We start from the raw sequence: 55886 nt of genomic DNA, 5'->3' as shown, positions 1-55886 counted from the left end.
CCTTGCCCGAGAGCGCCGCGAACTGGCTGAAGGTGTGGTTGTTGAGGCCCGCGACGATCGGCATGTCCGTATCGCCCGGCCGGCCGCCGCCGCCTTCTGCGAACAGCACCACCGGCAACTTCAGCTGGTGCGCGATCGACAGCATGCGGTCGGTCTTGTGGTGGTTGCGCATGCCCTGCGTGCCGGCCAGCACCGTGTAGTCGTAGGCCAGCACGGCGCAGCGCGAGGCCTCGGGCCCGAACTGCTTCGCGTTGATGCTGCCCAGGCCCGTCACCATGCCGTCGGCCGGCGTGTTGGCGATCAGGTCTTCGAGCGTGCGGCGGCGCGTTTGCGCGGCCACCGCGAGGGCGCCGTATTCGATGAAGTTGCCGGGGTCGGAGGCGGTGTCGCACAGGTCGGCGATGTTCTCGCGCGCGGTGCGCCCGCCCTGCGCATGCCGCTTGGCCACGGCCGCGCCGCGGTTGGCATCGAGCGTGAAGGCATGGCGGTCGATCACCTTCTGCAGGTCAGGGCGGATCGCACCGAGGTCTTGTTCGGTGCGCGCCTCGGCTTCCAAAGCCTGCGCATCGACCGCTTCCAGTCGCACCAGCGACTGGCCTTCGACGAGGTAGTCGCCCGCCTCGGCGAGCAGCGCAACCACGCGGCCCGCGACGGGCGCGTGCAGCAGGTGCTCCATCTTCATCGCTTCGAGCACGCCGAGCTGCGCGCCGGCAGGCAGCACATCGCCCACCGCCACTTCGAACTGCACCAGCTTCGCGGGCATTGGGGCCTTGACCGTCAGGTCGTTCGCTTCATCGGCGGCAGACCCCGCCGCTTGCGCGCTGGCAGGTGCGATCTTCTTCGCATGCTTTTCAAGCGATGCCGCGGCGGCCAGCAGGTCGCCCAGATGCGCCTCCACGAAGCGCGTGTGCACCGCCTGCGCCGCGAACTCGGGCCGCGCCGCAATGGCGCGCAGCAAGGCAAGGTTGGTCGCGATGCCGTCGATGTGGCATTCCTCGAGTGCGCGCAGCGAGCGGCGCAATGCATCGGCAAAGCGGGGCGACGACGAATGCACGATCAGCTTGGCCAGCAGTGTGTCGTAGTGCGGCGAAGGTGCAAGGCTTGCGTAGCCGTGCGTGTCGACACGCACGCCGGGCCCGCTCGGCAGATCGAAGCGCGCCAGCGTGCCGCCCGAGGGCCGCGCGTTGCCATGGGCGTCGAGCGTCTCCGCGTTGATGCGCCATTGCACCGCGAACCCGCGCTGCGCTGCCGTGCGGTCCGCCTCCACGCCGAGCGAGTCCAAGCGCTGTCCGGCAGCCACCGCCATCTGCAGCTGCACGAGGTCGAGGCCGGTCACCGCCTCGGTCACCGTGTGCTCGACCTGCAGCCGCGGATTTGCCTCGATGAAGACGAAGGGGAGCGCGGCCGATTCGGCATCGACGAGGAATTCGAAGGTGCCCAGGCTGCGATAGCCCGCGGCCCTGGCCATGCGCAGCGCGGCCTGGATGATGGAAGCGCGCAGCGCACCGGGCAGCGAGGGGCTCGGCGCGATCTCCACCAGCTTCTGGAAACGCCGCTGCAGGGTGCACTCGCGCTCGCCGAGACTGGCCACGGCCTGGCCGTCGCCGAGCACCTGCACTTCGATGTGCCGCGCGTGGTGCATCAGCCGCTCGACGTACACGCCCTCGACGCCGAAGGCGGCCTTGGCCTCGGACATGCAGCGCGCATGCGCTTCGGGCAACTCGTCTGCATTCATGACAGCGCGCATGCCGCGCCCGCCACCGCCGCCAATGGCCTTGATCATCACGCCCGCGGCACCCTGCGCCTGCTGCTCGGCAAAGAAGGCCTGCGCCTGCGCGAGCGTCACGGCGCCGGCGCTGCCGGGCATCACGGGAACGTCGCACTGCGTGGCGAGTGCGCGTGCGCGCGCCTTGTCGCCGAACAGCGCCAGCTGCTCGGGCGCGGGCCCGATGAAGACCAGCCCGGCGTCCGCGCAGGCCTGCGCGAAGTCCGCGCGCTCGCTCAGGAAGCCATAGCCGGGATGCACCGCGTCGCAGCCCTGCGCCCTGGCCACGCCGATCAGCGCGGCAACGTCGAGGTAGGCCGCGGGCCCGGCCGCATCGAGTGCGACAGCCGCGTCGGCCAGCTGCACATGCAATGCCGATGCATCGTCGCGCGCATGCACCGCCACGCTCGCAATGCCGAGGTCGCGCAGTGCGCGCACCAGGCGCACCGCGATCTCGCCGCGGTTGGCAATCAGGACTTTGGAGAACAAGGGAGAACCTTTCAGGCTTTGTCTTTCAGCAGGCGCCGCAGCACCTTGCCGGCACCGGTGGTCGGCAGCGCATCGATGAAGCTCACGGCGCGCGGCGCCTTGTAGCTGGCCATGTTGTCGCGCGACCAGGCCATGAGCGCGTCGGCCTCGAGCGCCGCGCCGGGCTTGCGCACGATGAAGGCCTTGACGACCTCACCCTTCTCGGCATCGGGCTGCGCGATGACCGCGGCCTGGGCGACCGCAGGGTGCTTGATGAGGATGGTCTCGACCTCTTCCGGGAACACGCTGTAGCCCGAGACCTTGATCATCTCCTTGAAGCGGCCGATGAAGGTGAGATAGCCATCGGCGTCGAGCTTGCCCATGTCGCCGGTGTGCACCCATCCATTGCGCAGCGTGGCCGCCGTGGCCTCGGGCTTGTTCCAGTAGCCCTTGAAGGAGCCGGGGCTGGCGAGCACGATCTCGCCGACCTCGCCCGCAGGCAGGTCGGCCTGCGTCTCGGGGTCGACGATGCGGATGCGCACGCCCGGCACCGCGACGCCCTGGGTTCCCCAGCGCGGCGCATGGTGCGGCGTGTAGGTGTCGCAGGTGTGGGTTTCGCTGAGCCCGTAGGCGGCTTCGAACGAGGTGCAGTTGGGCGCATGCGCGCGCCACTGCGCGGCCAGCGGCTCGGTGAAGGCGATGCCGAAGCTCGTGACCGGATTGCGCCGCAGGCTCGAGAGGTCGAAGCCCGCGATGTCCGGCACCTGCATGCAGGCCACGTTCATTGGCGCGATGCTGTACCACCAGCTCACCTTGTGGCGCGCGATGGCCTGCAGCACCGCGCGTGGATCGAAGCGGTGCAGCAGCACCGACGCTGCGCCGCTGAGCACCGGCACGTTCACGCCCATCAGCATGCCGGCGATGTGATAGAGCGGCGCAATGGAAAGCAACACCTCATCGCCGGTCACGCCGTTGCAATCGGCGGCCGCGCGGGTCTTGAAGAGCGCGTTGCCGTAGCTCAGCATCGCGCCCTTGGGCAGCCCGGTGGTGCCGGAGGTGTAGGTCATGAGCGCCACGTCGTCGAGGTCGATGGCCACGGGCCGGGGCACCGCATCGCCCTGCATCACGGCCAGGAAGTCCTCGCATCCCTCGGGCGTGCTGCGCGGGGCGCTGCGCTCGGCGAGCAGTTCTGCGGGCAGGTCGGGCGCGGGCTCTTCGGGCAGCAGGTCGGCGTAGTGCACCACGAACACATGCGCGAGCGCGCTCTGCGGCTGCACCTTGCGCACCACCGGCAGCAGCGGCGCGGCGGCGACGATCACACGTGCCTGCAGGTCGTTGACCTGGTAGGCCAGCTCGTGCTCCTTGTTGAGCGGGCTGCCCGGACAGACGATGGCGCCGATCTTCTGGATGCCGAAATGCGCGACCAGGTACTGCGGGCAGTTGTTGAGGAACAGCACCACCGGCTCGCTCTTCTTCACGCCGATGGCCTGCAGCCGCGCCGCGAAGGCATCGCTCGCGCGATCCAGCTGCGCCCAGCTCATGGCATGGCCGTACCAGATGCAGGCCGGGCGTTCGCCGCGCTCGCGCGCGTGGGCGCGCAGGTACTCGTGCAGGGGCTGTTGCGGACGATCGGGCAATGTCTCCATGGCGTCACTTTCTCAGGGTTATCGATAGCCGGCTGCAGGGGCCAAGCGCTTGCCAATGGGTGCATGGTGCACCAACAATCCTACCCATGGGTATAACTTTCGCGACACGGCACAAACCCTCTGGCAAGGCCGCAACTGCGGCCGCTACCACGGCACAGCCGCACCTGCCCCAGGGCACCGGGCGCCAGCGTGCGGCCACGCAGGGCACCGACCTCCAGCGCGAGCGCATCCTGCAGGCGGCGGCACAGCTCTTCGCGGCGCAGGGCTATGCCAACACCACCATGGCGCAGATCGTGCGCGCGCTGGGCGTTACCAAGCCGTTCGTCTACTACTACTTCCGCGACAAGCAGGAGATCTTCGAAACGCTGTCGTGGCGCCCCGCGGTCGACTGCTTCACCGCGCTCGATTTCGCGGCCGGCGATCCGCGCCGCGCGAGCGAGAAGGTGCTCGAAGGCATCGAGCGGCTGATCCGCGCGACCATTGCACACCACCCCTGCGCCTTCTTTCCGTACCGCGAGCCGCAGGTGTACCGGCCCGAATACATCGCGGCGCAAAAGAAGCTCGCGCACCACTTCTACGACCTGCTGTGTCCGCTGCTCGAAGAGGCGCGCCGCGACGGCGACCTGGACTTCACCGAGACCAAGATCACCGCGCTGGCCGCCTGCAGCCTGCCCGGCTTCCTCTACAGCTGGTACCGGCCGAACGGGCGCCTCTCGCCCGACGAGGTGGCGGCCGAGCTCACGAAGCTCGCGAGCCGGGTGATCGGCCTTCGCAGCCAAGACTGACCACAAGAAACTAGAGACAAACCATGAAGTCCAAGCACGCGCCACTGGCGCCGGTCGCCCTCGCCTGCCTGCTGGCCGTAGCCGGCGGCGCCCAGGCCCAGCAGCAGCCCACCTACAAGATCGCCTACATCGATCCGCTCTCGGGGCCGTTCGCGAACGTGGGCGAGCTGATGCTCACGCACACGCAGTACGCCATCGAGGAGATCAACGCCAAGGGCGGCGTGCTCGGCGGCACGAAGCTGCAGCTGCTGCAGTTCGACAGCAAGCTCTCGGCGCAGGAAAGCCAGAGCGCGCTGCAGGCGGCCATCGACCAGGGCGCCAGGGCCATCGTCACGGGTGGATCGGGCTCCTCGGTGGTGACCGCGCTGGTTCAATCGGTGGCGCGCTGGAACCAGCGCAATCCGGGCAAGGAACTGATCGTGCTGAACCATTCCTCGATCGACCCCGAGATGACCGGCAAGAACTGCAGCTTCTGGCACTTCCAGACCGAGGCCAACACCGCGATGAAGATGAAGGCGCTGGCCAACTACATCAAGAAGACGCCCGACGTGAAGAAGGTCTACCTGCTGAATCAGGACTATGCCCACGGCAAGCAGTGGGCGAGCTATGGGCGCCAGCTGGTGGGCCTGGCGCGGCCCGACGTGCAGTTCGCCGGCGAAACGCTGCATCCGATCGGCCGCGTGAAGGACTTCTCGCCCTACATCGCGAACATCAGGCAAAGCGGCGCCGACTCGGTCATCACCGGCAACTGGGGCCAGGACATGACGCTGCTGCTCAAGGCCGCGGGCGATGCCGGCCACAACCTGCGCTACTTCAACCACAGCGCGGGCTCGGTGCCGGGCACGGTGCTGGCGGTGTCGCAGGCGAAGCTCGGGCAGCTGACCTGGGTGGCCGAATGGCATCCGGGGCAGGCCGACACGCCGCGCGCCGACGCGCTGGCCAAGGCCTACAAGGCGAAGACGGGCAAGGACTTCCTGGCGCCGCGCATCGACTTCACGCCGCGCCTTCTGGCCGCCGCCATCGACAAGGCCGGGAGCACCGACACAGTGAAGGTGGCGCGTGCGCTCGAGGACATGAGCTACGACTCGGTGGTGGGGCCGATCCGCATGCGCGCCGAGGACCATCAGCTGCTGCTGCCGCAGGTGGTCAACACCATTGCGCCGGTCGATGGCAAGAGCGTGAAGGTGGGCTGGGAAGGCACGAACTACGGCTTCCGGACGGACGCTGTCTACACGGGCAACGAGCTGGCACAGGGCTCTGAGTGCAAGATGATTCGGCCCTGAGGGCTTTGGTTTGAAGTCCTTCGGGGCGCGTGCACAGGCTACCGGGTACTCCCCTCCGCGAATGTCCCCCGGGGCTACGCCCCTCCTCCTTTATTTCGCTGCGGGAGCACCCGATGCCCTGTGCACCTGGGCACGCTGCTGGTGTATCGCTGATCAACGACCGCTCCGCCTAACGCTCCCGCCGATGGGGTGCCTTGCGCAGCGAAATAAAGGAGGAGGCCGCAGGCCGGGGGACATTCGCGGAGCAAGGCACCCCTTCGGCGGGAGCGCGCCCTGAACAAGACACCGAACAAGGCACAGAACAGGCCTAAGGGAAACCCCGTCCTGCCCCCCACCGATGCCCTCGGGATACTCCGGGTCACACGCCGGAATCTCCGAAGCGGGTCCACTCCAAAGGCACAGCACCCCATGGCAGGCAAAAACTCGCTCCATCCGATCCCGCATCCCGCAAAGAAGCCGTTCGTCGGCAACCTGCTGTCCATCGGCTCCGACTCCCCCGTGCTCGACATGTGGAAGATCGCGCAGGACCTCGGCGGCATCTACTGGCTCGACATGCCGGGCATGCCGGTGATCGTGGTGTCGTCGCCCGCGCTGGTCGACGAGCTTTGCGAAGAGGCGCGCTTCGACAAGAGCACGCGCGGGGCGCTGCGGCGGCTTCGCGCGGCATCGCACGGGCTCTTCACCTCCGACACGCATGAGGAGACCTGGTCGAAGCCGCACAACATCCTGTTGGCCAACTTCAGCCAGCGCGCCATGCAGGCCTACCATCCGATGATGCTGGACATCGCGGGCCAGCTGGTCACCAAGTGGGAGCGGCTGAACTTCGACGAAGAGGTGGACGTGGTGCGCGACATGACCGCGCTCACGCTCGACACCATCGGCCTGTGCGGCTTCGGCTACCGCTTCAATTCGTTCTACCGCGAGGGCTTCCATCCCTTCGTCGATGCGATGGTGCGCACGCTCGAGACGGTGCAGAACCGCCGCGGCCTGCCGCTCGAAGAGTTCATGCTGAAGAAGGAACTCGCGCAGCAGCGCAAGGACATCCGCTTCATGCACAAGATGGTGGAAGACATCATCGAGGAGCGCCGCGCGGGCGGGGCCGACATTGCCACCAAGCCCGACCTGCTGAGCTACATGATCGCGGGCGTCGACAAGAAGAGCGGCGAGAAGCTCACCGACAAGATGATCCGCGACGAGTGCATCGAATTCCTCATCGCGGGGCACGAGACCACCAGCGGCCTGCTCTCGTTCGCGATCTACTTCCTGCTGAAAAACCCCGGGGCGCTGGCCAAGGCACAGGCCGAGGTCGACAGCGTGTTCGGGCCCGACACCTCGCTAAAGCCGACCTACGCCCAGGTCAACCGCCTGCAGTACGTGATGCAGGTGCTGAAGGAGGCGCTGCGCCTGTACCCTACCGCGCCCGCCATCGCGATGCGCGCGAAGGAAGACACCACCATCGGCGGCCAGTACACGATCAAGAAGAAGAACATGGTCATCATGCATGCGCTAGCGCTGCATCGCGACAAGGGCATCTGGGGCGAGGACGCCGACGAGTTCAACCCCGACCACTTCAGCCGCGAGGCCGAGCGCGAGCGGCCGGTGAATGCCTTCAAGCCCTTCGGCAACGGGCAGCGCGCCTGCATCGGGCGCCAGTTCGCATTGCAGGAGGCGGTGCTCACGCTGGGCATGATCCTGCAGCGCTTCGACCTCGTCGACCACACGGGCTACAAGCTCAAGATCAAGGAAGCGCTCACGATCAAGCCCGAGAGCTTCAGGATCAAGGCGCTGCTGCGCGACCCCGCCACGCGTCCGCGCGGCAACGGGGAAGCAGCAGCAGCCACGCCCGCGACCCCGGCAAAACCCGCCGCGCGCAAGCCGCAGGCGGCGCGCCATGGCACCTCGCTGCTGGTGCTGCAGGGCTCCAACCTCGGCACGGCCGAAGACCTGGCGCGCCAGCTGGCCGAGGCCGGCGAGCTGCGCGGCTTCTCGACGCAGGTGGCTTCGCTCGACGACTACGCCGAGCGGCTGCCCGCCAATGGCGCCGTCGCCATCGTCTGCGCCTCGTACAACGGCGTGGCGCCCGACAACGCGGCCGAATTCCACCGCTGGCTCGACAAGGCCGACGATTCGCTCAACGGCGTGCGCTTCAGCGTCTTCGGCTGCGGCAACACCGACTGGGCCGCCACCTACCAGGCGGTGCCGCGGCGCATCGACGAGCGGCTCGGCGCGCTCGGTGCCACGCGCGTGCATCCGCGCGGCGAGGGCGATGCGCGCGAGGACATGGATGGCGCCTTCCAGGACTGGAGCGACGCGCTCTGGCCCGAACTGGTGAAGGCCTTCGGCATCCAGTCCGGCGCCGACACGCCCGCCGAGGCCGAGCCGCTCTACACGCTCGAGGAACTGCCGCCGCCGCAGAAAAACGCGCTCGTCGACGCGCTGGGCGCGGTGGCGCTGCGCGTGATCGAGAACCGCGAGCTGCAGAAGAACCCCGGCGCCGCCGGCGAAGCGGGACGCTCCACGCGCCACGTCGAGCTGATGCTGCCCGAAGGCCTGAACTACCGCGCCGGCGACCACCTGAGCGTGGTGCCGCGCAACAGCCCGGCGCAGGTGGAGCGCGCCATGGCGCACTTCGGGTTCGACCGCGCCGCGCATGTGCGGCTGCATGCCGAACCGGGCCGCAAGACGGCCCTGCCGGTCGACCAGGTGATGGCGGTCGACCGCCTGCTCGGCGACTATGTCGAGCTGCAGGACGTGGCCACGCGCAAGCAGATCGCCACGCTCGCGGCCTACACCGAGTGCCCGGTCACCAAACCGAAGCTCGCCGCGCTCTCTGGCAGCGACGAAGCCTCGCAGGCCGCCTACAAGGCCCAGGTGCTGCACAGGCGCAGGTCGCTGCTCGACCTGCTCGAGGAGCACCGCGCCTGCCAGCTGCCGTTCGCGGTGTTCCTCGAGATGCTGTCGCCGCTCTCGCCGCGCTACTACTCGATCTCGTCGTCGCCCACGATGACGCCGGGGCGCTGCAGCGTCACCGTGGGCGTGGTGAGCGCGCCGGCGCTGTCGGGCAACGGCACCTTCGAGGGCGTGTGCTCCAACTACCTGGCGCGCGCCGAAGCGGGCGACACGGTGCACGGCGTGATTCGCGAAACCACGGCCGAAGGCTTCCGCCTGCCCGAGGATGCGCAGCGCCCGCTCGTCATGATCGGCCCCGGCACCGGCCTTGCGCCGTTCCGCGGCTTTCTGCAGGAGCGCGCGGCGCAGGTCGAGCGCGGCGAAGCGCTGGGCGATGCGATGCTGTTCTTCGGCTGCCGCCATCCCGAGCAGGATTTCATCTACGCCGAGGAACTCGAGGCCTGGTCGCACCGCGGCCTGGTGAAGCTGCACACCGCGTTCTCGCGCGCGGGCGAGCGCAAGGTCTATGTGCAGGACCTGATCCGCGAGCAGGGCGCGGCCGTGTGGAAGCTGCTGGACGCGGGTGCGGTGATCTATGTGTGCGGCGATGGTTCGCGCATGGAGCCCGACGTACGGCGCACGCTGGCCGACCTGGCGAGGGGGCACGGCCACGACGGCGCGGCGTGGATGGACCAGATGATTGCCGACCAGCGCTATGTGCTGGACGTCTGGGCCGGGGCCTAGGGCCCTGGAAACTCAGGCCTCGCGGCCCGGGTCGGGATAGACCAGCGGCCCCAGCAGGCCGCGGTTGAAAGGCTTCCAGCCGCCCTCCTGCTGCGCAAGCCGGTCGGCCACCGCATAGAGCACCGCCGGATGCGCGCCAAGCCCGAGATGGCTCGCGACCACCTCGATGTTTTCCGCCTGCGGCCCCGGCTTCTCGAGGCTGCAGCGCCACGCGACCACGCCGTCGGTGCGGCTGAAGATCGAGGTCGTGGGCACCGGCGGCGTGGGCTGCACGAACTTCATGCGGCGCGGGTCATGCGAGCTCTGGCCGCTCACGCCCTCGTACACGCGCCATGCGTTGGTGGCGCGCGGGCTGCCGGCGAACGGACTGCCCAGGGTGATGACGTTGCGCACCAGCGCCGGCTGCGCCGATGCCAGCAGCCGCGCATAGACGCCGCCAAGGCTCCAGCCGATCACGCTGACCTTCTGGCCGCTCTTTTCGGCGAGCGATTTCAGGAGCGCGAGCATGCCGTCCTCCACGCCTTCGCGCGGGCCGAAGTTGCGGCCCTGGCCCCAGCCATGCGCGTCGTAGCCGCGGCTGCACAGGTAGCGGCGCAGCACCAGCGTGGAACCATCGCCCGCCACGAGGCCGGGCAGCACGAGCACCGGATGCCCGTCGCCGCGCGGCGCGAGCTGCAGCAGCGGCCACATGGCAATGCCGGCGCCCGTTTCCCAGAGTGCGCGCGCTTCGGCCAGCAGCAGCAGGCCGGACGGTGGCGCGATGGGGTCTCGGGTGGCGGTGGTCATGAGGGCGGCTTTCCTTTCTGTGCCTGGTTGCTGGGTGGGATGAGCATGGCGAACCAAAGTTTCACCGCCCCGTCGGACAACAGCGATCTTTATCCGAGGTATTTGCCCCGCAGGTAATCGAGGTAAGCCCTCGATTCGCTCGAAACATACGGCGAAATCAGGGTGAGCGTGTAGAAGGCCGCCAGCCCCGGGTCGGCCTGCGCGAGCGCGTCGCGCCCCGGCACCAGGCGTTCGAACGAGAGCCAGCAGGTGGTGGTGAAGACCATCTGCAAGGCGAGGATGCGGGCCTGCTCGGCGCTGGTCTCGATCACGCCCGAAGCCACCAGCCCTTCACACAGCGCCTGGGCCGCCAGCAGGTTCTGCGCGGTGAGCGCCTGCGCGCGCTGGCCGAGCGCGGGGTATTCGCTGGCCAGAAAGGCCATGTCGCGGTAGATGAACCGGTACTGGTCGATGGCCTCGAAGCGCAGGTGCAGCGCGAGCCAGAGGTCGTCGATGGCGGTGATCGAACCCGCGGAGCCGTCGAGCACCTCGAGCCGCTGCTCGAAGCGCCGGAACAGCCATTCGACGATCAGCTGCTTGGCCTTGAAATGGTAGTGCAGGTTGCCCGGGCTGATGCCGAGCTCGGCCGCGATCTTGTGCGTGGACACGGCCGCCAGGCCTTGTGCATTGAACAGCGCGAGGCTGGCCTGCAGGATGCGGTCGCGCGTGGTGTTGGAACTGGCCACAACCGGCTGATGCTGCGTGCGTCGGTGCTTCGCTGGGCTGCTGGCGCTCAGCGCTTGCCGCTGCCGCGCGAGCCGGCGTTCTTGGGCTCGAGTTGCGCGAGGCGTTCGCGCAGCCGAATGACTTCTTCGCGCAGCGCCTGCACTTCTTCCGCACTGGGCATGCCCAGGCGCTGCAGCGCGGTGGCCACGCGCTGGTCGAACACGTCCTCGAACTTGCGCAGGCCAAAGCTGTCGAGGCTCGGAAAGCCGCGGGGACCCGCGGCCTTGGCACCCGCCGCCGGATCGAACCTGGCCTGGCCGATGCCCAGCAGCCCCTCGATCACGTTGGCCTGGCGCTTGGCGACGTCGTCGCGCACGTTGCCGAGCACCTTGAGGCCGGCGCGCAGCAGGCCCTCGGCGCCGACGGCCTTCTTGCCCGGCGCGGCAGCAGCCGTCCTCTTCTTCGATGCCGCAGCCTTCTTCCCGGCTGCGGACCTCTTGCGGGCCGCAGGAGCCTTGCTGGCAGGCTTCGCAGGCGCCGCCGCCCTCTTCTTCCTGGAATCGTCCGTCGGATCGGGGCGGGTCGCCATGCGTTGTTGCTCCAGGGTCAGGCCGCCTTGCGGGCGGCAGTGCGGCGAACCGGCTTCTTGGCAGCAGCGGCCTTGGCCTTCACGCTGCGCACGGGCCTGGCTTCGTCGGTGCCGCTCACGCGCACTTCGATCTGCTTGGCACCGGCAGCGACCTTGTCGGCGATCTGCACCGACACGTTGGCGATCGGCTGGTTCAGCGCATTCAGCGTCTTGACCACAGAGCTGACGACAGGCGATTCGACGCGCGCCACGCGGCCGGCCACGGTTTCGATGCCGCTCGTGGTGCCCGCGGCGACGCGGTCCATCACCGAGACGATGCGGCCGGTGTCGATGTCCAGGCGGTTGGCCAGGAAGCCGTTGATCTTTTCCTGCGCGCCGATCAGGTTGGCCTTGACCTGCTCGCTCACCAGCGGAATCTGGCGGCTGCCGAGGAATTCGCTGTAACGCGAAGCGGCGCCGCCGAGCAGGCGATGGACACCGGCGCGGTAGGCGCCCACCAGGGTCTTGCCTGCGTCGTTGTACTGGCCGATGACGTGGATGGCTGCGGAAGAGAAGGAAGCTTGCGTGTTGGTCATTTGGATGTCCTGGAAGTTGATCGGTCGCTGGATTCGCGATGAAGTGATCTTCTTCCAGAGTGCCTAGGCCTGGAAAGCTAGAACGGTCGGAAAACTAGTCCAACTGCCCCAATTTTCCGGCCCTCGTGCCTGGCGATCATGCCGCAGCGGCCACCCTGGCGCGTTTGGCGGGCGCCGCGGGCTTGCGCGGTGCGGACTTGGGAGCCGCGGCCTTGGCCGGTGCTTTCCTGGCGGCGGTCTTGGCGACCGGAGCCTTGGCGGCGGGGGCTTTTGCCGCCGGCGGCTTCTTCGCCGCGGCCTTTTTTGCAGCAGGCCTGGGCGCCGCCTTCACGGCCGGTGCCGGCTCGGGAGCCGCCGCGGCCTTCGCGGGCGCCGCGCCCGCCGCCGCCGGATGCGTCTGCGTCAGGCCCAGCAGCAGCTGGTGCTCGGCCAGCATGTAGTCGCCGATCTCGGTGATGTCGGGCACCGCGCGGCGGCACGCGATGAGGCCGTAGTCCATGCGCCCGTTGTAGCTCTGCACCGTGACGTTGAGGGCCGTGCCGTGGCTCGCGATCGACACCGGGTAGTAGCTGGTGACCAGCGCGCCCGCAAAGTACATCGGGAACGGCGCGCCCGCCACGTTGGAGATGGCCACGTTGGCCGCCGGCGGCAGCAGGTTCACGAGGCCCGAGCGGCCCACCATCGAGGCGATGCCCGACACCAGCCAGGGCGCGGCAAAGGTCGGGAAGTCGTCCAGGATCACCGCCTTGAAGCGGTTCATGGTCGACTTCGAGCTGTTCGACGAGGCATTGATCGCCTTCAGCCGCTGCACCGGGTCGGTGATGTCCGTGGCCAGGCTCACGAGGATCATGCTGGCCTGGTTGTTGGCCGTGTCGTCGCCCGCTTCGCGCAGGCTCACGGGCACGCCGGCCACCAGCGGCTTGGCCGGCAGCTCGTTGTTGTCGGCCAGGTAGTGGCGCAGCGCGCCGGCCACCGTGGCCATCACCACGTCGTTGAGCGACACGCCGAAGTGCTTGGCGATGTGCTTGGTCTCGGCCAGCGAGATGGTGCGGCCCGCAAAGGTGCGCTGGTTGGTGATCGACACGTTCAGCGAGGTGCGCGGCGCAAACAGGTTGAACTTCTTGGGTGCGGTGGCGGCGTCCTTCTCGGCCGCTTTTTCGTCCGGCTTGGCAAGGCCGCCGAGCGCGCGCGCGATGGCCGGCGCCATCTTGAAGAGCTTCACGTACTGCTGCGCCGTGTTGCGCAGCGCCGCGGTCGCAAGCTCGGCCATGCCCAGCTGGTAGCCGCTGCTGCGCGCACGCGCGCGTGGCGGCTTCACCACGCGGCCCGTGGGCTCGAGGTCGAAGATGGCCTTGCCGAGCGCCACGCCGGCCTGCCCGTCGATGCCCGCGTGGTGCACCTTGGTGTAGAGCGCCACCTGGCCGCTCTTCAGGCCGTCGATGATGAAGAACTCCCACATCGGGCGGCTGCGGTCGAGCAAGGTGGAATGCAGCCGCGCCACGTACTGCTGCAGCTGCCGGTTGGTGCCGGGCCTGGGCAGCGTGATGTGGCGCACGTGGTAGTCGAGGTCGATGTCGTCGTCGGCCACCCACACCGGGTTGGTCATGTCGAAGGGCATCAGCGCGAGCTTGCGCGTGAACACGTCGGCCAGGTGGATGCGGCTGGCCATGAACTGCTTGGCGTCCTCGTAGAAATCGCCCTGGTAGCCCTTGGGCAGGTCGAGCACGTTGAGCGAGCCCACGTGCATCGGCATCTCGGGGGTTTCCAGGTGCAGGAAGGTGGCATCAAGACCGCTCAGGTGTTTCATGTGTCGTGTCTCCTTTTGCGCGCCAGGCGCCGTCCGTCCGGCAGGATACCCGTGGGAGCCCCGCCCATCGAGGCCAAACGGCCGAACGCGGGTTTGTCACTAGACCCGCGCGCGGTGCGCTATGAATTCAATAGCTTTGGCCGACCCTGCCGGCAGGCATGCCTTTCTTCACGGCGGATTCGTACACTGCGGCCATGACATCCACCGCTTCCACGCAGACCGACGAGCACCAGTGGCTCGAAGACATCGACGGCGCCGAACAGCTCGCATGGGCCCGCCAGCACAACGCGAAGACCGTGCAGCGCTATGCGCAGTCGCCCGGCTTCGAGCGGATGAAGCAAGGCATCCTCGAAGTGCTCGACTCCGAGGCGCGCATTCCGATGGTGCGCAAGATCGGCCCGCTGTTCTACAACTTCTGGCGCGACAAGAAGAACCCCAAGGGCCTGTGGCGGCGCACCACGCTGGCCGAATATCGCAAACCCCAGCCCGACTGGGAAATCGTGCTCGACCTCGACGCACTGGCCGAGGCCGACAAGGAAAACTGGGTCTGGCACGGCGCCGATTGCCTGCAGCCCGGCTACAAGCGCTGCCTGATCTCGCTCTCGCGCGGCGGCGCCGATGCCGACGTGGTGCGCGAGTTCGACCTCGAGCTCAAGGAGTTCGTCGCGAGCGGCTTCACGCTGCCCGAGGCCAAGAGCAACGTCGCGTGGAAGGACATCGACCACCTCTACGTGGCCACCGACTTCGGTCCCGGCTCGATGACCAGTTCGAGCTATCCGCGCATCGTCAAGGAATGGAAGCGCGGCACGCCGCTGGAAAGCGCGGCCACGGTCTACGAAGGCGGCGAGGACGACATGACGGTCAGTGCCTGGCGCGACAACACGCCGGGCTTCGAGCGCGACTTCGTCTCGCGCCAGATGGACTTCTACGACAGCGAGACCTGGCTGCGCGCGGCCGACGGCCGGCTGGTGAAGATCGACGTGCCCGACGATGCCAGCACCGAGGTCACGCGCGATTGGATGCTGGTCGAGCCGCGCAGCCCCTGGACCGTGGGCGGCACCACCTACCCGCCGGGCTCGCTGCTGGCGGCCCGCTTCGACGACTACATGGCCGGCCAGCGCGAGATCACCGTGCTGTTCGAGCCCGACGACACCACCGCGCTCGACGACTATTCGTGGACCCGCCACCACCTGATCCTCAACGTGATGCACGACGTGGTGAACCGGCTCGAAGTGCTTACGCCGCAGGCCGGCTCGCAGCCATGGAAGCGCGAGAGCCTGGGCGGCGCGCCCGAGCGCTCGACCATCGCGGCCGGCGGCATCGACGAGGACGAGAACGACGACTACTTCCTGACCGTGAGTGGCTTCCTGCAGCCGACCACGCTCTACATCGGCACCATCGGCCGGGGCGAGCCCGAGCCGCTGAAGGACAGCCCCGCCTTCTTCGATGCTTCCGGCTATCGCGTGAGCCAGCATTTCGCCACCTCGAAGGACGGCACGCGCGTGCCCTACTTCGAGATCGCGCCCAAGAACCTGCAGGCCGACGGCAAGAACCCGACGCTGCAGTACGCCTACGGCGGCTTCGAGATCTCGCTGCAGCCGAGCTACAGCGGCGCCATCGGCCGCGCATGGCTCGAGCAGGGCGGCGTCTACGTGGTCGCCAACATCCGCGGCGGCGGCGAGTACGGGCCGCGCTGGCACCAGGCCGCGCTGCAGCGCGACCGCCTGCGCACCTGCGAAGACTTCGCCGCGGTTTCGGAGCATCTCATTGCGCGCAACATCACCTCGCCGCGGCACCTGGGCGCCATGGGCGGCAGCAACGGCGGCCTGCTGATGGGCAACATGCTCACGCTCTACCCCAAGCTCTACGGCGCCATCGTGAGCGAGGTGGCGCTGCTCGACATGAAGCGCTACACCCACCTGTCGGCCGGCGCCTCGTGGATTGCCGAATACGGCGACCCCGACCAGCCGGAGGAATGGGCCTGGATCCAGGCCTTCTCGCCCTACGAAAACGCGAAGCCCGGCCAGCCCTATCCGCCGGCGCTCTTCACCACGTCGACGCGCGACGACCGCGTGGGGCCGGTGCATGCGCGCAAGATGCATGCGAAGCTGGCCGCCATGGGCTACGACAGCAGCTTCTACGAGAACATGGAAGGCGGCCACAGCGCGGCCACGGACAACAAGGAGGCGGCCTTCATGGACGCGCTGGGCTACGCCTACCTGTGGGAGCACATCGGACGATCATCGGCATGAGCAACGACAACGGCACCACCCTCGAACTGATCGGCGCACCCACCGACGTCGGCGCCAGTGTGCGCGGCGCCGGCATGGGCCCCGATGCGCTGCGCGTGGCCGGGCTGCCGGAGGCGCTCGCGCGGCAGGGCTTCACCGTGATCGACCGCGGCAACCTCGCGGGCCCCGCCACCCCGTGGACCGCGCCGGCCAACGGCCTGCGCCACCTCGACGAGGTGATTGCCTGGAACCGCTCCGTCTATGCCGCCGTCGACACCGCCCTGGGCACCGGCCACGTGCCGCTCATGATGGGCGGCGACCACTGCCTGGCGATCGGCTCGATCAGCGCCGTGGCCTGGCATGCGCGCAAGCGGGGCAAGAAGCTGCGCGTGCTGTGGCTGGACGCGCACTCCGACGTCAACACCGAAACCACCAGCCCGAGCGGCAACCTGCACGGCATGCCCGTGTCCTGCCTGCTGGGCCACGGGCCCGCGGCGCTCACCGGCTGGAGCGGCGAGCGCGCCGCGCTGGAGCACGATGCCATCCGCTTCATCGGCATCCGCAGCGTCGACGCGGACGAGAAGGACGCCATCCGCACGCTCGGCCTGCATGTGTTCGACATGCGCCACATCGACGAGCACGGCATGCGCACCACCATGACCGAGGCGCTGCAGGACGTGGACGAGGACACCCACCTGCACGTGAGCTTCGACCTCGACTGCCTTGACCCGAACATCGCGCCCGGCGTGGGCACCGGCGTGCGCGGCGGCCCGACCTACCGCGAGATGCAGCTGTGCATGGAAATGGTCGCCGACACCCGCCGCCTCGGCTCGGTCGACGTGGTGGAGCTCAACCCCGCGCTCGACGTGCGCAACCAGACCGCCGAGGTGGCGGTGGAGCTGATCGAGAGCCTGTTCGGAAAGTCGACGCTGGTGCGCTGAGCGGCTGCGCTCGGGCTCCGCGCAGGATCAGCCCGGATTCGGCACCGGCTTCACCGGAAAGGTGGTGGCCGGCGCCGCAGGGTTCAGCGGCGCGGCCGGCCGCGGCGCCTCGGGCGCCACGCTGGGTGCCTCGGGCTCTTCGCCGCCCTGGCCTTCGAGAAAGCGATCGAGCAGCGCGAAGAAGCGGTCGTAGAACAGCTCGTCGGTGAGCGTCTCGCTGGCCACCTTGACCATCGCGTCGTCGCTGCCGGCAAAGGGCAGCGAGAGCGACCCGAAGGCGCCCACGCCCACGCTGGCCGAGTTGTTGACCTTCTTGATGCCGTAGCGGTCCTGCAGCGCGGTCGCGAAGGCCACGGTGCTGCGCTTGCCGGCCTTGCCGCCCTCGCGCGCGCACACCACGCGGAACTCGACCTCCACATGCACCTCGGACGCCGGCTGGAAGCTCTTGCGCCCGGTCACCAGGTCGGTGTTGGCCGCGCTGATCATGTAGCCCTGGCTCAGCAGCGCGCGGCGCGCGGCTTCGCAGGTCTGGGCTTCGGTGGCGGCGTAGCTGCGCGTGTGGGTGGTGGTGGAGTCGAACTCCTCGGTCTCGTACGACACGCGGCGCGTGCCGCTGCTGCCGCAGCCGGCGAGCACCAGCATGGACGCGAGGCCGAGGACCAGGACCGGCGTGCGAAGGACGGAAAAGGCGGAAGTGGAAAGGGGAGGCAGGGTCATGGAGCGGCGAATCCTAACCGGCGTGTCCGCCGGCGAAGCTTCGAGCACGCCCCGGCGCCGGTGTTCCCCGCCGCCGCAAATTTTCAGGACCAGCGCAGCAGGTGGTGCGCACGCCCGCGCGTGGCGGCAATCAGGCGCGCATTGGGCGCATCGGTGCCGGCCACCCAGTCGCGCGCGGCCTCGGCGCTGCGGCCGAACTGCTGGTGGCGCTTCAGCAGGCGCTCTTCGCGCACGGCATCGTCGAGGTCGACATACCAGACCTCGTCGAGCATGGCCGCCGCGCCGGCCCAGGGGCCGGCGTCGTGCAGCAGGTAGTTGCCCTCGGTGATGACCAGTTGCGTCGAAGGCAGCACCGCGATGGCGCCAGCGATCGGCTCCTCGATCTCGCGGCGGAATTCGGGCGCATAGACGATCGGGTCGTCCGGGCCCTGCTCGCGCAGCCGCTGCAGCAGCGCCACGTAGCCGGCGCTGTCGAAGGTGTCGGGAGCGCCCTTGCGGCCGGCGCGGCCGAGCCGCTGCAGCTCGACATTGGCCAGGTGGAAGCCGTCCATCGGCACGACCTGCGCGCGCCCGGCACCCATGGCCCGCAGCAGCGCCAGCGCGAGCGTGGACTTGCCCGCCCCGGGTGCGCCGACCAGCCCCAGCAGCTTGCGCCGCCCGTCGGCCATCAGCGCCTGCAGGCGGGCGAGGGCGTCGGCGGGAACGGAGGGAAGGTCTTGCGCGGGATTGGTACTCATCCCGCGAGCGTACAACCCTCTCGGCCTCGCCGGATCAAGGATACAAACCGCGTTCCTGACGGGCCATCAGGATGCGCTCGCAGGCCACCGCATAGGTAGCAGTGCGCAGCGTGATCTTGTGCCTGTCGGCCGTGTCCCAGATCTGGTTGAGCGCCTTCATCATGATGCGGTCCAGGCGCACGTTGATCTCGTCCTCGTCCCAGAAGAAGGACGAGAAGTCCTGCACCCATTCGAAGTACGAGACCGTCACGCCGCCGGCATTGCAGATCACGTCGGGCACCACCAGCACGCCGCGCTCGGCCAGGATGTCGTCGGCCACGGGCACCGTGGGGCCGTTGGCGCCTTCGAGCACGAGCTTGGCACTCGTCTTCTGCGCGCGCTCGGCGGTGATCTGGCCTTCGAGCGCAGCGGGAATCAGGATATCGCAGGCCACCTCCCAGAAGGCTTCGTTGGGCACCACCTCGCCGCCCTTGAAGGCGATCACGCCCTCCTTGTTGGCCACCGGAACCAGCGTCGCGAGGTCGAGGCCGTTCGAATTGACGATGGTGCCGGTGTGGTCCTGCACCGCAACGATCTTGGCGCCCGCTTCGGCAAAAAGCTCGGCCGCGACCGAGCCCACGTTGCCGAAGCCCTGCACCGCGATGCGCGCGCCGCGCAGGTCCATGCCAAGGCGGCGCGCCGCTTCGCGGCCGGTGACGAACACGCCGCGGCCGGTGGCCTTGACGCGGCCCAGCGATCCGCCCAGGTGCAGCGGCTTGCCCGTGACCACGCCGGTGGCGGTGCCGCCGACGTTCATCGAGTAGGTGTCCATCATCCACGCCATGATCTGCGCGTTGGTGTTCACGTCGGGCGCGGGAATGTCGGTGTGCGGGCCGATGATGATGCCGATCTCGCTGGTGTAGCGGCGCGTGACCTTCTCCAGTTCCTGCAGCGAGAGCTTCTTCGGATCGACCCGGATGCCGCCCTTGGCGCCGCCGTACGGCAGGTTGACGGCGGCCGTCTTGATGGTCATCCAGGCCGACAGCGCCATCACTTCTTCCAGCGTGACGTCGGGGTGGAAGCGCACGCCGCCCTTGCCCGGGCCGCGGCTCATGTTGTGCTGCACGCGGTAGCCCTCGAAGTGGGCGATGGTGCCGTCGTCCATCTCGATCGGCACGTCCACGATCAGCGCGCGCTTGGGTCGCTTGAGGGTTTCGACCCAGCGGGCCAGCGGGCCGAGGTACGGCACCACGCGGTCGACCTGCGAGAGGTACGTGCCCCAGGGGCTGTTGGCGGTCGGATTGACGAAGGAGAGCTTTTCACTCATGGGAGATCCCTTGGTTTGAATGGATGGCCGCAACGATAGACCTCTCGCGCCCGCCGCGCCATGTCTTATGCGCGCCGCGATGGCGGTTATGCAAGAGAGGTTTGGCCGAACATGACAAAACGGTCATCGCCGGGTCATCGGCCCCCGAGCTGCGGTTTCTAGAGTGGGTGCTACCAACCACCGATCGAAAGGACCGATTCCATGACCCGCTCTTGCACCCGCCTCCTGGCCACGGCCGCCGTCTCGTCGCTGCTGGGCCTGGCCGCCGCGCCGAGCCTTGCCGGCAACTACGCGGAGGGCGATCCGCGGCCCGTGCCGTTCGCCTCCTCCACCACGCGCGCCGCCGTCTCGGCCGAGGCCCGGCAGTGGCTCGCGACCGCGCCGACGCAAGGCTATGCCGAAGGTTCGCCGCAGCCCGAGCCGCGGGTGTCGGCGAACAGCCGCGCGGCCGTGGCCGCGGACACGCAACTGTGGATCCGCTCCGGCCTGGCCGCTCAGCAGTACGGCGAAGCGGGCGCCGATCCGTCGAGCCCCGCCTACCGGCAGGCCGCCGCCGAATATGCGCGGCTGCGCACCAGCCCGGCCTACGGCGCGCTGGTCGACCAGTTCAACAGCCGGTCATCGTCCGCACGCGCGGAAGAAGACGGCAACTCCCTGCGCTGAAGACGACAGCGGCCTCAGGCCACCGCGCTCAGCAGCGCCGCGTTGCCGCCGGCCGCCGTGGTGTTGACCGTGACCGTCTGCTCGGCACAGAAGCGGTACAGGTAGTGCGGCCCACCGGCCTTGGGCCCGGTGCCGCTCAGGCCCTCGCCGCCGAAGGGCTGCACGCCGACCACCGCACCGATGATGTTGCGGTTCACGTAGATGTTGCCCACGTGCGCCCGCGTCGCGAGTGCCTGCGCGCGCGAGTCGATGCGGGTCTGGATGCCGAGCGTGAGGCCGTAGCCGAGCGCGTTGATGCGATCGATCACCTCGGCGGGATCGCTCAGCTCGCCCTGGCCCCAGCGCGCGATCTGCAGCACCGGCCCGAAGATCTCGCTGCTCACGCTGTCGATGGAGGGCACCTCGTAGGCTTGCGGCGCGATCAGGTTGCCCTCGGTTGAAGAAGAAGCCGGCGCGAGCAGCCGCTTCGCCTCCGAATCCAGCCGCTTCAGATGGCGCCGGATGTTGTCGGCCGCCTCGGCGTCGATCACCGGCCCCACGTCGGTCGCGAGCAGCGCCGGGTCGCCAGCGGCCAGTTCCCCGGCCGCGCCGCGGATCATCTCGATCACCGCATCGGCGATGCCCTCGTGCAGCACCAGGAGGCGCAGCGCCGAGCAGCGCTGGCCGGCCGAGCGGAACGCGCTCTGCACCACGGCGTCGACCACCTGCTCGGGCAGCGCGCTCGAATCGACCAGCATCGCGTTGATGCCGCCGGTCTCGGCGATCAGCGGCACGATCGGGCCCTCCTTGGCGGCGAGCGCGCGGTGGATGATGCGCGCCACCTGGGTCGAGCCGGTGAACACCACGCCCGCCACCCCCGGTGCCGCCACCAGCGCGGCGCCCACCGTTTCGCCGGGGCCATGCAGCAGCTGCAGCGCATCGGCCGGCACGCCGGCGGCGTGCAGCAGCTTCACGGCTTCGAGCGCGACGGCCGGCGTCTGTTCGGCCGGCTTGGCCAGCACCGTGTTGCCGGTGGCCAGCGCGGCCGCCACCTGCCCCGTGAAGATCGCGAGCGGAAAATTCCACGGGCTGATGCACACCCAGGGGCCGCGCGCCGTGAGCCGCAGTTCGTTGCTCTCGCCCGTGGGGCCGGGCAGCGCCACCGGCTGCATGATGCGCTCGGCCTCGTCGGCGTAGTAGCGCAGGAAGTCGACGGCTTCGCGCACTTCGGCGACCGCGTCGCCCCAGGTCTTGAAGGCCTCCTTGACCAGCAGCGCGCAGAAGCGCGGCAGCTCGCGCTGGAGCGCGTCGGCGGCCTGGCGCAGCATGGCGGCGCGCGCCTCGACCGGCGTCCTGCGCCAGCTGCGGAAGGCGGCGGCGCTGGCGGCCACGGCCTTGGGCGCGCTTGCGGCATCGAATACCTCGACATGGGGCACCGCGGTGGTCTCCAGGGCCGCGAGCAGCGGCGCGCGCATCGGCTCGACGGCAAGGTCCACGCCTTCGCTGTTGCGCCGCGCCGGCGCCGGGCCGTAGAGCGCGGGCGGCAGCGGCAGGGCGGGGTTTGCCTCTTCGAGCCAGAGCGGCGACATCAGCAGCTCGCCGATGTCCACCTGCTCGTCGCCGAGCTGGTTCACGAAGGACGAGTTGGCGCCGTTTTCCAAGAGGCGCCGCACGAGGTAGGCGAGCAGGTCCTTGTGCTGGCCCACCGGGGCGTACACGCGCACCGGCGCGGTGGTGCTCTTCATCACTTCGCGGTAGACGCCCTCGCCCATGCCATGCAGGCGCTGCAGCTCGAAGGGCGCGCCGGCCGCCTCGGCCATCTGCAGGATGGCCGCGATGGTGCCCGCGTTGTGGGTGGCGAACTGCGGATAGACCGCATCGGGCGCCGACAGCAGCGCGCGCGCACAGGCCAGGTAGCTCACGTCGCTGTGGTGCTTGTGCGTGAAGAGCGGGTAGTGCGGCAGGCCGAGCTCCTGGGCCCGCTTGATCTCGGCGTCCCAGTAGGCGCCCTTCACGAGGCGGCACATCAGCCGCAGCTTGTGCCGGCGCGCCACCGCCGTGACGTGCGCAATCAGTTCGAGCGCGCGCGTCTGGTAGGCCTGCAGCGCCAGGCCGAAGCCGCGCCACTGCGGCCGCTCGGCGGCCACGCGCTCGGCCAGCGCCTCGAACACGTCGAGCGAGAGCTCGAGCCGGTCGACCTCTTCCGCATCGATGGTGAGGTTGAGGCTGGCATCGGCCGCAAGCTCGCACAGCTGCCACACGCGCGGCACCAGCTCGCGCATCACGCGCTCGCGCTGCGCGTCCTCGTAGCGCGGATGCAGCGCGCTGAGCTTGATGGAGATGCCGTCGTTGTGCTCGGGCCCGCGCGCCGCATCGGCACCGGCCGCAATGGCGCCGATGGCCTGCGTGTAGCTCTTGAGGTAGCGCAGCGCATCGGCGTCGGTGCGTGCGCCTTCGCCAAGCATGTCGTAGCTGAAGCGCAGCGCGCCCTGCCGGCGGTGCGCCGTGCGGGCCTCGTCCATGGCTTCGGCGATGGTCTGGCCCAGCACGAACTGGCGCCCCAGCAATTGCACCGCGCGCAGCGTGGCGGCCACCACCGTGCGAGCGCCGAGTTTGGCCATGAGGCCGGGCGGGTGGTCGCCTTCGGGCAGGAATTTCTTCGACATCGCGATGGCGGCGGACGACAGCCGCGACAGCGTGGAATCGGCCGTGCCCTCGAAATCGGCCCGGCCCAGCTGGTCGGCCGTGAGCGCGATGGCCGTGGCGGCGTCGGGCACGCGAAGCAGCGCCTCGGCCAGGCGCATCAGCGCCAGGCCCTCGGCGCTGGAGATCGGGTACTCGCGCAGCAGGCTTTCCATGGCCCAGAACGGCGGCGGATGGCGGCGCACCGCCTCGACCCAGGGCGTGGCGGCGGCGGCCGCGGCGCTCCAGTCGAGCGCGCCTTCGAGCGAGGCGAGCCGGTGCGAGACGACATCGGCTTCAGGGCGGTAAGGGATGGGCAGGTGCATGGCAGTTCCTTGGTTCTATCCCCTATGGTCTTTGGATATAGACCGAATCTTTTGCCAAAAAATATGAGCACGGCCGGATAATTCACCAATGCTCGACCTGGATCTGGATCGCATCGATCTCCGGCTGCTGAAGATTCTTCAGGAAGACGGCCGCATCACCAACCTCAAGCTGGCCGAAACGGTGGCGCTCTCGCCCACCGCCGTGCTGGCCCGGGTGCAGCGGCTCACGCGCGACGGTTTCATCCAGGGCTACGAGGCGCGGCTCGATCCGCACAAGCTCGGGCGGGGGCTCACGGTGTTCGTCGAGATCCTGCTCGACCGCACCACACCCAACGTGTTCGAACAGTTCAAGGCCGCCGTGCAGGTGCGCGACGAGATCATGGAATGCCACATGGTCGCGGGCGGCTTCGACTACCTGCTCAAGACCCGCATGGCCGACATGGCGGCCTACCGCGACTTCGCGGGCACGGTGCTGTGGCAACTGCCCGGCGTGCGCGAAACCCGCACCTACGCGGTGATGGAAGAAATCAAGAGCAGCGCGCGGCTGCCGCTGGCCGTATAGCGCCCGTCAGGCGGGCTTGGGCCGGCCGCCGAAGATGGCCGTGCCGATGCGCACCATCGTGCTGCCGGCGCTCACGGCCGCCTCGAGGTCGGCGCTCATGCCGAGCGAGAGGGTGTCCAGTTCGATGCCGGCGGCGCGGATCGCGTCGTACACAGCGCGGGCGCGCAGGCACAGTTCGCGCTGCGCGGCGAAATCGGGCGCCGGTTCGGGAATGGCCATGAGCCCGCGCAGCCGCAGATGTGGCAACGCCGCCACAGCGCGCGCGAGCGGCAACGCCTCTTCGGGCGGCACGCCGGACTTGTTGGCGCCGCCGTCCACATTGACCTGCAGGCACACCTGAAGCGGTGGCAGATGCGCCGGCCGCTGCGCCGAAAGGCGCTCGGCGATCTTGATCCGGTCGATGCCGTGCACCCAGTCGAAATGCTCGGCCACGGGCCGCGTCTTGTTGCTCTGCAGAGGGCCGATGCAGTGCCATTCGAGTTCCGCGCGCAGGTCCGACAGCGCGGCGATCTTGTCCAGCCCCTCCTGCACATAGTTCTCGCCGAAGGCCCGCTGGCCCGCCGCATGGGCCTCGCGCACGGCCTCGGGCCCGAAGGTCTTGGACACCGCCAGCAGCCGGACTTCGGCCGGGTTGCGCCCATGTTCGGCGCAGGCCTTTGCGATCCGGTTCTTTACTTGCTGGAGGTCGTCGCCAATCATCGTCATAATCTTCCAAAATCGTATCAAAACGTCACCGAACTCGAGCCGAGGACCCCCGTGGACATTACCCAGTTGCTGGCATTCAGCGTCAAGAACAAAGCCTCCGACCTGCATCTGTCGGCCGGCCTGCCGCCGATGATCCGCGTCCACGGCGACGTGCGGCGCATCAACGTCGATGCGCTCGACCACAAGTCGGTGCACGCCATGGTGTACGACATCATGAGCGACACGCACCGCAAGCACTATGAAGAGTTCCTGGAGGTCGACTTCTCGTTCGAGATCGACGGCTTGGCGCGCTTCCGCGTGAATGCCTTCAACCAGGCGCGCGGCGCGGCGGCGGTGTTCCGGACCATTCCCTCGAAGATCCTCACGCTGGAGCAACTCAACGCGCCCAAGATTTTCGCGGAACTGGCGCTCAAGCCGCGCGGGCTGGTGCTGGTGACCGGGCCCACCGGCTCGGGCAAGTCCACCACCCTGGCCGCGATGGTCAACTACCTGAACGAAAACGAGTACGGCCACATCCTCACGGTGGAAGACCCGATCGAATTCGTGCACGAATCCAAGAAGTGCCTGATCAACCAGCGCGAGGTCGGTCCGATGACGCTGTCGTTCTCCAACGCGCTGCGCTCGGCGCTGCGCGAAGACCCGGACGCCATCCTGGTGGGCGAGCTGCGCGACCTGGAAACCATTCGCCTCGCAATGACCGCTGCCGAAACGGGCCACCTGGTGTTCGGCACGCTGCACACCTCGTCGGCCGCCAAGACCATCGACCGGATCATCGACGTGTTCCCGGGCGAGGAAAAGGAAATGATCCGCGCCATGCTGTCGGAGTCGCTGCAGGCCGTGATCTCGCAGACGCTGTGCAAGACCAAGGACGGCCAGGGCCGCGTGGCGGCGCACGAGATCATGCTGGGCACGCCGGCCATCCGCAACCTGATCCGCGAGGCCAAGGTGGCGCAGATGTACTCGGCCATCCAGACCGGCCAGGGCGCGGGCATGCAGACGCTGGACCAGAACCTGACCGACCTCGTGCGCCGCAATGCCATTTCGGCCGCCGAAGCGCGCGGAAAAGCCAAGATCCCCGAGAATTTCCCGGGCTGATCCCAGCCCTTCGGAGTACCGACACATGGAACGCGATCAAGCCAGCCAGTTCATCAACGACCTGCTCAAGCTCATGGTGAGCCGCAACGGCAGCGACTTGTTCATCACCGCCGACTTTCCGCCCGCGATCAAGGTCGACGGCAAGGTCACCAAGGTGTCGCAGCAGGCACTGGGGGCGCAGCACACGCTGGCGCTCACGCGCTCGGTCATGAACGACCGCCAGACGGCGGAGTTCGAGCGCACCAAGGAATGCAACTTCGCGATCTCGCCGACCGGCATCGGCCGCTTCCGCGTGAACGCGTTCGTGCAGCAGGGCAAGGTCGGCATGGTGCTGCGGACCATCCCGGCCAAGCTGCCGACCATCGACGGCCTGGGCATGCCGCAGGTGCTGAAGGACGTGTCGATGACCAAGCGCGGCCTCACCATCCTGGTGGGCGCCACGGGCTCGGGCAAGTCGACCACGCTCGCGGCCATGATCGACTGGCGCAACGAAAATTCCTACGGCCACATCGTGACGGTGGAAGACCCGGTCGAGTTCGTGCATCCGCACAAGAACTGCGTGGTCACGCAGCGAGAAGTGGGCATCGATACCGACAGCTGGGAAGCCGCCCTCAAGAACACGCTGCGCCAGGCGCCCGACGTGATTTTGATGGGCGAAATCCGCGACCGCGAGACCATGGAGCACGCGGTGGCCTTCGCCGAAACCGGCCACCTGTGCATGGCCACGCTGCACGCCAACAGTGCCAACCAGGCGCTGGACCGGATCATCAACTTCTTTCCCGAAGAGCGCCGCGCCCAGCTGCTGATGGACCTGTCGCTGAACCTGCGCTCGCTGATCTCGCAGCGCCTGGTGCCCACCGAGGACGGCCAGGGCCGCGTGGCGGCGGTGGAAGTGCTGCTGAACACGCCGCTCATTTCCGACCTGATCTTCAAGGGCGAGGTGGGCGAGATCAAGGAAATCATGAAGAAGAGCCGCAACCTCGGCATGCAGACCTTCGACCAGGCGCTGTTCGACCTGTTCGAGAGCCACTCGATCACCTTCGAGGACGCCATCCGCAACGCCGACTCGGCCAACGACCTGCGGCTGCAGATCAAGCTCAACAGCCAGCGCGCGCGCAGCACGGATCTCTCAGCCGGCACCGAGCATTTCGCGATCGTGTAGATGCAGGTGACGCGGGCGCCGCGTTGGCTTTAAGCTCTCGCCCATGAGCAGCATCAATCCCCGAACCTACGAATCCACCCCCTCCCAGACGGTGGCCTTCCTGGGCCTTGGCGTCATGGGCGGCCCGATGGCCGGACACCTGGCCAAGGCCGGCCACAAGGTCACGGTCTACAACCGGACGCCGGCCAAGGCCGAGGCCTGGGTCGCCGAATTCGGCGCGCCCGGCCGCCATGCCGCCACCCCGCGCGAAGCGGCCGCGGGCGCCGACATCGTCTTCAGCTGCGTGGGCAACGACGACGACCTGCGCGCCGTGGTGCTGGGCCCGAACGGCGCCTTTGCCGGCATGAAGAAAGGCAGCGTGCTGGTCGACCACACCACCGCCTCGGCCGACGTGGCGCGCGAACTGGCGAACGCGGCGGCGTCGGCCGGGCTGCAGTTCATCGACGCGCCGGTGTCCGGCGGACAGGCCGGCGCGCAGAACGGCGCGCTCACCGTGATGTGCGGCGGCGACAAGTCGAGCTTCGAGCGCGTCAAGCCGGTGATGGAGTCCTTTGCGCGCGCCGTCACGCTGCTGGGCGCGAGCGGTGCCGGCCAGCTGGCAAAAATGGTGAACCAGATCGCCATCGCGGGCCTGGTGCAGGGCCTGTCCGAAGCCATTGCCTTCGGCCAGCGCGCCGGCCTCGACATGAAGCTGGTGCTCGAGGTGATCGGCAAGGGCGCCGCCCAGAGCTGGCAGATGGACAACCGCGGCAAGACCATGATCGACGGCAAGTTCGACTACGGCTTTGCCGTCGACTGGATGCGCAAGGACCTGGGCCTGGTGCTCGACGAGGCCAAGCGCAACGGCGCGCGCGTGCCCGTGACGGCGCTGGTCGACCAGTTCTATGCCGACGTGCAGCAGGCCGGCGGGCGGCGCTGGGACACGTCGAGCCTGATCATCCGGCTCAAGTAAGGAAAAAGCCCGCGCAAGCGGGCTTTGTTTCTTGCTGGATCAGCGCACCGGCGTGGTCGTCGCGCCGCCGGGCTGGGCCGGCGGCAGCGGCTCCATCGGCGGCAGCGGCACGCGCGACGATGAAGAAGATCCGGGCGCCGACGACGGTGCCGGCGCGGGCGGCGGCGATCCGGTGCCGCCGCGTTGCGCCTGGCTGGCCAGCTCGGCCTCGCTCACCACCTCGACCACGCGCACCACCTTCTGCACGCCCGAGATGCCGCGCGCGATTTCGGTCGCGCGGTCGGTTTCGCGGCGCGTCGCGATGCCCATCAGGTAGACCACGCCGCGCTCGGTCACCACCTTGAACGAATTGGCGAAGATGTCCTTGGCGTCGAGCAGCGAGGCCTTGACCTTGCCGCTGATGAACAGGTCGTTCGAGCGTTCCTGGAAAGTGCTGGGCGGGCCGATGGTGAGCTCGTTGACCACCGAGCGCACGTTGTCCACGCGCTGCACCACTTCTTCGACGCGGCGGCGGTCGGCCTCGCTGCCCACGGCGCCCGTCAGCAGCACCTGGCGGTTGAAGCTGGTGACGCTCACGTACATGTTGTCGTTGGCGATTTCGCGCACGCGGGCGGCCGCGCGCAGCTCGATGCCCTGGTCGTCGAGCTGGGCGCCGGAGCTGCGGCGATCGGTCGCCACCATGCCCACGCCCACCGCCGCGGCCCCTCCGACCACGAGCGGCACGCAGGCCGAAAGCCCGGCAACCAAGACGGTTCCCGAGGCAAGAGCAATGGCGAGGCGTTGGAACGGTGTCGTTGTCATGTAGAAGCTTCCTGTTCTCCGAGTAGCTGGGCATCCACGCCATCGCACAGGCAGTGCAGTGCGAGCAGGTGGACTTCGTGGATACGCGCCGCACGTTCGTGCGACACGCCGATCTGGACGTCGGTTTCGCGCAGCGCGCGTCCGATGGCGCCGCCGGTTCCGCTGCTGCCCGCGCCGGGCGATGCCGGCTGGCCGGCGCTGGCGTTGCCCAGCAGCGCCACCACCGTCATGTCGCGCTCGTGCGCGGCCATGACCGCGGCCAGCACCGCCGCGGACTGCCCGCTGGCGCTGAGCGCAAGCAGCACGTCGCCGGCCTGGCCGAGCGCGCGCACCTGGCGGGCGAAGCGGTCGGCGTCGATGGCGTTGGCGCTGTCGGCCGCCGGATCGGTGGTGTCGCCGGGCAGCGCGATGGCGCCCAGCTCGGGGCGCTCGCGCTCGAAGCGGCCGACGAACTGCGCCGCGAACTGCGCCGCCAGCAGGCCCGAGACGCCCGCACCGCAGGCCAGCACCTTGCCGCCGCTGGTCACGCACGCCAGGATGGCCTGCATTGCCTGCGAAATGGGTTTGCTGAGGACTGGGCCGGCCTGGTACTTGAGGTCGGCGCTATCGATGAAGTGTTGCTGAATCCGTTGCTCGAGCATGGGGCGCGATGATACCGGGGGGCGATGAAACAAGACGTTTGCGTTCGATGTGGGGGTGGAGCCTGCGGCGCGCTTTCAGTTCCCGCCCGCATCGAATGCGCCCTGCAGCCAGGTGATGCGCTCCTCGACCAGCACCACGTCGAAGCGGCATGGCGGCAGCGTTCGCAGGCCGTTCAGGTAGTGGCGCGCCGCGAACACGATGCGCCGCTGCTTGACGCCCGTGATGCTGCCGCCGGCGCCGCCGTGCGTGCCGCTGCTGCGCTGGCGCACCTCCACGAACACCAGCGTGGCGTCGCGCGGATCGCGCATGATCAGGTCGATCTCGCCGCCGCCGCGCCCGGGCGTTCGATAATTGCGCGCTACCAGCGCCAGGCCGGCGCATTGGAGATGGTCGAGCGCGGCGTCTTCCGCCGCATCGCCGCGGTGCTTGGTCGTGATGGTCTTCATGCTGGCTCCCTGCCGGCTTCTTGGCTTCTTTTTTGTTCCTACGGAGAAACCCCTTGGCTTCACTAGCACCCGCTTCCTTCGGCGCCGCCCTTTCGGCCGCGCGCGATGCCTCGGGTGCTCAGCATTATCCGCAGGGCACGCTGTACGTGGTGGCCACGCCCATCGGCAACCTGGCCGACATCACGCTGCGCGCGCTGCACGTGCTGCAGATGGTGGATGCCGTCGCCTGCGAGGACACGCGCCACACGCAGAGCCTGCTGCGCGCCTACGGCATCGACCGGCCGAATGCCCAGCTCTTGGCCGTGCACCAGCACAACGAGGCCGAGGCCGCCCAGGCCGTGGTCGCGCGGCTCGCGCAGGGCGAGCGCATCGCCTACGTGAGCGACGCCGGCACGCCCGGCGTGAGCGACCCGGGCGCGCGGCTGGTCGCGGCCGTGCGCGCCGCCGGGCAGCGCGTGCTGCCGCTGCCGGGCGCGAGCAGCGTCACCACGCTGGTCGGCGCCGCCGGCCTCGTCGCGGCAGGCGACGAGAGCAGCGCCTTCGTGTTCGCGGGCTTCCTGCCGACCAAGGCCGGCGAGCGCGACGCGGCCGTGCAGGCGCTCGCGCAGGAGCGGCGCGCGGTGGTGCTGCTGGAAGCGCCGCACCGCATCGAGGCCGTGGCGCGCGCCCTCGCGACGCTGGGCGAGCGCCGCATCACCATTGGCCGCGAGCTCACCAAGCAGTTCGAGGAGATCGCCACCGTCGCCGCCGCCGAGCTGCCGGGCTGGTTCGCGGCCGGCCGCGACCGCACCCGCGGCGAATTCGCGCTGGTGCTGCACCCGGTGGCCGCGGCCGCCGACGACGGCAGCGCCGAAGGCGAACGCGTGCTGCGCCTGCTGCTGGCCGAGCTGCCCGTGAAGACCGCGGTGCGGCTTGCGGCCGAGATCAGCGGCGCACCGCGCAATGCGCTGTATGAAACGGCGCTGCGCATTCGCAACGGCAACGACGCAGCGGACGAGTAGCAGCTCCTACCTCGATTCGGAGAGGAACTCCGGTGGTACGGTTTCAGTCAGCCAAACCCCGTTCTCGGCGCGATGAAAGGCATGGCCGAGCGCATGCATTCGGCCTGAATCGACCCGCAGCACGTGCGCCTTGCCATGCCGGCTTCCCACCTGAAATGCCGTAGCTTCGTCGACGGAAAGATGAACATGTTGCCGCGAGCCGGGTACGAGGCCTTGCTCAAGAATGGCGGCAAGAAAGCGCGTGGCCGTTCCATGAAAAAGTTGCGCTGGAGGAGCCAGGACATCGAAGCTGCGATTGACCTGGGGCGTGGAATGGCCTTGCAGGGCACGAATGCGTTGCCCGTCGTCCGAAAGCTCGTAGCGTTTCTTCGCGCCCGAAGTCGCCGCTTGCATAACCTTTGGTCGAGTCAGATCGCGACCGGCGGCCGTTGAGCCTGTGACCAGCGCATCAATGTCGGCCCACCCCTCCGCGTCGAGTCGCAGGCCAATGGACTCCGGAGCGTGCCGCAGCACGTAGGCGATGAATTTGCTGACGTCTTCTGGAGTCATGCTGTTCTTTCAGTCGAGCGAAGGGGCGTCTGCCAACGGTCACCCTCGGCGAGCAACGCATCCATCAATTTCTGCATGTCCGCCGTCGGCGGCCGGTCGCCTGAATGAAACACCTGGTATTCGAGCGGCGGGTAACCATTCAATGGAATGGCGACCAACCCCTTGGGAATCCGGCAGCAAGCATTCACAACCGTTACACCGAAACCCAACTGGGCGAAGCGCAACATCAATTCCCAGCCATTGGCTTCCAGCACCGGCTGCCAAGGCACTGCCTCAGCCTGCAGAAGCCGGCCAAGAAGCTCGCGATGAGGCTTGCCTGCCGGCGGAACGATAAGTGGCGCATCCTTGAGATCTCGCAGTCGTACAGTTTTACGCGAGGCGAGGGCATGTGTACGAGGCACGACCAATACCTGTCCAACCGTAGTCAATCGGGCCGCTTTCAGATCCGCAGGAACCGTACCGAGCGGCGCAATGCCCAGCTGCGCCTGCCCAGCCCGCACTGCCCGAATTGACTCATCGCGATTGTGCGTAAGCAATTGCAGATGCAAAGACGCGCCAGCTCCGGAGAACTGTGACAGTGCTTTACCCAACAGGTAGAGATAGGCCCCTTCGCCCGCTGTCAGCGTGATGGTGGGCTTGTCATGCCCCACCTGCAATCCTTTCACGAAGCGGCGATTCAGCATCAGCAGCTCCCGTGCGTGCCGTGCGACTTGCTCGCCAAGACGTGTGAGTTCAAGGGAGCTTCCCACGCGCAGATACAGCTTCGCATCGAGCTGTTCGGAGAGCTTTCGCACCTTTGCATGCAGAGCGGGCTGGCTGATGTGCAGCAGGCGAGCCGACTCACTGAAGTTCAGCGTATCGGCAAACACGGCGAACGATTGCAGCGCGTCGAGGTTGGTGCGAGGAATTTCCATCTATCCATTTTATGGATAGCCCCTCCAATATCAGTAGTTCCTGGCGATTCCTTTCGTTTTTACGATTCATCTGCTTTCAAACAGGAACAAGAAATGAAAAACACAGACAATCATCTTCCCCGCCTTGGCATCGACATAGGACGCGTGTTGATCGCTGCCGAAGGCTCGGGCGGCGCCGATACCTCATTCATCGGTGGCTCGTTGGATGACGCACTGAGCACGCCGCCTTACGAAGGCATGTTCGATGCGGTCGCACCACTGGTCGCAAAGTTCGAGGGACGAGTCTGGCTGGTTTCGAAATGCGGACCAAGTGTGCAGGCCAAGAGTCGCGCGTGGCTGTTGCATCATCGCTTTTTCGAGCGAACTGGCATGGCGCCCTCAAACCTGCGCTTTTGCCTTGAACGACCTCAGAAGGCCGACCATTGCCGCGAGCTCCGCATCACGCACTTCATCGACGATCGAACCGACGTACTTCATCATCTGAAAGGCATCGTGCCAAACCGATACCTCTTCGGACCTCAGCGCAAGCCAGTCATGGACGCGGGGCTTGTCCTCCTGCCGGCATGGAAAGACGCGGCGGCACTCGTCAAGTGACGGTTCAACCTCAGCCATCCAGCTCCGCATAGCGCCTGAAGATCCCGTCCTCGTTGAACGCGATGCGGCGCGGGCTTTGCAGGTAGTCGTGCACGCGCTGGCGGCGGCGGACGTTGTCGTGCAGTTTCTCGACCGCCGGCGTGGCGGCCAGCGCGCGGGCCGCGGCCTTCGGGAACGCATAGCGCAGGCCTTCGACCAGCTGGAACAGCGACAGATCGGCGTAGGTCAGCACATCGCCCACGAGGTGCGACGGCCCCGCGGGATTGCGCTGCAGCACGCGCTCGAACCAGTTCAGGAACTTGGGGATCCGCTCTTCGCGGAAGGCCCGCGCGCGCTGCATGGCGGCATCGCGCTGTTCCTCGTAGTAGGCGCCGACGGAGATCGGATGGTGCGTTTCGTGCGCCTCGGCCACCACGTCGGCGATGGTGAGCTGCAGCTGGTGCGTCCAGAGGCCGTCGGATTCGCCGACGCCCGCGAGGCCGAGCCGCGGCCCGAGGTACAGCAGGATGGCCGCGGTCTGCCCCACGACGATGTCGCCGTCGATCAGGAACGGCGGCGCGAAGGACGGGCGGACGATCTCGGGGTCGTCGAGCCGGTCGCCCAATGCGGACTCGCCGCCGCCCTTCGATTCGGGCAGCCGCGCCACGTCGACATAGTCCGCGCCGGCGGCCTCGAGCGCGAGCCGCACGAATTCCCCGCGGCCCTGGATGGTGGGCCAGTAGTGGAGTTGATAGGTGGTCATGCAGCCATGGTGTCAGGCTCCGCATGCCCCTGCAACCGCCTCGCTCTTAGGCCCTCAGAGCCCCTCGGCGAGTTCCACTGCGCGGCGCTTGGCCTCGGCTCTTGCACCGGCATCGACCTCCGGGCCCATCAGCGTCTTCTCGACCACCACCGAGCGCACCTCCTGCACGCCGATGAAGCGCAGCCAGGTCTCGATGTAGGGCAGCTGGAAGTCGAGCGCGTGCGCGGAGCCGTCTTTGCCCAGGGGGTAGTCCAGCCCTCTTGCGCACACCACCGTCGCCCGCCGGGTCTGGAGCATGCCCGAGAGGCCCGAAGCGTCGAAGCGGAACAGCACGTCCTTGTGCGACACCACGTCGATCAGGTGCTTCAGCTTGTAGGGAATACCAAAGTTCCACAGCGGCATCGCCAGCACGATGTGGTCCGCCGCGTGGAAAGGCGCGGCAATGCGCCGGACCTCGTCCCAGGCCGTCTGCTGGGCGGCGGTGAGCGGCACGCCATTGATGCCGGCGTATTTGGCGTCGAGCATGTCCTGCGACAGCTCGGGGAGCTGCATCGTCCAGGGGTTCAGCGTGGTGACATGGCAGGCCGGGTGGAGGCGCTTCACTTCGTCGATGAAGGCGCCGGCCACTTCGATGCTGGCGGAGCGCGTGGTCCTTGGCGAGGTCTCGATGTACAGGAGTTCTTTCATGGCGTGCAGGGGTGAGTGGTACAGAAGGCCAAGGCTAGGCAGCACGAACCCTGCACACAAGCAACATAATTTGCTTCCATTCAGAACCAATCGCACTGAAACCTATGCTCGACTCCCAGCAGCTGCGCGCCTTCGTCTCGGTGGCCGACCATGGCAGCGTGACCCGCGCGGCCGAAGCCATGCACCTGACGCAATCGGCGGTGAGCGCACAGATCCGGCGGCTCGAGGAACAGCTGGGCTGCCGCGTCTTCGACCGCACCACCCGGTCGCTGCAGCTCACGGCCCAGGGCAGCGTGCTGCTGAGTTATGCCAGGAGCATCCTCAAGCTGCAGCAGCAGGCGGTCTCGCGGCTTGCGGCGCCGCGCCATGCGCCGGCCACGCTGCGCCTCGGATGCTCGGAGGGGTTTCCCAGCGAATGGCTGTTCGCCGCGCTCGCGGGCTTTCGCCAGCGCAGGCCGGACGTGCATGTGGAAATCACCTGCGGCATCAGCACGGTGCTTGCCAGGCAGGTGCGGCAGCGCTCGCTGGACCTGATGGTCGGCACGGTCTGCGATGCCGGCAGCGACACCGAAACGCTCTGGATGGAACCGCTGGTCTGGGCCTTTTCGGAAAGGGCGCTGCTCGATCCCGACGTGCCCGCCCCGCTGGCTTTTCTCTCGGAGCCCTGCCCGTTCCGCGAAGCCGCGCTCGCCTCGCTGGCCGGCCACGGCACGACGAACTGGCAGGTCGTGCTGACCGCGCAAAGCTCTGGCGCATTGGTGGCCGCCGCGGCCGCCGGCCTGGCCATCACGGTGCTGACGCCGTCGGGCATGCCGCCCATCCTGCGTTCCATTCCGCCAGGCAGCTTCCTGCCGCCGCTGCCGCCTGCCCGCTTCGTGATCCAGCAGGCCGAAGGCAGCGCGGCACCAGAGCCGCTGGCGGCCCTGATCGACGAGGTGCGCGAAGCCTGCTTCCGCTGGCGCGGCGCGCATTCGAGAGCGCTCGACGCATAGCGCAGCGCCCCCCCGCGGCGGCTGGTTTTATTCGGCCGTGATCCCCGCCTTGCGCACCACCTCGCCAAACTTCACGAGGCGCTCGGACATCATCTTCTCGAAGGCGGCGGGCGTCATTTCCTCGGGCGCGATCACGCCGCGCTCCTTGAGGCTGGCCTGCATGGCCGGCGACGTGGCCACCTGGCGCACGGCCTTGTACAGCGTCTGCACGATGGCGTCCGGCGTGCCCCCCGGGGCGGCCAGTCCGGTCCACGACGTGAGGTTGAGCTGGGGATAGCCCACCTCGGCCATGGTGGGCACGTCGGGCAGCTGCGGCAGGCGCTGGTCGGCCGCCACCGCCAGCGCGCGCACCCTGCCGGCCTGCACGTGGGGCAGCATGATGACCAGGTTGTCGAGGATGAACTGCACCTCGTTGGCCAGCACCGCCGTGATCAGCGGCGTGCCGCCGCGGTAGGGAATGTGGGTGGTGAACACGCCCGTGGCGGCCTTGAGCATCTCCACGTTGAGCTGGCCCATGCTGCCCACGCCGCCGCTGCCGTAGTTGAGCTTGCCGGGGCTCTTCTTCGCGTAGTCGATGAACTCCTTGAAGGTCTTGATGGGCAGGCTCGAATGCACCACCAGCGCATTGGGCTGGCGGCCCAGGATGGCGATGTTCTCGAAGTCCTTGATGGGGTCGTAGCCCACCTTGGGCTGCGTGAGCGGGTTGGCCAGGTGGCTGCTCTGCGACGACACCACCAGCGTGTAGCCGTCGGGCTTGGCGCGCGCCACCATCTGCGACGCCACCGAGCCGCCCGCGCCGGCGCGGTTCTCCACCACGATGGGCACGCCCAGCGCGCTCGACAGCGGCTCCGAATACTGGCGCGCCATGATGTCCACCGATCCGCCCGGAGGGAACGGCACCACGAGCGTGATGGGGCGCGAGGGGTACTTGTCGTCGGCGCGTGCCGCCAGCGGGGCGAGGCCCGCGAGGCCAAGCCCCAGGCCGGCGTTCAGGATGTGGCGGCGGGTGGGTTGTGTGGAATGCATGAGTCGGCTCTCGAAAATCAGGGGTGGTCCAGGACGGCCAGCGCCACGGCCTGGGCGCGCGGCACGAAGGTGGCGAGCTCGCAGTACTCGCGCTCGGTGTGCGCATGCCCGCCCACGGGGCCGGTGCCGCACAGCGTGGGCGCGCCCACCGAGGCGGTCAGGCCGCTGTCGGCCGCGCCGCCGGTGAACTCGCCCTGCACCTCGAAGCCCAGCGCCCTGGCGCCGCGCTGGTAGAGCGCCAGCAGCTCGTCGGGCGTGGGCTTCATGGGCATGGTGCGGCGCGATTCGGTCACGCGGCCCTTGGTGCGCGGCACCGACTCTTCCTCGACGATCGCGCGCACCTTCGCGAGCAGTTCGTCCGGATCGGTTTCCGACGTGAAGCGCATGTCCAGCTCGGCCTTGGCATGCGGCGCCACCATGTTGGGCACGATGCCGCCGTGCACCACGCCCACGTTGGCGGTGACGCCCGTGGCTGGGTCGGTCAGCGCATGCAGCGCGAGGATCTTGCGGGCCAGCGCCTCGATGGCACTGGCGCCGGCCGCGTGGTTGATGCCCGCATGGGCGGCGACGCCCTCGACCTCGAACTCCACCACCATCGAGCCCTTGCGGCTGGTCACGAGGTTGCCGCTGACGCGGCCCGGTTCGGCGTTGAGCACCGCCCGCGCACCGCGCGCCGTGGCCATGATGCGGTCGCGCGTGGCGGCCGAGCCGATCTCTTCGTCGCACGAGAAGAAGAGCTGCAGCGGCGCCTTCAGCCCACCGCAGCGTGCGAAGGCCTCGGCCACGAACACGTTCATCACCAGGCCCGACTTCATGTCGGCCACGCCGGGGCCGTAGGCGCGCCCGTCTTCCACGCGGAAGGGCCGGCGCGCCGCGGTGCCCGCCGGGTAGACGGTGTCCATGTGCCCCATGAGCAGGATGGGCGCGCCCTCGGCGGGCCCGGGCACCTGGGCATGCAGCAGCACGCCATAGCCCGGCACCGGCTCGAACTGCACGGCCACGCCCGCGGCCTCCAGCCGTTCGCGCAGAGCCGTGGCCACGGCGGTCACGCCCGCTTCGTTGCGGCTGCCGCTGTCGATGTCGACCACTTTCTGCAACAGGTCTTGCATCGCCTGCCCCTGGCCGGCCAGCCAGTCCAGGATGCGCGCACGCACCTGCGAGCGGCTCTCTTCAAGGGTATCCTGCATCTTCGTCCTTCGATGAACCCCGCGGCGGCGGGGTGAAATTTGGGCCGCAGTGTTGCACGCGTTGCTTGTGTTTGCAATGCTTTTTTCATAAATAAGACATCAATGAAATCATCATTGCAAGGATCGACCGGCCTGCTCACCGAGCGCCTGGCCCGCCAGGGCGGCGAGCTCACGGCCAGCGAACGCGCCCTGGCCGAGGCCCTGGGGCGCGACTATCCGCACGCACTGCTGGAATCCGCCACCGCCCTGGCCGCGCACAACGGCACCAGCGCCTCCACGGTGGTGCGGCTGTTTGCCAAGCTGGGCTATGCGAGCTATGCCGAGGCGCAGCGCGAAGCGCGCGCGGAAGTCACCGCGCTGCTGCAGACGGCGGGGCAGCGCGCCCCCGTGACCATCGGCACGCAGCGCAGCCTGCAGCAGTGCGTGGACGACGCCCTGCTGCATGACCAGCACAACATCAACGCCACGCGCGACGGCCTGGACATGGCGGCGTTCGAGGCCATGGCCACGCGCATTGCCAAAGGCAAGGGGCGCCTCTTCGTACTGGCGCAGATCAACAGCGCGCCCGTGGCCGCCTGGCTGGCCCTGCACCTCAACATGTGCCGCCCCGGCGTGCACGAGCTGGGCGCGGGCGCGGTGGCCGCCACCGACCAGCTGCTGTGGATCCAGCCCGAGGACGCCCTGCTGGCCTTCAGCATCCGCCGCTACGCCAGCGGGCCGGTGAAGGTGGCGCAGCGTTTTCGCGAAGCCGGCGCGCAGGTGCTGGCCATCACCGACAGCCCCGCCGCGCCGCTGGCCGCGCTGGCGCATCACCGGGTGCAGGTGCGCACGTCGAACGCATCGCCGTTCGATTCCTACACCGCGGCGTTCTTTGTCTGCAATGCGCTGGTGTCGGCGGTGGCGCAGCTGCGGCATGAGGCCGTGCCGCAGGTGCTGGCGCGGCGCGATCAGTTGTGGAAGGACGTGGAGGCGTCGCAGCTCATCGTGGATGAGGCGCCTGCGCGTTCAGGGCCCGCGCGGCGCAAGTCGGGCAAGGGGTAGGAACGGCAGGTCAGGGCACGCGATTGCGCTTTAGCGTCGGCTTGGCAGCCCTCTTCGCAAACAAGTCTTCGCACAATCCCCGAAGCCAGCGGTTGGCCGGGTCCTGGTGGTAGCGCGCATGCCAGTGCTGCTTGACGGTGAACGGCGGGACCGGCACCGGGCAATCGAACACCTTGAGCTCGCCGGTGCGAGCCAGCGTCTCGCCGATGTGGCGCGGCACGGTGGCAATCAGGTCCGTCGTCGACACGACGGCGGCCAGGCCCAGGAAGCCCGGAAGTTCCAGCAGGATGCGGCGTGCCACGCGTTGCCGCAGCAAGGCCGCCTCCAGCAGCTGGACACCCGTGCCGCCGACGATGCCGACGTGCGCCTCCGCCTTGTAGTCGCGCAGGCCGAAGCCCTTGCCGCCGATGCGCGGATGGCGCGCGTTGACCAGGCACACCCAATCTTGCGGGTAAAGCACCTGCTGATAGAAGCCTGACTCCAGCCAGGGCACCAATCCGATGGCCAGGTCCGCCTGCCCGGATTGCAGCGCCTGCGCGCTCTGCTCGTCGATGCGGGCCGCTTCCAACCTTACCCCCGGCGCCAGGGCACGCACGTGCGCCAGCAACTGGGGCAGCAGCGTGATGTGGCTGGCGTCCGTCATGCAGATGCGAAAACGGCGCGTGGCACTGGAGGGGTCGAAGGCCTGCGCGGGCGCAGCCAGGCGCCGCAGCGAAGCCAGCGCTTCGCGCGCCGGCACGATCAGTTCCTCCGCGCGCGGCGTCGCCTGCATGCCGGCGGCCGTGCGCACGAACAGCTCGTCCCCCAACTGCCTGCGCAGGCGCCCGAGCCAGTTGCTCACCGTCGGCTGGCTCTGGCCGAGCTGCTCGGCGGCGCGCGTCACGCTGTTGGTGCTGTAGAGCAAGTCGAAGAGCCGCAGCAGCTTGACGCTGAGCAGCGCCGTGCCGTCATCGGTGTCGTCGTCGAGGTTCATTTCAAAACGGAATGTAGATCATTTCAACCATGTCATGGACGCAATGATGGTCGAAACCTATCGTTCACCCATTCCAACGGAGACACGCATGAAGATCTACTTTCTCGGCGCCGGTGCACTGGGGTGCGCCATTGGCGGAACACTCGCCGCCGCAGGGTCCGACGTCACGCTGATCGACCCTTTCGAGACGCACGTCGACGCCATCAGGCGCGATGGCCTTCGCATGAAGGACGGCGACACGGAACGCGTCGTCAAGGTTCGCGCGACGGTGGGTTGCAGCGGCCTCGAACCCGCCGATCTGGTGATCGTGCTGGTCAAGTCCTTCCATACGCGTTCGGCCATCGAAGGCGCCAGGGGCATCGTCGGACCCGGCACGGCTGTGATGTCGTTGCAGAACGGCATGGGCCACGAAGAGATCCTGTCCGAGGTGGTGGGCCGCGAGCATGTGCTGGCCGGCAAGACCTATGTCGGCGGCGTGCTGCTCGGCCCCGGCCGCATCATTGCCGGCACGCGCGGCAAGCGCACGGTGATCGGCGAGCTCGACGGCGCCATCAGCGAACGCGCCAAGGCGATCGCCGCCGAGTTCGAGCGCGCCGCTCTGCCCTGCGAGGTCAGCGGCAACATCATGGGCGTGATGTGGGACAAGCTCCTCATCAACGTGTCCACGGGCGCGTTGAGCGCCATCACGGGGCAGGTCTACGGCAGCCTCTATGCGGTGCCGGAGATCGAAGCCACCGCCATCGCGGCCGTCGCCGAAGCCATGGCGGTGGCCAAGGCCGGCGGCGTGACCTTGTCGATCAAGGAACCGCGCGACGCCTGGCTGATGGCCGCCGAAGGCCTGCCTTACGAATTCAAGACCTCGATGCTGCAGAGCCTGGAGAAGGGCTCGATCACCGAGATCGACTTCATCAACGGCTCGGTGGTGCGCAATGGCCACAAGCACAACGTGCCGACGCCGGTCAACCAGACGCTGGTCGCCGCGATCAAGGGCATCGAGCGCCGCATGGAGGCGAAATAAATGAGCGCCGCACCCAAAGCCTATGTCGAGCATGTCGCGATCTGGGTGAAGGACATCCACTGGCACATCAAGTTCTTCCACGACGTGTGCGGCATGACCATGCGCGAAGTGCAGGGCACGGCGGAGGACCCCATCCAGTACTGGACGCTGGGCGGCATGCAGTTCATGGCCAAGCCTGACTTTGCAGGCCCCGAGGGCCGCCTCGGCCACCTCGGCGTGATGTGCGAAGACCTCGAAGCCGCGCTCGCCGCGGCGCGGGCCTTCGGCGTCACCGAAATGCCGCAGGGCCGCAACTGGCTGCGCCTGCCTGACGGCCTCGCCGTCGAATTCATCCAGGCCAGTGCCGGCGCGGTCGCGCAGGCCCTGGCCGTCAATCCCCGCGCCTGAACAAACCATTCCACAGAGACACACCATGACCACCATCGAAGACAAGTACTGGGACGACGCCGTCGTCGGCGAGGAGTGCATCAGCCCGCCCTACGAAGTGACCGAAGCCCGCGTGATGGCCTACGCGGACCTCACCGGCGACCACACGCCCGTGCACACCGACGAGGCCTATGCGCGCGCCACGCCCTTCGGCACGCGCGTCGCGCACGGCCTGTTCGGCCTGTCGGTCGCCGACGGCCTCAAGACGAAGAGCGACATGCGCTTCATGCCCGGCATGTCGCTCGGCTGGGAATGGAGCTTCGTCGGGCCAATCAAGCTGGGCGACACGGTGCGCGTGAAGTTCCACGTCGGCGCCAAGCGCGAATCGAAGAGCCGCCCCGGCTGGGGCATCCTGGTGCTGCCATCGGAGCTGATCAACCAGCGCGACGAAGTGGTGCAAAAGGGCGAGCACCGCGTGATGGTGCCGCGGAGGCCGTCATGAGCGCGCAGCAAGCCCTGCCGCTGGCCGGCATCCGGGTCGTCGACTACAGCCACTTCCTGGCCGGCCCGTACGTCGGCCGCTGCCTGGGGGCACTGGGTGCCGAAGTCATCAAGGTCGAGCGGCCCGGCACCGGCGACGCCGGCCGCCAGCACGCCTGGTTCGTTGGCGACCACAGCGGCTACTTCCTGCAGCAGAACATGGGCAAGAAAGGGCTCTGCGTCAACACCAAGGACCCACGCGGCAACGAGCTGATGCAGAAGCTGGTGGACAGCGCCGACGTGTTCGTCGAGAACTACCGACCGGGCGCGCTGAAGAAGCTGGGCCTGGGCTACGAGGAACTGGCGACGCGCAATCCGGGCCTCGTCTATTGCTCGATCTCGGCCTACGGCCACACCGGCCCCGATGCGCACCGCGCCGGCTTCGGCCTGATCGCCGAGGCCAAGAGCGGCATCATGCAGATGGTTGGCAATCCGGGCGAGGCGCCGCCGCTGCTGCGCATCTCGCTCGGCGACATGTACACCGGCATCCACGCGGTGGCCGCGATCAATGCCGCGCTGCTCGGCCGCGTGAAGTCGGGCCGCGGCCAGCACATCGACATGGCGCTGTACGACACGCTGGTGTCGATGCACGAATACGCGGTGCAGTGCTACACGCTCTCGGGCGGCAAGGAAGTGCCGGTGCAGACCGGCCACGACATGCCCAACTCCACGCTCTACGGCGTGTTCCGTGCGCAGGACGGCGACCTGGTGATTGCGGCGCAGGTCGACGATGCGTGGAAGCGCTTTGCCGCGCTGATCGAACAGACTGGCGGACCAGCGGGCTTCGGCAGCGACACGCGCTATCACACCTCGGCCGGACGCAACGCGAACCGGCTGGAGATCCTGCCGGTCGTCCGGGCCTGGGTGGAAGCTCGCCCCGTGGCCGAGGTGCTGAAGATGCTCGACGCCATCGACGTGCCCTGCGCCAAGGTCCAGCGCATCGACGAGGTGCTGGCCGACCCGCAGATCCAGGCGCGCGGCATGGTGGTCGAACAGGACCATCCGGCGCTGGGCACCATCCGCCTGCCCAACCTGCCCTTCCGCTTCTCGGACTGCGACACCACGCAGACGCAGGTGGCGCCCGACCTGGGCGAGCACAACGCCGAGGTTGCCGCCAGCCTGGGCTTCAGTGATGCGCAGATCGCTGCCATGCAGGCCGATGGCGTGCTCTACAGCAAGTGAAGGAGACGAAGCTCATGACCGACCGCTACGCCGTCATCGGCAACCCCATCGGGCACACCAAGTCGCCCATGATCCACGGCAGCTTCGCGCAGGCCACCAACCAGGACATCGACTACAGCGCCATCGAAGGCCCGCTCGACGGATTTTCCGGTGCCGTGCTTGCGTTTCGCGACGCCGGCGGCCGCGGCATGAACATCACCGCGCCGTTCAAGCTGCAGGCCTTCGAGCTCGCGACCGACAAGCTCGAGCGGGCCGAACTGGCCGGCGCCACCAACGCGCTGAAGTTCGAGGGCGACCGCATCCATGCGGACAACTTCGACGGGGTCGGCCTGGTCAACGACATCACGCGCAACCTCGGCGTTGCGATGAAGGGCGCGCGTGTGCTGTTGCTTGGCGCCGGCGGCGCTGCGCGCGGTGCGCTGCTGCCGTTCCTGGCGCAGCAGCCGGCGGAACTCGTCGTGGCCAACCGCACGCTGGCGACCGCCAGGACGCTGGCCGACAGCTTCGCATCGCATGGCCGCGTGATTGCGTCGGGCTACGAGGACCTTGCCCGGCAGCGCTTCGACATCGTCGTCAACGCGACCTCCGCGAGCTTGAAGGCAGAGCTGCCGCCGCTGCCCGCCGAAGTGCTGAAAGGCGCGAAGCTGGCCTACGAACTCGTCTACGGCAAAGGCCTCACGCCGTTCCTGCGCCTGGCCCGGAACGCAGGCGTGCCGCAGCTGGCCGACGGCGTCGGCATGCTGGTCGAGCAGGCGGCCGAGGCCTTCGCATGGTGGCGCGGCGTGCGTCCCGACACGCGCGCCGTCATCGAGCGCATGACCATTCCGCTGGCCTGAAGAAGAAGAGGAGACACCATGAAGATCCTCATGCTGCACGGCATCAACCACAACATGTTCGGCAAGCGCGATCCGGTGCAGTACGGCACCGTCACGCTGGCCGAGATCGATGCGCAACTCCAGGCGCTGGGCCGCGAACTCGGCGCCAAGGTCGAGAGCTTCCAGACCAACAGCGAGGCCGCGATGTGCGAGCGCATCCACCAAGGCTTCACCGACGGCGTGGATGCCGTGCTGATCAACGCAGGCGCGTGGACGCACTACAGCTACGGCATCCGCGATGCCTTGGCGATCCTGACGGTGCCAGTGGTCGAACTGCACATGTCGAACATCCACGCACGCGAACCCTTCCGCCACCACTCGGTGTTTGCAGAAATTGTCAGGGGCCAAATCTGCGGGTTCGGTTCCGACAGCTATTTGCTCGCGCTGCGCGCCGCCGTGTCGGCTGCGCGCCGGTAATCTTGCGCTCACTCCGCGCGAATGTCGTTCGCCTTCACGATGTCGCCCCACAGCTTGAAGTAGTGGCGCGTCATCTGTGCCAGCTGCTCCGGCGTGCCGCCGCCGGGTTCATCGCCGCGCTCGACGATGCCCTTCTGGATGCCCGCGTCCTTCAGCGCGGTGTTCATCGCGCCGTTGGTTTTTTTCACGATGTCGGCGTTGAGGCCGGGCGGGCCGTACAGGCCGATGAAGGAGATCACCTCGAAGTCCTTGAGCCCGCTCTCCATGGCCGTGGGCACGTCGGGGAAGGCCGGCACGCGCTTGGCGCCGGTCACCATCAGCGGCCGCAATTGGCCTGACTTGATGAACGGCGCAATGACCGAGGCGGCATCGAACATCGCAACCACGCGGCCGGCGATCAGGTCGGTCATGGCCGGGCCGCTGCCCTTGTAGGGCACGTGGTTCATCCGGGGCTTGCCGATGCGCTCGCGGAACAGTTCCATCGTCGCGTGCGTCAGGCTGCCGGGGCCGGCCGAGGCGTAGTCGATGCCGTTCTTTTCCTTGTCCTGCACCTTGACCCACTCGACGAACTCCTTGAGGTTCTTCGCCGGCACGCTGTTGGGCACGGCCAGGACAAGCGAGGACTGCAGCAGCAGGCCGATGGGCGTGAGCTTGAGCGGGTCCGCCATCGCCGTGTTGCGGTAGGTGTGCGGGTTGAGCGTGATGTTGCCGTTGCCCACCAGCAGGCGGTAGCCGTCGGGCGCCGCCTTCATCACGTTGTCGGTACCGATGTTGCCGCCGGCGCCGGCCTTGTTGTCGATGACCACGCCCTGGCCCAGCACGGCCTGCATGCCGGCCGTCACCATGCGACCCGCGAAGTCGGTCTGGCCGCCGGGCGGGTAGCCCACCACCAGCGTGACCGGCTTGCTCGGCCACGCACCCTGGGCAAAGCTGAGCGGGCTGGCAATGGCCGCCGCGGCCGCCAGGCCGTGCTGCAGGACGGTGCGGCGCGTGGCGCGCGCGTTGGCATTGGGTGTGTGACGCATGGGTTGTCTCCTGGTCGGGTGGGTGGAAGGAACTGGCGGGCTTCTTGTTGCCCAGTGTGTTGCTGTGGATTCTGCGTCAGGTCGCGGAACCAGAACTGCTGGCCCGGGATTTGGCATCGACCGACAACCGCCTTCGTGTTGTCAGATCTGTTGAGTGCGCAACTACGTGGGCGTCTCGCTGAACGGTTCGGCCGCGACCTGGAACTCGTCCTCGTAAACAAGATACCCGGGACGCTCGCTGCGCAGAACGTCAACCATCACGTCATGCGCAATCAGAATCTGTGCGAGCCCGTGCATCTTTCTGATGTGGTGGGTCGCAGAGTCCTTGAACCAGCTCAATGCCACGTTCTTTGCATTCGACTTCGACGAGCGAGCGAAGCTTCGAGGCTTGCGCAGATTCTTGCGGAACCAGTCGGAGATCTCGTGATAGCTCTCTTGATCATGGCCAATGAGCAGGCCTTGATGCTCGAGATCCGCCAGCGCTTGAAACAAGCCTTGCCTGCGACCGGAATCCGGGTCGTTGCTATGGATGACAAAGCGGATGAACATTCCGAGGGCAACGAATGGCAGCGGACAAGCTACCGATCAGACACCATGTAGAGCTTGAAGCGGCAACGCGTCTTGCCGTAGTTCACGCAGCCCCAGAACGGTGTGCCGCCCTCCTTGGGCTTTCTCTCCGCCATCTTCACACCGCAGTTCACGCAGGTCGGCTTCCAGTACTCGCCTTCATAGGCGACTGCGAGCAGTGCCTGCTGCTGCTCGGGCGTGCGCGTACCAATGAGGCGCAGCAGACCTGATCGATCTTGGGCGTTGATGCCATTGGCCTTGGCGAAGACCAACGCGTCGTCAGTGAATGTGGAGCTTGTGGCGAAGGTGCCGTACTGCAGATCGTTGGCTTTGAGCACGCCGAAGAACTCGCGCAACTGCTGCACGCCGACAGGCTTGCGGCGCCAGTGCTTGCACTGAACGATCATCGGTTTTGGGCTGTGCGCCGAATAGAGCCAGATGTCGACGCCGCCGTCCGCGCCGTGCGACTGGCTCTCCGTACGCACGCCGGCCTGCCCAAACAGCGTTTCGCACAATGCCTCGAAACGGCGCCACTCGATGTCCTCGAATACCTGAGGCGACCAGGCCTGTTGAGGCGCATGAGCCGCCCCGCCGGTTTCGCCTGTGAGTTCTTTCTTCAGCGCGCTCAACCACCCCGCCATACGTCACCTCCGCCTCTTGAGGCACCAATGTAACGCAGTGTTGCAGCACTTCTCCAGGCCGGCTTGATGCCCAGCTGCGCCGCGGACCAGCTACCGGCTCGGCTTTCGACGAGCATCCTGCGCACGAATCCGCTGGCCGCGCTCGACGCCTACCTGGTAGATGCTGACCAGCTCGCAGCGCCGCCAGAAACCCACGCCCTCCAATGCGGTGGAGATGTCGATCTTCGCCAGCTGGTAGAACCCCAGAACCACCCCTTGCGCGAATGCGGAAATCAGTGGCTCCGCGTGCCCGGCAACTCTGGAGCTGCCGCGGATCAGCTTGCCGCCAAGCTCCATGAGCTTGAGCGCATGGCTCGACCCGGTTGCGGTGCTTTCCTTCGGCACCCGCAGGCACCAGAGCCTGGAGCCGAGCGTCCACACCATGTGGCGCGGCACCTCGTCGAATGGGGCCTCTTCGATCACGATCTGCCTTGCGCGGATGTCGCCGAAGTCGTGATGGTCCTGGCCGTAGAAGAGCCTGGCGAACTCGTCGGCCTTTCTCTCCACGGCGCGGTCGCTGCGTGCCATCTTCTCCGCGGCCCTGAGGCCGGAGACATGCGCGACGAGAAAGCCCAACTCGTCGGATGACATCCGGCGGCCGGACGCCATGCGGCGGTCGTACCAGTCCGCCAACTGGGTCAAGGTCTTGCATTCCATGAAAGCCCTGTCGAAGGGCGTATCAGGAGAGAAGCAAGAGCGCCGCTTGAACTCGCCTTCAGGCCGTTTCATGGCAACGGTCCTCGATCCCCTCCCCCAACATCGACTCCGCCGCTGCCACCGCGAGCCGGCAGCACAAAGGCTGCGCCCACGGGTGTTGGATTCCGTCGATCTCTGACCCTAGATTTGGAGTGACCCCCCTTGGGGTCACTCCATTAGCCGGGTCAATTTTCGGTGGCAACCAACACTCTCCGCTCACTTCGGCGCGGTGGGTGAAATGTAGGCTAAAGAAGAACTAATGAGCCCTCGGGCTTCCGTGAACCAATCGGGCGACAGAACAACATTCCCCAGACGGGCAAAACAAAAAGCCGGACACCCTTGAAAGTGTCCGGCTTCATATCTGGTCCCGCCGCCAGGAATCGAACCTGGATCTCAGCCTTCGGAGGGCCGAATTCTATCCGTTGAAATACAGCGAGGAATCTGGGCTCCGGCAGAACCGGAGCCACGCATTATCGCCCATCAGGCGGCGACTTCTTCAGCTTCGTTTCCGATGCCCGCCGCCAAGTTCCGTGGAAAGCCCAGTCCGGCCAGGTAAACGTTGAAGGTGCGCCGGCCGGTGGGCACCAGGTCGAAGGCGGTGGGGTCGAGCAGCCAGTTCTGGATGAGCCCGCTGATCAGCGCGTGCAGGCCCTGGGCCGCCACGTCGCCGGGCACGGGCAGCTTGATGTGGTCGCGCCGCGCGGCCAGGCGCAGGGCTTTTTCGAAATCGCCCACGCAGGCGTTGCGCGCGGTCAGGTGACGCTGCTGCACCGAGGCCATGTCGTGGGTGTATTCGACCTTATGGGTGGCCACGTCGAACACGCGGCGCACCTGGGGGTCGGTGGTCATGAGGGTGAGGGCGTGCACCATGCCCTCCTCTATTTCGGCCAGGGGGTCGTCGTTGGGGCCCGCGGCCACGGCGGCGGCGCGGGGGCCGGCCTCCAGCGGGAGGATGACGCGCTCCATCATCGCGTTGAAGAGGGCGGCCTTGTCCTTGAAGTGCCAATAGATGGCGCCGCGGGTGGCTCCGGCCTGCTGCGCAATCTGCTGCAGCGTGGTCTGCGAGACGCCTTGCGCCTGAAACAGCAGCTCCGCGGCATCGAGCAAGCGATTCCGCGTGGCCAGTGCCTCTTCCTTCGTACGACGTGCCACCAAGTCTCCCAATTTGTAAAGCCAAGCCCTTTCCGGATCGTGGGGCCATTCGATGCTGTCACTATACATCCATGAATGTATGTAAACTATCGGGCTTCCCCGATGGCCCGGCTGTTTATGCTGGCTTTCTGTTCGCTTCGCGAACGCGCCATCTCCCGTCTTTGCTTCAAAGGATTCGCATGCCTCTCCTGCATGTTTCGCGTCAATCGTCGTTTTCGCCGCGCCTCGCGATCGTGGCCGCTGCTGTGGTGTTGGCGCTCGCGGCCTGTTCCAAGGGCGATGCGCCTGCCGGTCCGGGCGGCGGTGCCGGCGGCGGCGCTCCGCCGGCCCCCGAGGTGGGGGTGGTGGTGGCCGCGCCAACCGACGTGGGCCTGGTGACCGAACTGCCGGGCCGGCTCGAAGCCTCGCGCGTGGCGCAGGTTCGCGCCCGCGCCTCGGGCATCCTGCTGAAGCGCGAGTTCCGCGAAGGCAGCGACGTGAAGGCCGGCCAGCTGCTGTTCCGCATCGACCCGGCACCGCTGGTGGCCGCCGCGCAGAACGCCCAGGCCACGCTGGCGCGCGCCGAAGCCAACGCCGTGCAGGCCAAGGCACTGGCCGACCGCTACAAGCCGCTGGTCGAGGCCAATGCGGTGAGCAAGCAGGAATACGCGACGGCCGTGGCCTCGCAAAAGACCGCCGAGGCCGATGTGGCCGCGGGCCGCGCCGCGGTGCAGACGGCCAAGATCAACCTGGGCTATGCCGACGTGACCTCGCCCATCGCGGGCCGCATCGGCCGCGCGCTGGTGACCGAGGGCGCGCTGGTGGGCCAGGGCGACGCCACCGAGCTGGCCGTGGTGCAGCAGATCAACCCGATGTACGTGAACTTCACGCAGTCGGCCTCCGACGTGCTAAAGCTGCGCCGCGCACTGGCTGCCGGCCAGTACAAGCGCGCCAACGGCGAAGAGGCGGCCAGCGTAAACGTGGTGCTGGAAGACGGCACCGACTACGCGCTGCCCGGCAAGCTGCTGTTCTCCGACCTGACGGTGGATTCGACCACCGGCCAGGTCACGCTGCGCGCCGAGGTGCCCAACCCGAAGGGCGAGCTGCTGCCCGGCCTGTATGTGCGCGTGAAGCTCGAGCAGGCCCAGGCCACCAACGCGATCACGATTCCCCAGCAGGCCGTAACGCGCACGCAGCAGGGCGACACGGTGTCGGTGGTGAGCGCCGACGGCAAGATCAGCCAGCGCACGGTGAAGATCAGCGCCGCCAAGGACAACCAGTGGGTGGTGCTCGATGGCCTGAAGGCCGGCGAGCAGGTGATGGTCGACGGCTTCCAGAAGCTGCAGATGATGCCGCCCGGCACGCCCGTGAAGGCGGTGCCCTGGAAGAAGCCCGCGCCCAACGGCGCGGCACAACCGGCTGCGCCGGCGGCGTCTGCCGCGGCGGCGCCAGCCAGCGGTCCGGCGCCTGCCACGGCCGAGAAGAAGTAATCAGGAGCGCGCCCGCATGGCCAAATTCTTTATCGACCGACCGATCTTCGCCTGGGTGATCGCGCTGTTCATCCTGGTGATGGGCGGTGTCGCCATCACACAGCTGCCGATCTCGCAGTACCCGCCGGTGGCTCCGCCGGCCATCGTGATCAACGTCGCCTACCCCGGCGCCTCGGCCCAGACGCTGGAGGACAGCGTGCTGTCCGTGATCGAGCGCGAGATGAACGGCTCGCCGGGCCTGATCTACATGGAATCGGTGGCCCAGGCCGACGGCACAGGCACCATCACCATCAGCTTCGAGGCCGGCACCAACGACGACCTCGCGCAGGTGGACGTGCAGAACCGGCTCTCGCGCGCCACGCCGCGCCTGCCGGCGGCCGTGACGCAGCAGGGTGTGCGCGTGGACAAGTCGCGCAACAACTTCCTGATGTTCGTGATGCTGTCCTCGGACAATCCGCAGTTCGACCCGGTGGCGCTCGGCGACTATGCCGCCCGCAACGTGGTGCCGGAACTGCAGCGCGTTGTCGGCGTGGGCCAGGCCCAGCTGTTCGGCTCCGAAAACGCGATGCGCATCTGGGTCGACCCGGCCAAGCTGCAGGGCTTCAACTTGTCGGCCACGGACGTGAACAACGCGATCCGCGCGCAGAACGCGCAAGTGGCCTCGGGCACCTTGGGCGACCTGCCCAACATTCCGGGCCAGGCCATTGCGGCCACGGTGGTGGTGAACGGCCAGCTGGCCAACGTGGAGCAGTTCCAGAACATCGTGCTGCGCGCCAACACCGACGGCTCGACCGTGCGGCTGAAGGACGTGGCGCGGGTGGAGCTGGGCGGCCAGTCGTATGCCACATCGGCGCGCCTGAACGGCGTGCCCGCGGTGGGTATTGGCGTTCAGCCCACGCCCAACGGCAACGCGCTGGAATCGGCCAAGGCGATCCGCGCCAAGATGGCGGAGCTGGAGCGCTTCTTCCCGCAGGGCGTGAAGTGGAACATTCCGTACGACAGCTCGCGCTTCGTGCAGATCTCGATCACCGAAGTGGTCAAGACGCTGCTGGAAGCCGTGGCGCTGGTGTTCGTGGTGATGTTCCTGTTCCTGCAGAATTGGCGCTACACGATCATCCCGACCATCGTGGTGCCCATTGCGCTGCTGGGTACGTTCGCGGCGCTGCTCGGTCTGGGCTTCTCGATCAACGTGCTGACCATGTTCGGCATGGTGCTGGTGATCGGCATCGTGGTGGACGACGCCATTGTGGTGGTGGAGAACGTCGAGCGCATCATGAGCGAAGAGGGTCTGTCGCCGCTCGAAGCCACGCGCAAGGCCATGAAGCAGATCTCGGGCGCCATCATCGGCGTGACCGTGGTGCTGATCTCGGTGTTCGTGCCGCTGGCGTTCTTTGCGGGCTCCACGGGCAACATCTACCGCCAGTTCTCGGCGGTGATGGTGACCTCGATCGCCTTCTCGGCCTTCATGGCGCTGTCGCTCACGCCTGCGCTGTGCGCCACGCTGCTCAAGCCGGTGGAAGCCGGCCACCATCACGAAAAGACCGGCTTCTTCGGCTGGTTCAACCGCGGCTTTACGCGCACCGCCAAGGGCTATGAAAGCCTGGTCGCGCGCATCCTGCGCCGCGCGGCGCGCTACCTGATCATCTACGTGGCGATCATCGGCGCGGTGGTGTACACCTACACGCACCTGCCGAGCTCGTTCCTGCCGGCGGAAGACCAGGGCAACATCATCGTGAACGTGCAACTGCCCCCGGGTGCCACGCAGGAGCGCGCGCTGTCGGTCATGCAGCAGGTCGAGGGCTTCATCCTGAAGCAGCCCGAAGTGCAGAGCATGGTGGGCGTGATGGGCTTCAGCTTCTCGGGCCAGGGGCAGAACGCGGGCCTTGCCTTCGTGACGCTGAAGGACTGGGAAGAGCGCAAGGACCCGGCCCATTCGGCCAGCGCGCTGGCGGGCCGCGCCTTCGGTGCGCTCTCGGGCATTCGCGACGCGTTCATCTACCCGTTGAGCCCGCCGCCCATTCCTGAACTGGGCAATGCCAGCGGCTTCAGCTTCCGGCTGCAGGACCGCGGGGGCGCAGGCCACGATGCGCTGATCAATGCGCGCAACCAGCTCTTGGGCATGGCCGGGCAGAGCAAGATCCTGTCGCAGGTGCGCCCCGACGGCCTGGAAGACGCGCCGCAGCTGCAGATCGACATCGACCGCGACAAGGCCAACGCGCTGGGCGTGACCTTCGACGCGATCAACGCCACGCTGTCGACGGGCCTGGGTTCGAGCTACATCAACGACTTTCCGAACCGCGGCCGCCTGCAGCGCGTGGTGGTGCAGGCCGATGCGCCGGCGCGCATGCAGCCCGACGACCTGCTGCGCCTGAACGCCAGCAACACGCAGGGCCAGCCGGTGCCGCTGTCGGCCTTTGCGACCACCAAGTGGGTCAAGGGCGCCACGCAGACGGTGCGCTACAACGGCTACCCGGCGATCCGCATCAGCGGCGACGCTGCGGCGGGCTACAGCACGGGCGCCGCCATGGCCGAGATGGAAAAGCTCGCGAGCCAGCTGCCGCAGGGCTTCGGCTTTGAGTGGACGGGCCAGTCGCGCGAAGAAAAGCTCGCGGGCTCGCAGGCCATCATCCTGTACGGCTTCGCGATTTTGGCGGTGTTCCTGTGCCTGGCCGCGCTGTACGAGAGCTGGTCGATCCCGCTGTCGGTGATTCTGGTGGTGCCGCTGGGCGTGCTGGGGGTGCTGCTGGCGACCATGCTGCGCGCCTACTCGAACGACGTGTACTTCCAGGTGGGGCTGATCACCATCATCGGCCTGTCGGCGAAGAACGCGATCCTGATCATCGAGTTTGCGAAGGACCTGCAGGCGCAGGGCAAGGGCATCGTCGAATCGGCGCTGGCCGCGGCCCACCTGCGGTTCCGCCCGATCATCATGACCTCGCTGGCCTTCGGCCTGGGCGTGGTGCCGCTGGTGCTTGCCTCGGGGGCCGGTTCGGCCAGCCAGCGCGCCATCGGCACGGGTGTGCTCGGCGGCATGGTGACGGGCACGGCGCTGGCCGTGATCTTCGTGCCGGTGTTCTTCGTGGTGGTGCGCACCCTGTTCAAGGGCAGTGCGCGCCAGCATGAGGCCGACAAGCGGCACGCGGAAGCGGCCGGCATCACGGAAGAAAAAGCACATGACTAAGAAACTGATTCCCACAGCCCTGGCCGCAGCCATGCTGCTGGCCGGCTGCTCGCTGATTCCGACCTACGAGCGCCCGGCGGCGCCGGTGCCCACCACCTTTCCGGGCGATCCGGCCCAGCCGGCCGGCCAGGCCGCGGCCGCCGTGCCCTGGGAAGACTTCTTCACCGACCCGCGGCTGAACGGCCTGATCCGCACTGCGCTCGCGAACAACCGCGACCTGCGCGTGTCGGCGCTCAACATCGAGCAGGCGCGCGCGCAGTTCCAGATCGAGCGCTCGGCGCTGTTCCCGGCCGTGGGCCTCACGGGCAGCGGCTCGCGCTCGAGCCCCAACCCCTACCAGGCCTTCGACAGCAGCGTGGGCAGCGTGTCGTCGCAGTACAGCGTCAACCTGGGCGTCACCGCCTGGGAGATCGACTTCTTCGGCCGCATCCGCGCGCTGAAGGACCAGGCGCTGGCGCAGTACCTGGCCACCGAGGAATCGCGCAAGGCCGCACAGGTGAGCCTGATCGCAGCGGTGGCCACCGGCTGGCTCACGCTGATTGCCGACGACGAGCTGCTCGAACTCACGCGCCAGACGCTGGTCACGCGCGAGGAATCGGTGCGCCTGACGAAGATGCGCTTCGACAATGGCGTGTCGTCCGAGCTCGACTTCCAGGCCGCGAACTCACTGGCCGAAACCGCGCGCGCCTCGTATGCGCAGCAGCAGCGCACGCGCATGCAGGACGAGAACGCGCTCGCCCTGCTGCTGGGCGCGCCGGTTCCGGCCGACGCCACCGCGGGCGGCATCAAGGGGCTGGACAGCGTCAAGCCGATGCCCGATGTGCCGGCGGGCCTGCCCTCCGACCTGCTGACGGAGCGGCCCGACATCCGCGCCGCCGAGCAGCAGCTGATTGCGGCCAACGCCAACATCGGCGCGGCGCGCGCGAACTTCTTCCCGCGCGTCTCGCTGACCACGACGCTGGGCACGGCGAGCAGCGAGTTCTCGGGCCTGTTCGACAGCGGCTCCAAGGCCTGGTCGTTCGCGCCGTCGGTCACGCTGCCGATCTTCGACGCGGGCCGCAACAGGGCCACGCTCGACTCGGCCAAGGCCGGGCGCGAGATTGCCGTGGCGCAGTACGAGAAGTCGATCCAGACCGCGTTCCGCGAAGTGGCCGACGCGCTGGCCGGCCGCGCCACGCTGGGCGAGCAGGTGCGTGCGCAGCGCGCGCAGGCCGATGCGGAGTCCGTGCGCTTCAGGCTCTCGGACATGCGCTACCGCAACGGGATTGCCAGCGCGCTCGACCTGCTCGATGCGCAGCGTTCGCTGTACACGGCGCAGCAATCGGCGGTCACCACGCGGCTGCTGCAGCTGCAGAACCAGGTCACGCTCTACAAGACGCTGGGCGGCGGCTGGGCGACCCCAGGCAGCAAGGGCTGAGGCTTTCGCGCGACGGACTCGAAGAGGCCTTCCGTCCTTTGGGCGGAGGGCCTCTCTATAATCGCCGGTTGATTCGAAAAAGCCCCCCGACGAGCCCCCGTTAATTGAGGACGCCAATGAGCGCAGACCCGCATTACCAGGCCACAGAAGAAGCCCACACCGGCCCGATCAAGAACCCGAAGCAACTGCTGCTCGCGGTATTTTTCTCCTTCGTAGCACCCATCCTGATCATCGTGGGCCTTGTGGCCTATGTGGTGTCGGGCAACAAGCCGGCGGGCACGGCCGAGGGCGACAACATGGCGCTGTACGGCGTGTCGCAGGACACGCGCGACCGCGAAGTGGCCGAGCGGCTCAAGAAGGTCGGCGCCATCGAGATCCGCGATGCCAACCGCCCGCTGGCAGCCGGCGATGCCGTCTTCAAGGCGCAATGCGCGGCCTGCCATGCGCCGCCCGGCATTCCCGGCGCCCCGCACCTGAACGACGCCGCAGCCTGGGGCCCGCGCATCGGCCAGGGCTACGAAACGCTGCTCGACCATGCGCTGCATGGCAAGGGCGCCATGCCGGCCCAGGGCGGCGGCGACTTCGAAGACCTCGAAATCGGCCGCGCCGTGGTCTACATGGCCAATGCCGGCGGCGCCAAGTTCCCGGTGCCCGAGCGTCCCGCAGCGGCAGCGGCACCCGCCGATGGCGCGGCTTCGGCGCCCGCAGCGGCTGCAAGCAAGTAACCGGGCCCACGCCCAAAGAAAAAGCCGGCTTCGAGCCGGCTTTTTCATAGGCGGTGCAACTTGCAGCTATTCTTTTGATAGCGTGACGAGCCTGTTCGCCGCCGGGCTCAGCACATGGCCGAAGCGCTGCGGCAGATCGGTGGAGCGCACCGGTTCGGGCGTCCACAGGCCCTGCTCCACGGCTTCGGCGGCAAGGCCCACGTCCTGCGTGTGGACCAGCCCGAGCCCGATGGGCGCGGCAAGAAAGAGACGGCCCTGCTCGTCGAGCAGGCAGGCCGAGACGGCATCGACCGCCTGCCCGGTGTGGGCCGTGACGGCAAAGCCCTTGTCGTCGGCAATGCGCCAGACGAAAGGCGCGGCCTCCAGTTCGACATACACGCGCTGGGGGCCGTTCTGGAAGAACCACTGGCCCTCGTCGTCGTGGTCGTAGTTGCGCTGGATGAAGTCGATCAGCTTCTCGTGCCGCAGCATCGAGCCCCTGGCCAGCGGGAAGGGGCCCTCGGCCTGGGTGCGGTCGTCGCGCATGTACCAGTTGCCGCGCGCGTCCAGGCCGAGCCAGCCGTAGCAGTGCGGCACATTGGGCCACTTGGCGAGGGCCTGCTTAACGATGTCGTCCATGAAAGCTATTGTGCGCGCGCCTGCGGCGCAGTGGATGGTGCAAACCCGGCCAGCCAGCCGCCCACGCGTTCCGGCAGGCCGCGCACATGGCCGGGCGGCGGCCCGAGCGGAAAGCCCACGTGGCCGCCGTGCGCGGGCTGCCACAGCGTGACGTGCGGGCCGACCTCGCCGGGGCCGGGCAGGCTCCATGCCGGAATGAACGGATCGTTCAGCGCATTCACCACCAGCGTGGGCACCCGGATCGCACTCAGGTGCGGCTTGGA

53 protein-coding genes and 1 tRNA gene (2 of these 54 only partly in view) are annotated in these 55886 nt (G+C 67.9%); 24 read left to right on the top strand and 30 right to left on the bottom strand.

From position 1 onward, the window contains the following. Together L1081_RS23005 and L1081_RS23000 are read right to left on the bottom strand one after the other, a co-directional pair. Positions 1-2254, bottom strand: partial view of a carboxyl transferase domain-containing protein gene (locus tag L1081_RS23005; protein WP_489414227.1) — the 5' portion only. It extends 1043 nt beyond the left edge of the window; 2254 of the gene's 3297 nt are visible here — the first part of the coding sequence; the start codon lies at positions 2252-2254; the stop codon falls past the left edge of the window. Positions 2255-2265: 11 nt separating this feature from the next. Beyond that, positions 2266-3879, bottom strand: coding sequence for an AMP-binding protein (locus tag L1081_RS23000; protein WP_489414226.1), 1614 nt, complete (start codon positions 3877-3879; stop codon positions 2266-2268). Positions 3880-3965: 86 nt separating this feature from the next. Here L1081_RS23000 and L1081_RS22995 point away from each other — a divergent pair, with 86 nt between their 5' ends. The 3 genes from L1081_RS22995 (at position 3966) to L1081_RS22985 (ending at position 9580) form a co-directional block, all read left to right on the top strand. Then, the gene (locus L1081_RS22995) at positions 3966-4664 is read left to right on the top strand and encodes a TetR family transcriptional regulator (protein WP_489414225.1); all 699 of its coding nucleotides are present in this window, start codon (positions 3966-3968) and stop codon (positions 4662-4664) included. Between the two features lie 23 nt (positions 4665-4687). Further along, complete coding sequence (locus L1081_RS22990; protein ID WP_489414224.1) at positions 4688-5947, top strand: ABC transporter substrate-binding protein; 1260 nt, start codon at positions 4688-4690, stop codon at positions 5945-5947. Positions 5948-6355: 408 nt separating this feature from the next. Beyond that, a complete protein-coding gene (locus tag L1081_RS22985) occupies positions 6356-9580 on the top strand; it encodes a cytochrome P450 (RefSeq protein ID WP_489414223.1) in 3225 nt (1074 codons plus the stop codon). A 12-nt stretch (positions 9581-9592) separates the two neighbouring features. Here L1081_RS22985 and L1081_RS22980 read toward each other — a convergent pair whose 3' ends face one another. The 5 genes from L1081_RS22980 to L1081_RS22960 form a co-directional block, all read right to left on the bottom strand. Then, complete coding sequence (locus L1081_RS22980; protein ID WP_489414222.1) at positions 9593-10366, bottom strand: alpha/beta fold hydrolase; 774 nt, start codon at positions 10364-10366, stop codon at positions 9593-9595. 89 nt (positions 10367-10455) lie between these two features. After that, positions 10456-11091 carry a TetR/AcrR family transcriptional regulator gene (locus L1081_RS22975; protein WP_369649032.1) on the bottom strand — a complete coding sequence of 212 codons (636 nt, stop codon included), beginning with the start codon at positions 11089-11091 and terminating at the stop codon, positions 10456-10458. A gap of 47 nt (positions 11092-11138) precedes the next feature. After that, the gene (locus L1081_RS22970) at positions 11139-11660 is read right to left on the bottom strand and encodes a phasin family protein (protein ID WP_489414221.1); all 522 of its coding nucleotides are present in this window, start codon (positions 11658-11660) and stop codon (positions 11139-11141) included. Between the two features lie 17 nt (positions 11661-11677). After that, positions 11678-12235, bottom strand: coding sequence for a hypothetical protein (locus L1081_RS22965; RefSeq protein WP_489414220.1), 558 nt, complete (start codon positions 12233-12235; stop codon positions 11678-11680). Between the two features lie 136 nt (positions 12236-12371). Beyond that, the gene (locus L1081_RS22960) at positions 12372-14042 is read right to left on the bottom strand and encodes a wax ester/triacylglycerol synthase family O-acyltransferase (RefSeq protein WP_489414219.1); all 1671 of its coding nucleotides are present in this window, start codon (positions 14040-14042) and stop codon (positions 12372-12374) included. 158 nt (positions 14043-14200) lie between these two features. Between L1081_RS22960 and L1081_RS22955 the strand changes: the two genes are divergently transcribed. Further along, entirely contained in the window at positions 14201-16294 is a 2094-nt protein-coding gene (locus tag L1081_RS22955) for a prolyl oligopeptidase family serine peptidase (protein WP_489414218.1), read from the top strand. Next, positions 16291-17214 carry an arginase gene (gene rocF / locus L1081_RS22950; protein WP_489414217.1) on the top strand — a complete coding sequence of 308 codons (924 nt, stop codon included), beginning with the start codon at positions 16291-16293 and terminating at the stop codon, positions 17212-17214. The genes L1081_RS22955 and rocF overlap by 4 nt, the downstream gene beginning before the upstream one ends. A 27-nt stretch (positions 17215-17241) precedes the next feature. Here the strand turns inward: rocF and L1081_RS22945 are convergent, their stop codons facing one another. From L1081_RS22945 to L1081_RS22935, 3 genes are all read right to left on the bottom strand, one after another. Beyond that, positions 17242-17931 (bottom strand): DUF2242 domain-containing protein, encoded by a 690-nt coding sequence (locus L1081_RS22945; RefSeq protein ID WP_489414216.1) that lies wholly within the window; start codon positions 17929-17931, stop codon positions 17242-17244. 83 nt (positions 17932-18014) lie between these two features. Further along, positions 18015-18668, bottom strand: coding sequence for a nucleoside/nucleotide kinase family protein (locus L1081_RS22940; protein WP_489414215.1), 654 nt, complete (start codon positions 18666-18668; stop codon positions 18015-18017). 34 nt (positions 18669-18702) lie between these two features. Further along, on the bottom strand, positions 18703-19974 hold the full coding sequence (locus L1081_RS22935; protein WP_489414214.1) for a Glu/Leu/Phe/Val dehydrogenase dimerization domain-containing protein: 1272 nt from the start codon (positions 19972-19974) through the stop codon (positions 18703-18705). Between the two features lie 201 nt (positions 19975-20175). Between L1081_RS22935 and L1081_RS22930 the strand changes: the two genes are divergently transcribed. Next, a complete protein-coding gene (locus L1081_RS22930; protein WP_489414213.1) occupies positions 20176-20637 on the top strand; it encodes a hypothetical protein in 462 nt (153 codons plus the stop codon). Positions 20638-20651: 14 nt separating this feature from the next. Here the strand turns inward: L1081_RS22930 and L1081_RS22925 are convergent, their stop codons facing one another. Continuing rightward, the gene (locus tag L1081_RS22925; protein WP_489414212.1) at positions 20652-23624 is read right to left on the bottom strand and encodes an L-glutamate gamma-semialdehyde dehydrogenase; all 2973 of its coding nucleotides are present in this window, start codon (positions 23622-23624) and stop codon (positions 20652-20654) included. Positions 23625-23712: 88 nt separating this feature from the next. Between L1081_RS22925 and L1081_RS22920 the strand changes: the two genes are divergently transcribed. Then, a complete protein-coding gene (locus L1081_RS22920; RefSeq protein ID WP_489414211.1) occupies positions 23713-24186 on the top strand; it encodes an Lrp/AsnC ligand binding domain-containing protein in 474 nt (157 codons plus the stop codon). 6 nt (positions 24187-24192) lie between these two features. Here the strand turns inward: L1081_RS22920 and L1081_RS22915 are convergent, their stop codons facing one another. After that, positions 24193-24891, bottom strand: a complete 699-nt coding sequence (locus L1081_RS22915) for a YggS family pyridoxal phosphate-dependent enzyme (RefSeq protein ID WP_489414210.1) — start codon at positions 24889-24891, stop codon at positions 24193-24195. 51 nt (positions 24892-24942) lie between these two features. On the opposite strand from L1081_RS22915, the gene L1081_RS22910 reads away from it, so the two are divergent. Genes L1081_RS22910 through L1081_RS22900 form a run of 3 tightly spaced genes read left to right on the top strand, consistent with a single transcriptional unit; the run spans position 24943 to position 28100 of the window. Continuing rightward, on the top strand, positions 24943-25986 hold the full coding sequence (locus L1081_RS22910; RefSeq protein ID WP_015867574.1) for a type IV pilus twitching motility protein PilT: 1044 nt from the start codon (positions 24943-24945) through the stop codon (positions 25984-25986). A 25-nt stretch (positions 25987-26011) separates the two neighbouring features. Beyond that, complete coding sequence (locus L1081_RS22905; RefSeq protein ID WP_124958857.1) at positions 26012-27148, top strand: PilT/PilU family type 4a pilus ATPase; 1137 nt, start codon at positions 26012-26014, stop codon at positions 27146-27148. 43 nt (positions 27149-27191) lie between these two features. Next, complete coding sequence (locus L1081_RS22900; protein WP_489414209.1) at positions 27192-28100, top strand: NAD(P)-binding domain-containing protein; 909 nt, start codon at positions 27192-27194, stop codon at positions 28098-28100. A 39-nt stretch (positions 28101-28139) separates the two neighbouring features. Here the strand turns inward: L1081_RS22900 and L1081_RS22895 are convergent, their stop codons facing one another. From L1081_RS22895 to L1081_RS22885, 3 genes are all read right to left on the bottom strand, one after another. Next, positions 28140-28901 carry a BON domain-containing protein gene (locus L1081_RS22895; RefSeq protein WP_489414208.1) on the bottom strand — a complete coding sequence of 254 codons (762 nt, stop codon included), beginning with the start codon at positions 28899-28901 and terminating at the stop codon, positions 28140-28142. Then, positions 28898-29542, bottom strand: coding sequence for an SIS domain-containing protein (locus tag L1081_RS22890; protein WP_047785717.1), 645 nt, complete (start codon positions 29540-29542; stop codon positions 28898-28900). Before L1081_RS22890 ends, L1081_RS22895 begins: the two co-directional genes overlap by 4 nt. Positions 29543-29617: 75 nt before the next feature. Next, positions 29618-29989, bottom strand: coding sequence for a YraN family protein (locus tag L1081_RS22885; protein WP_489414207.1), 372 nt, complete (start codon positions 29987-29989; stop codon positions 29618-29620). A gap of 53 nt (positions 29990-30042) precedes the next feature. Here L1081_RS22885 and rsmI point away from each other — a divergent pair, with 53 nt between their 5' ends. Then, on the top strand, positions 30043-30990 hold the full coding sequence (rsmI, locus tag L1081_RS22880; RefSeq protein WP_489414206.1) for a 16S rRNA (cytidine(1402)-2'-O)-methyltransferase: 948 nt from the start codon (positions 30043-30045) through the stop codon (positions 30988-30990). 6 nt (positions 30991-30996) lie between these two features. Here the strand turns inward: rsmI and L1081_RS22875 are convergent, their stop codons facing one another. Together L1081_RS22875 and L1081_RS22870 are read right to left on the bottom strand one after the other, a co-directional pair. Next, on the bottom strand, positions 30997-31539 hold the full coding sequence (locus L1081_RS22875) for an RNA 2'-phosphotransferase (protein WP_489414205.1): 543 nt from the start codon (positions 31537-31539) through the stop codon (positions 30997-30999). Next, positions 31536-32453 carry a LysR substrate-binding domain-containing protein gene (locus L1081_RS22870; RefSeq protein WP_489414204.1) on the bottom strand — a complete coding sequence of 306 codons (918 nt, stop codon included), beginning with the start codon at positions 32451-32453 and terminating at the stop codon, positions 31536-31538. Before L1081_RS22870 ends, L1081_RS22875 begins: the two co-directional genes overlap by 4 nt. A gap of 93 nt (positions 32454-32546) precedes the next feature. On the opposite strand from L1081_RS22870, the gene L1081_RS22865 reads away from it, so the two are divergent. Then, the gene (locus L1081_RS22865) at positions 32547-33047 is read left to right on the top strand and encodes a hypothetical protein (protein ID WP_489414203.1); all 501 of its coding nucleotides are present in this window, start codon (positions 32547-32549) and stop codon (positions 33045-33047) included. 10 nt (positions 33048-33057) lie between these two features. Here the strand turns inward: L1081_RS22865 and L1081_RS22860 are convergent, their stop codons facing one another. Both L1081_RS22860 and L1081_RS22855 read right to left on the bottom strand, forming a co-directional pair. Further along, complete coding sequence (locus tag L1081_RS22860) at positions 33058-33789, bottom strand: glutathione S-transferase family protein (protein WP_489414202.1); 732 nt, start codon at positions 33787-33789, stop codon at positions 33058-33060. Positions 33790-33843: 54 nt separating this feature from the next. Beyond that, a complete protein-coding gene (locus L1081_RS22855) occupies positions 33844-34476 on the bottom strand; it encodes an NAD(P)H-dependent oxidoreductase (protein ID WP_489414201.1) in 633 nt (210 codons plus the stop codon). 104 nt (positions 34477-34580) lie between these two features. Between L1081_RS22855 and L1081_RS22850 the strand changes: the two genes are divergently transcribed. Continuing rightward, entirely contained in the window at positions 34581-35468 is an 888-nt protein-coding gene (locus L1081_RS22850; RefSeq protein ID WP_489414200.1) for a LysR family transcriptional regulator, read from the top strand. A 27-nt stretch (positions 35469-35495) separates the two neighbouring features. On the opposite strand, the gene L1081_RS22845 is transcribed toward L1081_RS22850, so the two are convergent. Both L1081_RS22845 and L1081_RS22840 read right to left on the bottom strand, forming a co-directional pair. Beyond that, positions 35496-36494 carry a tripartite tricarboxylate transporter substrate-binding protein gene (locus L1081_RS22845; RefSeq protein WP_489414199.1) on the bottom strand — a complete coding sequence of 333 codons (999 nt, stop codon included), beginning with the start codon at positions 36492-36494 and terminating at the stop codon, positions 35496-35498. A 17-nt stretch (positions 36495-36511) separates the two neighbouring features. Next, positions 36512-37681, bottom strand: a complete 1170-nt coding sequence (locus tag L1081_RS22840) for a M20/M25/M40 family metallo-hydrolase (RefSeq protein WP_489414198.1) — start codon at positions 37679-37681, stop codon at positions 36512-36514. Positions 37682-37783: 102 nt separating this feature from the next. Between L1081_RS22840 and L1081_RS22835 the strand changes: the two genes are divergently transcribed. Next, entirely contained in the window at positions 37784-38722 is a 939-nt protein-coding gene (locus L1081_RS22835) for an SIS domain-containing protein (protein ID WP_489414197.1), read from the top strand. 10 nt (positions 38723-38732) lie between these two features. On the opposite strand, the gene L1081_RS22830 is transcribed toward L1081_RS22835, so the two are convergent. Continuing rightward, positions 38733-39695 (bottom strand): LysR substrate-binding domain-containing protein, encoded by a 963-nt coding sequence (locus tag L1081_RS22830; RefSeq protein ID WP_489414196.1) that lies wholly within the window; start codon positions 39693-39695, stop codon positions 38733-38735. Positions 39696-39783: 88 nt separating this feature from the next. Between L1081_RS22830 and L1081_RS22825 the strand changes: the two genes are divergently transcribed. From L1081_RS22825 to aroQ, 6 genes are read left to right on the top strand one after another with little or no spacing between them, the layout of a single operon-like run. Next, positions 39784-40713 carry a 2-dehydropantoate 2-reductase gene (locus tag L1081_RS22825; protein ID WP_489414195.1) on the top strand — a complete coding sequence of 310 codons (930 nt, stop codon included), beginning with the start codon at positions 39784-39786 and terminating at the stop codon, positions 40711-40713. After that, positions 40714-41100: a VOC family protein gene (locus tag L1081_RS22820; RefSeq protein WP_369649061.1), complete on the top strand. Its 387-nt coding sequence runs from the start codon at positions 40714-40716 to the stop codon at positions 41098-41100. A gap of 25 nt (positions 41101-41125) precedes the next feature. Further along, positions 41126-41581: a MaoC/PaaZ C-terminal domain-containing protein gene (locus tag L1081_RS22815; protein ID WP_489414194.1), complete on the top strand. Its 456-nt coding sequence runs from the start codon at positions 41126-41128 to the stop codon at positions 41579-41581. Next, positions 41578-42801, top strand: coding sequence for a CoA transferase (locus tag L1081_RS22810; protein WP_489414193.1), 1224 nt, complete (start codon positions 41578-41580; stop codon positions 42799-42801). The genes L1081_RS22815 and L1081_RS22810 overlap by 4 nt, the downstream gene beginning before the upstream one ends. Before the next feature lie 14 nt (positions 42802-42815). Beyond that, positions 42816-43637: a shikimate dehydrogenase gene (gene aroE / locus L1081_RS22805; RefSeq protein ID WP_489414192.1), complete on the top strand. Its 822-nt coding sequence runs from the start codon at positions 42816-42818 to the stop codon at positions 43635-43637. A gap of 18 nt (positions 43638-43655) precedes the next feature. After that, complete coding sequence (gene aroQ, locus L1081_RS22800; RefSeq protein ID WP_489414191.1) at positions 43656-44093, top strand: type II 3-dehydroquinate dehydratase; 438 nt, start codon at positions 43656-43658, stop codon at positions 44091-44093. 8 nt (positions 44094-44101) lie between these two features. On the opposite strand, the gene L1081_RS22795 is transcribed toward aroQ, so the two are convergent. From L1081_RS22795 to L1081_RS22770, 6 genes are all read right to left on the bottom strand, one after another. Further along, the gene (locus L1081_RS22795) at positions 44102-45118 is read right to left on the bottom strand and encodes a tripartite tricarboxylate transporter substrate-binding protein (protein ID WP_489414190.1); all 1017 of its coding nucleotides are present in this window, start codon (positions 45116-45118) and stop codon (positions 44102-44104) included. Between the two features lie 162 nt (positions 45119-45280). Beyond that, positions 45281-45667 carry a hypothetical protein gene (locus L1081_RS22790; RefSeq protein WP_489414189.1) on the bottom strand — a complete coding sequence of 129 codons (387 nt, stop codon included), beginning with the start codon at positions 45665-45667 and terminating at the stop codon, positions 45281-45283. Positions 45668-45696: 29 nt separating this feature from the next. Further along, positions 45697-46326, bottom strand: a complete 630-nt coding sequence (locus L1081_RS22785; protein WP_489414188.1) for a restriction endonuclease — start codon at positions 46324-46326, stop codon at positions 45697-45699. Between the two features lie 90 nt (positions 46327-46416). Beyond that, positions 46417-47094, bottom strand: a complete 678-nt coding sequence (locus L1081_RS22780; protein ID WP_489414187.1) for a hypothetical protein — start codon at positions 47092-47094, stop codon at positions 46417-46419. 329 nt (positions 47095-47423) lie between these two features. Further along, a tRNA-Arg gene (locus L1081_RS22775) sits at positions 47424-47498 on the bottom strand. 43 nt (positions 47499-47541) lie between these two features. Continuing rightward, the gene (locus L1081_RS22770) at positions 47542-48216 is read right to left on the bottom strand and encodes a TetR family transcriptional regulator (RefSeq protein ID WP_489414186.1); all 675 of its coding nucleotides are present in this window, start codon (positions 48214-48216) and stop codon (positions 47542-47544) included. A 176-nt stretch (positions 48217-48392) separates the two neighbouring features. Here L1081_RS22770 and L1081_RS22765 point away from each other — a divergent pair, with 176 nt between their 5' ends. The 4 genes from L1081_RS22765 to L1081_RS22750 all read left to right on the top strand — a co-directional run bounded on the left by L1081_RS22765 (position 48393) and on the right by L1081_RS22750 (position 55005). Beyond that, positions 48393-49682: an efflux RND transporter periplasmic adaptor subunit gene (locus L1081_RS22765; RefSeq protein WP_489414185.1), complete on the top strand. Its 1290-nt coding sequence runs from the start codon at positions 48393-48395 to the stop codon at positions 49680-49682. Positions 49683-49698: 16 nt separating this feature from the next. Then, on the top strand, positions 49699-52863 hold the full coding sequence (locus L1081_RS22760; RefSeq protein WP_489414184.1) for an efflux RND transporter permease subunit: 3165 nt from the start codon (positions 49699-49701) through the stop codon (positions 52861-52863). Continuing rightward, on the top strand, positions 52856-54280 hold the full coding sequence (locus L1081_RS22755) for an efflux transporter outer membrane subunit (RefSeq protein WP_489414183.1): 1425 nt from the start codon (positions 52856-52858) through the stop codon (positions 54278-54280). Before L1081_RS22760 ends, L1081_RS22755 begins: the two co-directional genes overlap by 8 nt. 116 nt (positions 54281-54396) lie before the next feature. Beyond that, entirely contained in the window at positions 54397-55005 is a 609-nt protein-coding gene (locus L1081_RS22750; protein WP_489414182.1) for a c-type cytochrome, read from the top strand. Positions 55006-55071: 66 nt separating this feature from the next. Here L1081_RS22750 and L1081_RS22745 read toward each other — a convergent pair whose 3' ends face one another. Both L1081_RS22745 and L1081_RS22740 read right to left on the bottom strand, forming a co-directional pair. After that, on the bottom strand, positions 55072-55623 hold the full coding sequence (locus L1081_RS22745) for a DUF2946 family protein (RefSeq protein ID WP_489414181.1): 552 nt from the start codon (positions 55621-55623) through the stop codon (positions 55072-55074). Positions 55624-55628: 5 nt separating this feature from the next. Then, on the bottom strand, positions 55629-55886 hold the 3' end of the coding sequence (locus L1081_RS22740) for an alpha/beta fold hydrolase (RefSeq protein WP_489416828.1). 753 nt of this gene lie beyond the right edge of the window; the window shows 258 of its 1011 coding nt (coding positions 754-1011); its start codon lies off the right edge, out of view; the stop codon is at positions 55629-55631.

The organism is Variovorax sp. MSC1_012, from assembly GCF_023667525.1.
GTDB classification, from domain to species: domain Bacteria; phylum Pseudomonadota; class Gammaproteobacteria; order Burkholderiales; family Burkholderiaceae_C; genus Variovorax; species Variovorax beijingensis_B.
Note: the sequence above shows the minus strand (reverse complement) of the source record. Positions and strands in the feature narration are given on the sequence as shown.

Bases quoted from the DNA above. Each gene is read 5' to 3' on its own strand.
- L1081_RS22890 (WP_047785717.1), bottom strand. From the start codon at position 29,542: ATGCTCGAGCAACGGATTCAGCAACACTTCATCGATAGCGCCGACCTC.
- L1081_RS22810 (WP_489414193.1), top strand. From the start codon at position 41,578: ATGAGCGCGCAGCAAGCCCTGCCGCTGGCCGGCATCCGGGTCGTCGAC.
- L1081_RS22790 (WP_489414189.1), bottom strand. From the start codon at position 45,667: ATGTTCATCCGCTTTGTCATCCATAGCAACGACCCGGATTCCGGTCGC.
- L1081_RS22865 (WP_489414203.1), top strand. From the start codon at position 32,547: ATGAAAAACACAGACAATCATCTTCCCCGCCTTGGCATCGACATAGGA.
- L1081_RS22945 (WP_489414216.1), bottom strand. From the start codon at position 17,931: ATGACCCTGCCTCCCCTTTCCACTTCCGCCTTTTCCGTCCTTCGCACG.
- L1081_RS22930 (WP_489414213.1), top strand. From the start codon at position 20,176: ATGACCCGCTCTTGCACCCGCCTCCTGGCCACGGCCGCCGTCTCGTCG.
- L1081_RS22830 (WP_489414196.1), bottom strand. From the start codon at position 39,695: ATGAACCTCGACGACGACACCGATGACGGCACGGCGCTGCTCAGCGTC.
- L1081_RS22870 (WP_489414204.1), bottom strand. From the start codon at position 32,453: ATGGAAATTCCTCGCACCAACCTCGACGCGCTGCAATCGTTCGCCGTG.
- L1081_RS22750 (WP_489414182.1), top strand. From the start codon at position 54,397: ATGAGCGCAGACCCGCATTACCAGGCCACAGAAGAAGCCCACACCGGC.
- L1081_RS22925 (WP_489414212.1), bottom strand. From the start codon at position 23,624: ATGCACCTGCCCATCCCTTACCGCCCTGAAGCCGATGTCGTCTCGCAC.
- L1081_RS22955 (WP_489414218.1), top strand. From the start codon at position 14,201: ATGCCTTTCTTCACGGCGGATTCGTACACTGCGGCCATGACATCCACC.
- L1081_RS22995 (WP_489414225.1), top strand. From the start codon at position 3,966: ATGGGTATAACTTTCGCGACACGGCACAAACCCTCTGGCAAGGCCGCA.
- L1081_RS22845 (WP_489414199.1), bottom strand. From the start codon at position 36,494: ATGCATTCCACACAACCCACCCGCCGCCACATCCTGAACGCCGGCCTG.
- L1081_RS22780 (WP_489414187.1), bottom strand. From the start codon at position 47,094: ATGAAACGGCCTGAAGGCGAGTTCAAGCGGCGCTCTTGCTTCTCTCCT.
- L1081_RS22840 (WP_489414198.1), bottom strand. From the start codon at position 37,681: ATGCAGGATACCCTTGAAGAGAGCCGCTCGCAGGTGCGTGCGCGCATC.
- L1081_RS22970 (WP_489414221.1), bottom strand. From the start codon at position 11,660: ATGGCGACCCGCCCCGATCCGACGGACGATTCCAGGAAGAAGAGGGCG.
- L1081_RS22985 (WP_489414223.1), top strand. From the start codon at position 6,356: ATGGCAGGCAAAAACTCGCTCCATCCGATCCCGCATCCCGCAAAGAAG.
- L1081_RS22820 (WP_369649061.1), top strand. From the start codon at position 40,714: ATGAGCGCCGCACCCAAAGCCTATGTCGAGCATGTCGCGATCTGGGTG.
- L1081_RS22815 (WP_489414194.1), top strand. From the start codon at position 41,126: ATGACCACCATCGAAGACAAGTACTGGGACGACGCCGTCGTCGGCGAG.
- L1081_RS22885 (WP_489414207.1), bottom strand. From the start codon at position 29,989: ATGAAGACCATCACGACCAAGCACCGCGGCGATGCGGCGGAAGACGCC.
- L1081_RS22960 (WP_489414219.1), bottom strand. From the start codon at position 14,042: ATGAAACACCTGAGCGGTCTTGATGCCACCTTCCTGCACCTGGAAACC.
- L1081_RS22745 (WP_489414181.1), bottom strand. From the start codon at position 55,623: ATGGACGACATCGTTAAGCAGGCCCTCGCCAAGTGGCCCAATGTGCCG.
- L1081_RS23000 (WP_489414226.1), bottom strand. From the start codon at position 3,879: ATGGAGACATTGCCCGATCGTCCGCAACAGCCCCTGCACGAGTACCTG.
- L1081_RS22875 (WP_489414205.1), bottom strand. From the start codon at position 31,539: ATGACTCCAGAAGACGTCAGCAAATTCATCGCCTACGTGCTGCGGCAC.
- L1081_RS22895 (WP_489414208.1), bottom strand. From the start codon at position 28,901: ATGACAACGACACCGTTCCAACGCCTCGCCATTGCTCTTGCCTCGGGA.
- L1081_RS22755 (WP_489414183.1), top strand. From the start codon at position 52,856: ATGACTAAGAAACTGATTCCCACAGCCCTGGCCGCAGCCATGCTGCTG.
- L1081_RS22825 (WP_489414195.1), top strand. From the start codon at position 39,784: ATGAAGATCTACTTTCTCGGCGCCGGTGCACTGGGGTGCGCCATTGGC.
- L1081_RS22990 (WP_489414224.1), top strand. From the start codon at position 4,688: ATGAAGTCCAAGCACGCGCCACTGGCGCCGGTCGCCCTCGCCTGCCTG.
- L1081_RS22920 (WP_489414211.1), top strand. From the start codon at position 23,713: ATGCTCGACCTGGATCTGGATCGCATCGATCTCCGGCTGCTGAAGATT.
- L1081_RS22785 (WP_489414188.1), bottom strand. From the start codon at position 46,326: ATGGCGGGGTGGTTGAGCGCGCTGAAGAAAGAACTCACAGGCGAAACC.
- aroE (WP_489414192.1), top strand. From the start codon at position 42,816: ATGACCGACCGCTACGCCGTCATCGGCAACCCCATCGGGCACACCAAG.
- L1081_RS22855 (WP_489414201.1), bottom strand. From the start codon at position 34,476: ATGAAAGAACTCCTGTACATCGAGACCTCGCCAAGGACCACGCGCTCC.
- L1081_RS22835 (WP_489414197.1), top strand. From the start codon at position 37,784: ATGAAATCATCATTGCAAGGATCGACCGGCCTGCTCACCGAGCGCCTG.
- L1081_RS22850 (WP_489414200.1), top strand. From the start codon at position 34,581: ATGCTCGACTCCCAGCAGCTGCGCGCCTTCGTCTCGGTGGCCGACCAT.
- aroQ (WP_489414191.1), top strand. From the start codon at position 43,656: ATGAAGATCCTCATGCTGCACGGCATCAACCACAACATGTTCGGCAAG.
- L1081_RS22795 (WP_489414190.1), bottom strand. From the start codon at position 45,118: ATGCGTCACACACCCAATGCCAACGCGCGCGCCACGCGCCGCACCGTC.
- L1081_RS22965 (WP_489414220.1), bottom strand. From the start codon at position 12,235: ATGACCAACACGCAAGCTTCCTTCTCTTCCGCAGCCATCCACGTCATC.
- rocF (WP_489414217.1), top strand. From the start codon at position 16,291: ATGAGCAACGACAACGGCACCACCCTCGAACTGATCGGCGCACCCACC.
- L1081_RS22860 (WP_489414202.1), bottom strand. From the start codon at position 33,789: ATGACCACCTATCAACTCCACTACTGGCCCACCATCCAGGGCCGCGGG.
- L1081_RS22940 (WP_489414215.1), bottom strand. From the start codon at position 18,668: ATGAGTACCAATCCCGCGCAAGACCTTCCCTCCGTTCCCGCCGACGCC.
- L1081_RS22760 (WP_489414184.1), top strand. From the start codon at position 49,699: ATGGCCAAATTCTTTATCGACCGACCGATCTTCGCCTGGGTGATCGCG.
- L1081_RS22900 (WP_489414209.1), top strand. From the start codon at position 27,192: ATGAGCAGCATCAATCCCCGAACCTACGAATCCACCCCCTCCCAGACG.
- L1081_RS22765 (WP_489414185.1), top strand. From the start codon at position 48,393: ATGCCTCTCCTGCATGTTTCGCGTCAATCGTCGTTTTCGCCGCGCCTC.
- L1081_RS22915 (WP_489414210.1), bottom strand. From the start codon at position 24,891: ATGACGATGATTGGCGACGACCTCCAGCAAGTAAAGAACCGGATCGCA.
- L1081_RS22935 (WP_489414214.1), bottom strand. From the start codon at position 19,974: ATGAGTGAAAAGCTCTCCTTCGTCAATCCGACCGCCAACAGCCCCTGG.
- L1081_RS22980 (WP_489414222.1), bottom strand. From the start codon at position 10,366: ATGACCACCGCCACCCGAGACCCCATCGCGCCACCGTCCGGCCTGCTG.
- L1081_RS22905 (WP_124958857.1), top strand. From the start codon at position 26,012: ATGGAACGCGATCAAGCCAGCCAGTTCATCAACGACCTGCTCAAGCTC.